This window comes from Paenibacillus luteus, assembly GCF_006542765.1.
GTDB lineage: Bacteria > Bacillota > Bacilli > Paenibacillales > Paenibacillaceae > Pristimantibacillus > Pristimantibacillus luteus.
This window is the reverse complement of sequence record NZ_SKCD01000036.1, coordinates 1-52,378: the sequence shown is the minus strand read 5'-3', so window position 1 is coordinate 52,378 and position 52,378 is coordinate 1. Positions and strand designations below refer to the sequence as shown.

Genomic DNA, 52,378 nt, shown 5'->3' with positions numbered 1-52,378 from the left:
TTTGTGGTAAACTTCACTTTATGGGTGCTCCTCTCTTTGGGTGATGTTGTCTTCGTAAACACCATTCTACCAAAGATTAGGGCACTTTTTTATGTTTTTATGAGGTCGCACTTTCGTAATTCAGGTTGAAGATTAATTTTGCTATTGGCATTGAAACATTTCCCTGATTAGTAACGTTTAGTATTTTATGGAATTATAAATATCATTTAAAGGATGGTCTCGCCATGTCTTCAAGCATCAAAATCATCTCATTAATAACAGTCCTATTTACAACCCTCTGCATTGGAATAGTTAGCGCGCGATATTCAGACCAAACGCTGGAACAACGAACAAGGATGGCAACAGGCCCGTTTCTGAGTCAACCGACAGAGTCAGCCAAACGAATCATCAACGATTATTTTACAGAAATCATGTATGTCAAAGACGAGGGGACCGCTCTCGCAGGTTTTGAAATTGTAGATGTCAATTCGTCCAATCTTCAAGACATAAAAGTAACCGTTCGTTTAAAATATGTAAATGGCCTTCATTTGCCGACAACAAACTACTCCATCGTTCCGATAAAAAATCATTATCAGGTTAAGAAGCAGTATTGTGCCTATGACTCCATACCAGAATCTCCTACATACGGTTCATTGATTGGCTGTACCTACGAAAGCTCGGATAATGGATTTGGCATACAGTCTTAATGTTTCAGACATGCTTTTAATTTATAACGCGTTTCGAATAAAAACCAATCATTTGCAAACCCTAACGACAAAGCCGTCATGCTTCCGGAAGGGTGAGATGTTTGAAACCGATTATTGCCATTGTTGCAGCTATAACTTCAGCCTCTATGCTGCTTGCTCAACCCGTAAGCCTGGCAGCAGCATCTCCGTCTGTCACAAGGCAAGCCGCAGCAGCTAACGGGCAGGCAGCAGGCGAAGAGGACTCGTTCAATGTCCGAAGAGGCCTATATGAAAAATTAAGCTTGTTTACTGAAATTCCCTGGTACTGGATCGCTGCCATCGATCAATATGAGCGCTCCATGTCCAAGGTTCGACCTAAAGCCAGGCCCATGCTTGGCAGCACCGTTGGCGTATTCATCGATCAAGAGCATTGGGCTGGCCCGCTTAATCCGAATACGGAGGACAATTCTCCCACTTCGATCCGCTTCTTCAATGGCATTGGACGTGACGGTGACGGTAATGGGCAAGCAGAACGGACGAGTGATATTGATTTGCTTTACTCGCTGGTTAGCCGCGTCGCTGCCTACGGCATTTCCGATGATGATTTTTCAATCGGATTATGGGAGTACTACCAGAATAATCGCTCTGTACAGCGGATTCAGCAGTTTGCCCGCATTTACTCAACGTTCGACAAATTAGATTTGTTCGAGCATGCCTTTCCCATACCGATCGGAACCAATTATGCCTATAATAGCACCTGGGGAACCGGGCGGAGCTGGGGCGGCAGGCGGACGCATGAGGGTACCGATATTTTCGCCCCCCACGGGCTTCCCGTTCGCAGCACTTGCTATGGAGTCGTTGAAGTGAAAGGCTGGAACCCTTATGGCGGCTGGAGAATCGGCATTAGGGACCTGAATAACTTTTATCACTACTACGCGCATTTGTCCGGCTATGATAAAACCGTCAACATCGGCGACGTCGTAAAGCCCGGTCAGGTGGTTGGCTGGGTCGGAAGCTCAGGCTACGGCAAGCCAGGCACGCAGGGTAAATTCCCTCCCCATCTCCATTACGGAGTCTATAGCGACCGTGGTTTGATAGAGTGGTCGTTCGACCCGTATCCGATGCTGCGCCGCTGGGAACAAGCGGAGCGCAAGCAGCTTAGGGCAAGGAAATAAATTTAAGCATCGAAATAAAGCTGCCATCAAAGCCTAAAGCCTTGATGGCAGCTCTTTCTCATGGTTATCGGGGCTACTCCGTAGAAGCGTTTCCTGCGCTTCCCGCGCCACTCCCGCTCGAATGTCCGCCTTCCTCCGTTATAGCTTCTGTAGACGGGCCGGCGTTCGATGAACCTGCATTCCCGCTGCCTTGCGGGGTGGACGTCACTCCGCTTCCCGATCCTTGGCCCAGCGGGACGGAAATGTTCGGTGCCTGCGCGGCAGATTCGCCGACCGGTTTGCCAGTATTGTCATAGTAGTACATCGGCACATCGCCAACGACAAGCAGGTACGAAATCGGGATATCGGTTTCTACGATTTCAGGCTCGGTATCGAAGGGGATAATAATCGTCACTTCCGCGATAATGCGGATGTATACCTCAACCAAAATCATATTGATGCCCGCATCCTTCTGGCGTGTGCTAAGATCCACCTTCACGGCTCCCACCGGCTCGAACTTGACTGGCACCCTAGGCCCGTAGGAGGAAATAATAGCGCTGCCAAGCGCATGGCCGATCGGGATATGCTCGGGGATATCCTTCATCTCGTTTAATGTGCTTTGGACGGTATTAATCGTCTGCGAGGTAATGCTCATATGCTCGGCGTAATTCAGCATAAAACCGGAAATCTTACCGTTGCTATTCATCTTCCAATCAATAAGCTTGTCAGTATCGGAGCGATTAGCCACCTGTTCCGTAATCGCTTTATTGATCGCTTGTGTCGCCATTTGCTTTACTCTTATTTTCGCTATATTCATAAGCGGCGGCCGTAAATTTTTCTCGATATACACAAACGATTGAATCGAAAAGACCGTCATAATAATCACTGTAATCAGAAAGATCGTGCGCTTGCGGATACGCGGCCTTGGTGGCCGAGCTCCCCATGCGCTGCCCGAACCGCTTCCGCTGCTTTTTGCGCGGCTGCTGAATTTCAGCACTGGCCGGCGAACGCCCCATTTCCCGCTGCCGGAGCTGGCACGCGCCCCCCATTTGATAGATGGGGCACCCGTGCCCGTTCCCCATTTTTTTGGAGCTGACCGTGGACCAGCCGAGCTGGTGCGGCTGCCCCAGCTAACCGTTTTTATTTTTGAGAACGGACGGCCTGATCCCAGCTGCATCCGGCTCCCGCCGAACCCCCGAAACCGCCAGCCTCGCCTCCCCCACTTTGCCAATCCGATCCCCTCCCGCCTCAAGCTGTCCCTCTTCCTTACCCATACTTATGCACAACTCGGCCAAAAAAGAAGACGGCCTGCCAGGGCTTAATTAAACAGCAGAATGAGTTGCTTTATGAGTTGCATAAAAAACTTCGCCTCTTGCTCAACAATTCATTAGTTCTAAGTACATTAAATATAAACGAAGTAACATAGGAATGATCAGGAGAACAAAGAGACTTTGCAACGTGATCCCTCATGGGATAGACTATAGGAAATCATTATTCGTGCTAAAGGAGTATCGGCATATGTCCATCAATCGTCGGCTGAATACCGACTCAGATTTCGAAGAAGTCATGGAGCTGCAGCAGCGCATCCGCGTTTTTCAAGACAATCAGCTGATCGACTCCAGCTCGCTGGTCGTGCGGTTTGACGATAGCATCATTGTGACCCAATCCGGAGTAAGCGATATTGCTTATCATAACCGGAAGGCATGCGAGTTTTTTTTGCTGAGGAAGAGCTGATTCGCGTTTTCCTAAGCTCTCTGTGTATACACGCACAAAATATGTCTGATCTGCACAGCTGTTACATACCAAAAAAAACGGTGCCATCTGCTCGCCTTCGCGCGCCGATGACACCGTTTTTTGCTTTTAGCCTTATGTTCCTTATCTACGGTACTTGATTTACTGCTTATTAAGCAATTGAACGTGCTGCAGCAAGCGGGTAATCAACGTTGCCGCTTCCGCCCGGTTGGCAAGCGCCAACGGCACAAATCCTCCATTGCCTTTGCCTTCCATGATGCCCGCCGCTGCCACTTGTGTCACAGCCTCAAGTGCCCAGCCATGGATAGCCTGCTCGTCTTTGAAGCTGACCGATGCTCCGGCCGCCTGATCGCCGGCAGCGCCAGCATTCTCTGCGAATTGCAGCGCATTTGCAGCCATGACCGCCATTTGCTCTCTCGTAATCGTCGCGTTCGGACGGAAGGTCCCCTCCTCAAAGCCTTGAACAAGCCCATGTTCCGCAGCAGCAGCAACGCTGTCCGCATACCATGCAGTTTCCGCAACATCTTTGAAGGTGGATAGCGCCACAGCCTCGCCATGGCCTAATCCGAGCGCGCGCACAAGCATGGCCGCGAATTCCGCGCGCGTTACGGTACGTCCCGGCGCGAAGCTTGCTTCCGAGACACCGCTGACGATTTGTTTGGAAGCCAGCAGCTCAATGGATTCTTTCGCCCAGTGGCTGCTGATGTCCGCAAAGGTTTTTTCATTAACCGCTAGCGCGTAAATGCTGTTACTTGTGCTCATGATGGTGGCGACGGTTTTTCCGGCAGCGTTGTTGAATAAGGCAGGAACGTAATGGAATTCTCCCGTGGCCGAATTAAATACGAGTGCCACTGCCGTTTTCGCCTTCAACTCACCGCCTGCCGTCATCGTCCGCTTCACATATTTGCTGCCGAAGCTGACGACGGGTACCGTCTTTGTGCCGTCAGAAACCGTTATCCCAAATTCAACCGGCACGCCTGAAAGCTCCATGCCTGCTGCTGCGGCCTTCCGTTCGAGCTCGGTCAGCGACTGCCCGCTGACCGGCCGAATTGTAAAGGTCCAGATCAGCTTGGCGTCTACGGTCTGTTTCGTTTGTTCCAAAGCGCTGCTCACAAGCGCTAATGGAAATTCATAAACGGCATCTCCCTGTTCGATGATCAGTATGGCATTCGGGCTGCTCTTGGCTGCACCCAGCAGCGCCTGAGCCGAGAAGGACAGCCCACCGCCTGCAGCGAGTGCTTCCTTCCCAAACACGATTCTCGTCTGACTGCCTGCGGCTTGCTCTTTTAGCTTGGCATCATTACTTGCCGTGTCGGCAGAAGAGCCGCCAGGCGGAACGGAACCATTGCCTCCCCCAGAGCCTCCTTCGGTTTCCTCTTCAGGATCGACGACTTGGACGGCAGCTTCTTTCACGTTAACCGTCAACACTCTGCTCTCCTGCCCAAAAGTGACCGTTAGTTTCGCCGCTCCTGCCTTAACAGCCGTAAGCAGCTTTTCTCCATTTACGGTTGCGTTATCTTCCCCGCTGCTCACCGATACAGCAGCGTCCGTAGTAACGTCTGCGCCACTCTGGTCGATGACCTTTAATTCCCGCGTATCTCCAACGGTCAAGGCAAACGGGCCTCTGTCCCCGTTTTCAAGTCGGATTAGGAACGGTTTCGGACGGTTTGCAAACCCTTCATTCTGCTCGCTGAACGTGAGCTTCCCGTTCGCATCGGCCAGCATCGATATTCTTTCGCCGCGTACAATCACGTTATCCACTTGAAGAGTGCCCGCTACATCGCTGGAGACATCAATACCGTTAGTTCCCATACCATCAAGCACGATATTCTGAAGCGTCACATTGCTGATATTGAAGCCAGCGCCATGCACGATCAGGCCGGCATAGGTGCTGTCCAGCGCTACGTTATCCCGCACGATGACATGCCCGTTCAAATCCTTCTCGCCCGCAAATATCCAAATCGCTCCCAAATTGATGTTGTAGGCCGCATCCGCGCTGCCTGTACGGAGCAGCGTATTGCGCTCCACAATCGTCGTGCCGCTGAATGCTACCGGATTGAAGCGCGTAGATATTGCAATCCCGGCGCCATTCGTAATCGTATCCGAACCGATATTATCCTGAAGCTTATTGTCCTGTCCGCCAAAAATAACGAAATTATCCGCCAGCCATGGCAGCGCTACTGTATTAAAACGCGCCGTGTTGTTGACGCTTGCGCGTCCTTCCGCTGACCACATAGCAATGCCGTCGTCGCCGGGGTAACGGATATCGGATTGTTCCATGATGCTGTTGCTTGTGCCGACAGAGAAGTTAATGCCGTCCGCCATCAAATTGCGTAGGCGAAGGCCAACCATATGCAGCCCATCCGTCATTTCATCGCTGCCTCTTACCTTCGACAGCCAAAGTCCTGTCTTGGAATGCTCCACCCAAACGTTTTGGATGACCGATCCTGCGCCAAAACCGCCATAGAATGCGTGGGTTAGCGCTTCGTCGTCACGAACATTCAAATCTCCGTCAATGAGGAGATCATAAACGCCTATGTTTGCTCCTTTGCCGATAAACCTTGCCCCGATCAGCGTTGTGTACCACATGCCAGCTCCGCGAATCGTGATTTGATCCAAGTCAATGACATCCGCTTTAAGCTCAAACTCTCCCTCTGGGAACCAGACGCCTTTCCCCTGCTCCTTCGCAGCGCTCATTGCGCCGTAGAATGCGGCTGTGTCATCGTTTCCATCGCCTGACACGGCCCCAAAGTCGGTGACGGACACAAAGCCTTCCGGCTTCGTTAACGGACCATCCACCTGTTCCAGATCAACAAGATCGATAATGTAATAATCTGCGGCATTGTCCGCATTTTTCTGCAAACGAAGGGTTGCCCCTGCCGGAATGTCGCCGATCCGCGCATGAATTTCATCGAAGAAGCGATGAGCATTGCCCTGCTTCGGATCATTCGACCATGGGTAGCTTCCGTATTCCCAGCCATGCTTCGAGCTAAGCGCCAGATTTTGCTTAAACTCGCCGTTTACGTAAAGGCTCAGCGTTTCATTTAATCCCGCGCCATCCGCGCTATCCGGAATGACATAACGCAGCACAAGCGAATTGGCAGCTTTCGCTAGCGTAAATTCCACATATTCGCCTTCGTCTGCCAGCTTCACCGCTTGCCTGCCTGAAGCTTCGGCTGCTATCTCGCGGTAGCTGCGCGACGGGCCAAGCAGCTCGCCATTCGTCTCGCCATGCTCCGCTTCATAAGTAAGGTAGGGAAGCGTTGCTCCGCGATAAGCGATGCCGACGCTATTTTTAATCAGTAAGCTGTCGAGCCACAATTGTCCTGAATCCGCAGTGTCCTTTTGGAACGTGATGATATTGATTCCTTTGCGGAGCTGCACGGCAAGACTCGTCTTGGACCAGCTTTGCGTGCTTCCCGCCGCCTTGAAAGCCACCTGCCTAATTCGTTCGCCGTTGACGTAAAGGCTCAGTTCCTTCGAATCGCCCGACACGTTCAAGTAACGCAGCTCTGTCCCGTAGCTGCCAGCAGCCTGGGCATGGACCGTAAAGCTGAGCTTATCTCCGGTCTCCGTGAAACCGCCGGCATATCCGGTACCGGAATAGCCTTTTTGAGAATCCGCTAGTTTAACATCTCCCGAGGCAAAAGCCAGCTCTGCTTCATATTGTTGATTGGAGGCTACCGGCTCAAGCTGCCATAGCGCCTCATCAGCCGCATTCGGCGTACCATAAGCAGCCTTACCTTCCGCATGCAGCAGCAAGCCATCTGATTGCGCCGCATTGGCAAACCGCTTGTAACCCACTCGGTCTTCTATGGTCCACTGAGCGGCGTCATTGCCTCTAAGCTCGCCGGATACCGCTTTAAGGCCCGCACCATCCAAGGTCAACAGATGACCTGTAGCTTTGTTCTTCACCAACCTGCGCCCGTTGAAATCCTGCAGCAGCCACTGGGAGGCATCGCTCCCCGCGCTTGGCGTGCCTGTCAGCACCACACCTGCGTTCTCATACAAATAACCGGAGCCTGCTTTCGCTTTAATGCGCACGTAACCGGTATCGTCGAAGATAGGCGTAGCCGTATCATTCGTTTTCTCCTCGCCCATATTCGGCGTCTCGAACAGCTCCGGCGCTTCCTTCATCGTCCATTGCACCGAGCCGAAGGAGGCCGGATACAGCCCGCGCTCCGCGTAGCCGGCATTATTTTGCACATGGATCAGCTCATCGTCGTATTTGCCATTCAGGCTGCGAATATAATATTCCGCGCCGCTCGGCGAACTTTCAATCGCCCACTGCGATGCGACATCATGGCTGGCCGCCTCCTTGCTTTCAATAAACGGGTAGTCTCCATTCATCGTCATGTAATGGCTGGTGACACGGTTTTTCAGCCGAACCGCGCCCCCGTCCTGCTCGACAAACCAGTGGCTATAGCCATTCGTCTCGGCTAAAGCGCCGTATAGTACAATGCCTCCGTTATTCTCATACAGGAATTGGCCGTTCGCCTTGTTCTGAATACGAATCGGCGCAACCGGGAGCGGCTCTGAAGGAAGCGCCACTGGCTCCACGGCGAATTGCGCGCGATCTTCCTCTGCCACAAGCTTGCTCACTCGCGAGAATCCATCGCCGTCCGCATAAAGGTAATGGCTCGCCCAGCCGCTCTTTAGCACAACCAAGCCTTCTGCGGCACCTTGCTCCATAAGCCATTTCGCGCTGCCCCAGCAGGTGCAAATATCGTCTTGCGCTAGGATGGGCTGCGCGGGAGCATCAAGCTCGACATCGCCGCCGATATGCTCCATCGACACGTAGTGTCCCGTTTCTAGATTTTTCAAGCGAACCGAGGTTGGCCCGTCGCCTGTTTTCTCCAAGTACCAAACCGAGCTAAGGTCGTTCTCCGGCAGCTCGCCGTACTTTACCTTTCCAAGCCCGTCGCCTGCCTCCGTTACCTCATAAAGGTAGCTTCCGGTTTGTTTGTTTTTCAGGCGTACGTTCGTCAGCGCCGCGTCCGCTACCGGAACGAAGCGCCAGCGAGGGCTTCCCCAGCTCGGATTAATGATGCCGTACTCCGCGTATTTCGTCAGGTTTTGAAGACTGATATATTTCTGCTGGCCAGAGACGTTATTCGCATCCTGCACGCTATGAATCAGCTTCGAGCCGCCAACATCCTCGATCACCCATACTGCGCTCGTCCATGCGTCCTCGACTGCGGTCACATCGATGCGTCCTCCGGACATCTTCTCAAGATTGATATAATGGCCGGTAGCTCTGTTCTGAATTCGTTTGCGTCCGTTAAAACGCTCAATCAGCCATTGTCCCTTATAGTCATCCTCCGAGACATTGCCATATTTCAGCTGTCCAGCAGCATCCTCGTATAGCACGAACGCCTGCCATTCATTTTGAATGCGGACATACTGCGGCGATCCGTCCCCGCTGAAGGCAGGGTCTTCGAACAGCCACTGCGCCGCATCCTCGTTCGGGTCAATCGAACCAGCCTGCGCAGCGCCCACATTGCCCTGAATATGAAGATACTGCTCAGCTCCCGCCTCGCTTCGCACGACTTTGTAATCGTCATAAAGCGTAGAGTTGCTGATCGACCATTGGTCTTCAGCCGTGCTTACGGCGAGCGGAAGCGCCTGAAGCGGAGCAGTCGGGTCATTGGCATCCACGCGTGTTACGTAGTGGGCAGTTGCCAAATTCCGAAGCCGCTTCTTGCCGTTCAAGTCCTCCTGAACCCACTGGTAAAATGCTTTTTCTCCTGCTGAAGCCGTAAGCGCTCCATAACGAACCACGCCCGCCTCCTCATGCAAATAAGCGGTGCCTACGGCCTCATTCGTGAAGTTCACCATTCGGTAGGGCTGTGCATCCGGTGCCAGCTCCACTCGCCAGTGTGCATTGTCCCTATCCAGAACGGACCAATTGTTGGAGCGAACATGAATATCATCAAATTGCGTATTCAGCACAAAAGGTTGCGAAGGGTCTGCTTGATAGGCCTCCACGTTCTGGAAGGTAACAAATCCCCCTCCGGCCGCAGGGGCCATCATCCATTCGCTCTTAACTGTAGCGTCCAAAGCGACAGCCTTAATCGGTTCCCACAAAACGCCTTGCGTAATGTAGTGGCCGGTGGCGCGGTTTTTGATCCGGTACGATTCCGGGGTTGCCCCAGGCACCAGCACCCAATGGGAAGCGCGGTCTACAGCCGGCACATCGCCGTAATCAACCGAGCCATCCGCGCCTTCATACAAATATTGTCCCGCTCGGAATTTATTCGCGAGTCGAATCGGAGCGGCAGGCTCCACGGGCTCAAGCGCCCATTGCGGGCTCTCAAAGGTAATGTTGATATCGTTGCTCGCTTCAGCGAACCCGAGCTGATCCTCTTGATGAATGACTAGATTCGCATTCGCTGGGACGGTTGCACTCTTGATTACGACATAACCTGCACGGTTCGAGTCATGAATCGTCCATTGATCAGCAAGCGTGCTCTCGGCAATCTCGCGGCTCGTCAGCGCGTCTCTCCGCTGTCCAACCTCCGCAATCGTCATGTAATGGCCAGTGGCACGATTTTGCAATCGCTTGTTGCCATTGTAATCTTCGATCAGCCACTGCGAGGACTCATCCTCATAGCTCGGAAAGCCATAACGGACGATTCCGCTCTCATCCTCATACAAATAATTGCTTTGCCACTTGTTCTGAATGCGAACATAGGTAGAGTCCGTAACCGATAGGGCAGCTGTCTCCGGTGGCGGATCGCCTGCCGTTTCCGGCGCTGCCTCGTTGGCATAGACCGGCACAGCCGTAAGCATAAGCAGCAGCGCCAGCATAAAAGCGAATATAGACCTTGCACGTTTCATTGCACAGACCTCCCAAAGGTTTGCAAGCACTAGCTTGATTCATGCGCCTGCATATGTAGATCAATCATTCCCTTTTATCATAATTTGGAATCGCTTACATAACGATGTGCATTTCTAAATAAAGTAGGTGATATATTACGAATACCTGATATTAAAAGCTTCTGCCTTTTCTCTCCCTCCTCGCTCGCATGCTTAAACCTAAAAAAAAAGCCCCCGTCCTAAGACAGAGGCTGCAAACGGCTTCTATTTCTCTCCTGTTAGCCATGCCGCCAATTCCTCTGTTTGGGAAAGGGTGGCAATGGGATCAAAATACCAAGAGCGATCATGCGTCCAAATATAAACCCGGTCATTTTTCACTGCATCAAGCAATTTCCAGATCGGGTCTGCTTTCAAATCCGCGAGCGTAAGCGTGTCGGTAGTCAAAACGATGTAATCCCCCGCAAAGTCAGATAATACTTCACCTGATACTTCCACGATCTGTTCTTTCATTAGCTGCTCGGCCACTTTAGCCGGCGGCTTCAGGCCAAGCGCCTGGTAAACGGCTTGTCCGCCTCTGCCAAAGTTATCGCCGAACACCCCCGTGTTCTTGCCCCAATCCTGCATGACGGAAACGGTAGCCTCGCTTGGGATCACACTCTCTACCTTCTGTTTAGCTGAGGCAATGCGTCTGTCATAATCAGCCAGCCAAGCCTCTGCCTCCGTTTCCTTGCCTAGCACTTTCCCGAAAAAAGCAAGCTCTTCATGCGCATTTTTCAATTCCCCATAAGGGACCAATATCGTAGGCGCGATTTTACTAAATTCTGCATACGCCTCTTCATTCCCCGTCACTATCAAATCCGGCTGCAAATCAATGACTTTTTCGAGCGATACACTTTCATATTCCCCGATATTTTCCACGCCGGCAAGCGCCTCCGTAAAATACGGATTTTTCAAATTAAGCTCTGGCGTTCCGACCGGCGTGACCTCCAAAGCAATGAAGCTGCCTAAATATAAATCAACGACGATCCGCTGCGGTTGATCCGGAATTTCGATATCCCCTTTAATTGTAGCAACCATTCTGGTCTGTGCCGGAGCCTCGGTTGCGCTAGCGGTTGCTTGTGCTGCCACGTTGCTTGTCCCCGTGCCCAGATTTCCCGTTGAGCAAGCGCTCATCATTAAGGCAAAACACAATAAAAGCGTGGCTGCCATAGATAATTTCAAACCTTTGTACATGGTCAAGTTTTTCTCTCCTCTTAATTGATAATGATTATCATAACCATCACCATTGTACTTCCGCAGTTTGCCCCGAACAATGGACGATCGGCTCCATCTGTATAGACGATCGGCTTCGTTTCTCTCTTCTCCTTGCTTGTGTCGCCGGAAATGGCCGGGAGATATGCCAGCATGTTTTTTGAAAATCCGGGTGAAATATAAACGGTCGAAATACCCCACGCTTTCGGCAATCTCCTGAATCGTCGCATCGGTTTGCCACAGCAACTCTCTGGCATGATTGATTCTCACTTGAATGACATAATCGATAACGCTGTATCCGGTTTCTTGTTTAAACACCTTCGATAGATTTTTCGCGCTATAATTTAAGCTTTGCGCCAGCTGCTCCAGCGTAATCTGCTCACTGTAATGATCATGAATATACCGCTGGGCTTGTTCGCCAAGCGCTATTTTCACGGGGAAATCCCCATAAAGCTGAAGCTGTCGCATCACCTCATAAACAAACCGTTGGAATAATGCATTCACATGCAGCCGCTCCAAAGATTTTGATACTCGCCATTCTTCCTCCATAACCCTAAGATTCTTAAACAATACAATCGAATTTTGCGGAGCAACTCCGTAGGATCGTGCAAACGGCTTCTGATTCTCAAGCAAAGTTAATATTGCTTGGCTGCAAGGCACTGGAATCGTTGCCTTGTAGAATATGAGATAATATTCGAATTCTTCCTCCGCTATTAAAATATCCAAGCACATGCCCTTGCCTCCATGCAGCAAACGAAACTGATCCGTCGCGTAGGGCTTCCTGTCCAGCAGCACTTGCGCCTGCCCTTTAACCGTGTACAAAAATCCGCTGGCAGGCAGCAAGTACGCGTTTACGTTCTCGCCAGGCTTCAGCCTATGGTGACGAATATCCAGCACTTTACTGGAGGCGTAGTTCCAGCATTTCACATGATCATTCCAATCCATCTTCCGCTCCAACTCCTCAATGCTTGCTTTCCGAATAGACATTATAAAACATATTAATGATAATGATTCTCAATGTCAATTCATTTTTGGTTATCTTCCTAGCACCTGGTACTACAATAAGATGGTACTTACGGGAATAGGAATATGCTGTAAACTAAAGACATCAACAACAACACGGTTCGGGAGGGCTTCACAAATGGAAAAAATGGAAACGATGCATGTTCGCAAACCAGCCAACTTTTACCGCCGCCGCAACACACCAACTTACACCTTCATGGCTTGGGCCGCCTTTCTGCTCGCAGCCGGATTTGAATTCATCGGCATTTATACGCTCAAGCAGCCTATGTCCGTACAAGGCTATTACGCTGTAACCGGCGTTCTCTTAATTATCACTTCGTTCCTACTGCAAAAGGTTGCGCGTGACAATGACGAAGATAAATTTCTTAAAGAATACAACCCAGGCTACAGAAACCGGAACACCAGCGCTTTTACATTCATGGCTTGGGCCGGCTTTATCCTCGCGGTTCTAGCGCAATACATCGGGATTTATGTGCTTGAAGAGCCGCTTTATGTGAAAGGCTATTATGCAATAGCCGGCGCTTTCCTGATTGTCGCTTGCCTTGTTTTGCAAAAAACGATTCGCGATAATGAGGAAGACAGCATTCATACAAGTGCCAATGAGGAGTTTGAAGCGTAGAAAGAGATACAAGAGAACGTATACGCAAAACAAAAATAGGACAGAGCAGCTGTTAAATCCTGCTCTGTCCTATTTTTGTTGAACAGTCTTTCAAGCAAGGTGAGTCACTTGAAAGACTGCCCTTTCCCACCAACTATTCTACTTTAATGGAATCAAAAAATTTCTCTTGTACAACCTTGGCCGATTTGTCTAACAGGCCTTGAAGGTCCGCTCCTTTTGTGGAGAATACCTCCTGCAGGACATTTGTTAATTCCCCGTAATAATCCTGTGTGTTGTATTGCGCTTCCGGTTTGCCGTCAAGCAGGGCATCGGATTCAGCATTGTATTTGTAGACGTTATCGTACTTATCGAAGATCGCTTGCGCTTTTTGTCCGTATTCCGAACTTGGGCTGTAGTAGTTCATTTGCGGCGGAATAAAGAATTTGCCTTCCGTTTGACGTTTTTGAATATCCGTTTCTAGCGATTCTAGACCTTTATCCGTGAAATAATCAAATGTGATGTAACGGAAGGCCATGTCTTGCTCATCCTTCGTTGCATTTGGGTTGATGACCAAGTAATCTCCGCCGAGAACGCCCGTATGCTTGCCGCCTTTCTCAGCTGCTGGCATCGGGAATGTCAGTACATCCTCAGGCTTCAGCCCGCCTTGGTTAAGCGCTTGCTCAAGTACGCCCTCTGCCCCAGCAATAACCATTGCCGTACGGCTTTGGCCGAATGCGCCAACCGCATCTCCCCAACCAAGTGCCCAGTCTTGCGGAATCGCATTCGCTTCCCATCTAAGCTTGTTGTAAAACTCAAGTGCCTTCAAACCTGCTGGAGAGTTAAAAGTTGCCGTTACTTTGCCATCGGCAACATTTTGGACCTCGCCGCCTGCTTCAAACAAGAAATTCGTCCAGTTCCAGCCTGCTTCCGTTCCTTTGCCCATTGGCGCGATGCCTGCGATCCCTTTTTTCGGATCGGCAACCGCTTTAGCCGTGTTGTACATATCGTCCCAAGTCCAGTCGTACGAAGGAACAGGAACGCCCTTCTCATCCAGCAGCTTCTTGTTGACGACTGTAGTCGTTACATAAGCTTTCTGGGAAACGCCGAACACTTTGCCGTCAATGATGAATTGGCTTTGCAATACCGGGTTGATTTGATCTTTGTACGGATAAGCATCCCATAGCTCTGTAATATCAGCTACCCAGCCGCGCTCTTGCAAAAACTTCGCTTCCGTTGCCCAAGTGTTGAAGAAGGTTGGCGCTTCGTTAGCTGCCATTTTGATTCCGATTTCACTTGGGTTGTAGTGCCAGTCGCTCTTCACGATTTCTACGTTCGGATAGACTTCATTGAAACGTTTGATCTTATCGTCTTCCAGCTTGCGGTTTTCCACTTGGTCAGGCAAAGGATAATAGATGCTAATTGTAATTTTTTTGTCTTTAATATCTTCTTTCGGAGGATCCGTTTCCTTGGAACCTGCGTTGTTCGTTGCGGCATTTGTCGGTTTATCGGTTTCCTTCGCATTGCCGCCGTTGTTGCCTCCACTGCAAGCAGCCAAGATGGAGCATAGCATAACCATACAAATCATGACCGCTACATTTTTCTTTAGCATTGATATTCCCCTTCTCATTTCGTATTTTCGCTACATCCTCATCATAAAGGAGGCGTTTTCATACCACGAGGTGTATTCTTATTCCGATCATGTGTATGTCTACGAACTGCTTATCCCTTCACGCCACCGAGTTGTAATCCGCGCATGATGAATTTTTGGAACGTTAGAAAGACAACGATCGGCGGCAGCATGACCATCGTCAGAATCGCAAAACGAATGTTAAGATTCAGCCTTTGCGCGCTGATGACGTATTTGTATACCGCTGTCGCCAGCGGATATTTACTATCGCTGTGCATGACCAGGGATGGCCAAAACCAATCATTCCATGCCGTGGAGAAGACGAATATCGCGAGCGTGGAAAAAATCGGAATCGACAGCGGCAGCACGATGAGGCTGAAACTTTTCCAATCAGACGCTCCATCGATGCGCGCCGCCTCGATCATTTCGTGATGGATGCCATCAAAGAAGTTTTTCAGAAGCAGCAAGTAAAAAGCGCTCGCACCCGCCGGCAGCCAGAACGCGGCATACGTATTGAGCAATCCTAAATCCTTCAGGTTCAGGAAATTCGGGATGATGTACGTGCTTGGCGGGATGAACAGCGTGATCATAAAGAAAAAATAAATGCCGCGCTGGTAAGGCACATTTAGCTTCGACAGGCTGAAAGCCGCTAATCCCAAGACGACCACGGTCATCACCATGTTGCCGCCAAAGATCATAAGCGTGTTTTTCAAAAACAGCGGCAGGTTCATAAACTCCCAGCCCTTGCTGTAATTGTCGAAATGCCATTCGGTAGGGAGCAAGCGCGGCGGAAATGAGTTCGCTTCTACATTAGTCTTTAAGCCATTGAACAAAGCGGTCAATACCGGATAAATCATAGACGCGACCATAACGATAATGACGATAATTGCGATTAGAAAACCAAGCTTATTCGTTTTTTTGCGATAATCGTAGCTGGATAATATGCCTCTCTCCAAGCTTTTCATGATTTGCCAGCCTCCTTGTTGTTCAGCTTGAATTGCACGAGTGCCAATCCGCCCAGAACAAGGAACATCAGCACGCCTAGTGCAGACGCAACACCATAATCCAGCCGCGTGAAAGCGTACTTAACAATAAGCAGCGAGTACGTAAGCGTCGCCTTGTTCGGGCCGCCATCCAGCAAGGCAAGCTGGGACTGAAAGCCTTGGGTAGTAGCGATCAGCTGCAGCAGGAACAACAGCAGCACAAGGCCGCGAATCGAAGGAAGCGTAATATGCCATATCCGGCGGAAGATGCCCGCGCCGTCAATTTCTGCCGCTTCATACCAATCCCTAGGAATACTAAGGACGGCGGCCAAATAAATCAGCATGCCTGACCCGAACTGCTGCCAGGTTTCCATGATGACAAGCGAGATCATCGACCAGCTCCGGTTGGTCAGGAACGCGATTTGGTCGGAGCCTGTCTGCGTCAGCAAGCCGTTAATCGGGCCGACCGGGTCATAGAACCATCTCCATAGCCCATACAGCACAACGGCTGGTATGACATTGGGCAAATACGCCGCTACGCGAACAAAACCTTGAAAACGGCGCAGCTCCGAGATTGCGATGGCGAACAGGATCGGTACCCAAAAACCAATGACGAGACATAAAAACATGTAATAAAGCGTATTTTTCACGCCGATCCATACATCGGGGTCATTAAATATCGTCTTGTAATTTTCTAACCCAACAAACTCGTTTCCTTTGACAAAATCAATCGTGTAAAAGCTGTAAATAATCCCCTTCGTAATCGGCACCCATAAAAATAAAATAAAAATGATGGCTGCCGGCAGCAGAAATAAATAACCTGAGATATGCTTTTTCCACCTGCCAGCCTTCCTCTGTACCTGGGTATCGAGCGGCTCGCCTACTGCAACTGGTTGGTTCATTCGGTTTCCCTCTTTTCTTTTCTATCGCTCTATACCATTTTAGAAGCAAGGGGGCCAGCTGGTAATGTGCATATCTAAGGCAATGATAGCTATTTTTACTTCATCTTATTTCTTGTCATCCTTCTTCAGCTCACTTGGGCTCATGCCATAATATTTCTTGAAAATTTTGCTAAAATGCTCCGGCGATTCATAACCGACCCGCTCTGATATTTCGTATCTCCGCAAATCCGTATGAAGAATAAGCTTCCGGCTCTCCTCCATCCGAAGCTTGATGACGTATTCCCACAGGTTATAGCCGGTATCCTTCTTAAACAAATAGCTCAAGTAATTTGGACTGACATGGTTTTTCTGGGCAACCTCATGCAGCGTCAGTCCCTTCTGGGCAAAATTCCGGTCAATATAGGCCTTGGACTTCTCGACAATCAGGCTGTTTTGCTCGCTGAGTTCCTCCGCCGTCGGGTCCTGCGTGTAGGTGCTCCAATTAAAATCGCCGTAATAAAACACATAATGGTCGCGATGCTCCTTATTCCATAGAATCGCTTTGCGTGCCTGCTCGCCCAGCATTTCCATAAATGCGATGCCGCGCACGATCTGGCTAATGCCGATGACACAGTGCAGCCCTAAATATTTGTGTATATTGTAGTAAAGGCTGCGCCCGATCATATCCAGCTGATTGATTTTGTTGACGCTCGACTCTCCGAATTCACTCTCATCCCATTGAAGGATTACGCTGATTTCCTGGTTAGGGGAATAGAAGGCCGCATGGTTCCATTCTTTGTCTAGAAGCTCATTAGCAATATTCAGAGCGGCATATTGCAGCAGCAGCGCATCCCTCGCCGGAATTTGGCGATCCTTGACCGCGAGATTCAGCCGCAGCTTAATAACCGCAAAGTAAGGGCCAGCCAAGTTAACCGCATAGCGTTCATAGAGCAGCTTCGAAAGCGCAGCCGGTGTCTCCTCCTTGCCGGAGAGCAGCTGGTTAAATAGCTCCGTGCGCCTCGGAAGCGGCTCCTCCATATGAAAATGCTCCTGCAGCTTCGACAGAAATTGATCCTCCGCTGCGGCCGGCTTATCCATTTTGAGCAGCACATTCCTCACCGAGTCGAGAAACTGGTCATTGTTCAGCGGCTTGATCATATAATCCTTCGCGCCAAGTCGGATCGCCATTTGGGCATATTGAAACGTCTCGTATGCGGAAATGATAATCGTCTGGACCCAAGGCTTCAACAGCTTCGCCTGGTGCATGAGCTCAATGCCGTTCATGGAACCCATCTGGATGTCCGTTATAAGCAAATCAATTTCTTCAATTCTTAAATAATCTAGTGCTTCATACCCGCTATGGGCAGTATATACATTAGCCAAGTTGATTCCCGATGCGGACAGCAGGCTGCTTAAGCCTTCACAAATCAATGGCTCGTCATCCACGATCAATATATTGTACATATCGATTCCTCCTCTTTCTCTCTCTTTCCGTTTACAGCGGTTCATCATGGGTCGTTGGCAAAATAATCGTTACTACCGTACCGCCAGCTTCCCCGCGCTTATAGGACATTCCATACATATTGCCAAAATGAAGCTGGATTCTCTGTTGGATGTTGCGAATGCCATACCCCATCGTATGGTCTGGCTTATCGCCGTTAAGCAGCCTCTCAAGCGTGGCATAATCGACTTCCTTATGCCCGTTATCCTCCACTTTAATGGTGACCCTCTCGCCTTCTACGATGGCGGAAATATGAATCTCGCCATCCTCTCCCATAAATTTGACCCCATGGATGATGGCATTTTCAATCAGCGGCTGAAGCGATATTTTCGGAATCAAAATCGTGCGTGCCGCATCCGAAATACTCCAGGTTACCTGAAACTCGTATTTGTAGCGCTTCTGCTGTAGGCTGACATAGGCAGACGCGTGCTCAAGCTCCTCTTCAAGCGGAATAAGCTCTCTTCCTCTGCTTAAGCCGATCTTCATTAGCTTCGATAAGTCCTTGATCATTTCCGCCGATTCCGTATTGCCCTCAAGTGAGCTCTTCCAATAAATGCTCTCCAGCGTATTGTAGAGCAGATGCGGATTAATCTGTTGGTAGAGCAGCTGCAGCTGCGATTCCTTCTGCTTGATGTCCATATGGTACTTGTAATGAATAAGCGCATTCAGCCTGCGGGCCATATCATATAAAGCAGATATAAGCACGCCTACCTCGTCATTCCTTCCTTTCCCAGGCGTCTCCGGCACCAGCTTCCCCGGTTCGTAGGATCGGACAAACTGCGCCAGCCTTTGCAGCGGTGTCATCAGCGAGCGCCAGAAATATACCATCACGACGCAGCCGAACAAAATGTACGCAACGGAAATAAGCTGAATGACGTTTTTGAGCTCACTCTGCTGCTTCAGCAGCGAGCTGACGGGAATTTGATAGATCAGCTTGTGGTCCAGAAGCCGATTGTAATTGACCACATAAATATAATCCGACGTCATGATGTCAAAACTGCCCTCGGCCTCCATCTCCTCGGCAATCTCCATTTCGGGCGGAAGCTCCAGTACCGTATCCATCAACTTGGAGTCCGTTGCGGCCAAAACGCGGTTCGACCAATCTGTAAACATAATCTTTCCGTCAGGGAGAGAGACGGATCGGAGCGACTCTGCAATTTTCACATCCATTTTGGTTGCAACCAGCACGCCAATGATACCGTTTCCATAAGTAACGTTATTGACGGCGCGTATATAGGCAAGTGTGCTGATTCTCGAGAGGCCAACATTGGAATCAATAATTTCCATATAGCCCTTGCTCTTTAATTTGACAGCGTTATCGAACCATTCCGGCTTCTCCGAATCCGAGAAGAAATAAACGCCGGTCTGCATAAGTTGACGCTTTGGAGCGAAAAAATAATAATCATTCGGATCATAGATGTACAGCGAATAATAAACCGCTTCTCCTCCGTTGAGGGGGATTGAATTGCCTGCCAGCAGCTTGTCGACTTTATCGTATTTGCGCACCCGCTCGATAACCGAATCGCTCTCCAGCGGAATGAGCTGCTGCGTAATCGGGTTTTGAATAATCGTAGTCGTGATTTTGCTAATCGTATCCATATCGCGTTTGATGACGGTGTAGTTTTGCTTGCTCAGCTCGACATAGGCGCTGGTGACATGATTTTTAAGCAAGTGCTCCGCTTTCATGTTGCCATAGGAATGCAATAAAAAAATCGGGCTTACCATAACGAGAAACAATAAAATTAATTGCTGCTTTACGTTCATTTTTGTCATCGGATTGCTGAGACCCGTTCGCATGCTTGCACCTCCGGCTAATAACTGTACTATAGCAAAAATAAGAGCGATTCTGTGTGCTTATTTCTACCCTTTTCAAGTGGCATCGAAAGGCTAATCGTAGAAATGCACATACTTTAAAGAACGGTGAGCTTTAAGGTCAAGCATGTCCCTGAAAGGCTGAAATGCCTTCTTCAAAGAAAACGAATACCGTCACCCGATGCACAAAAAATGCCGCTAATCAACATAATGTTGGTCAGCGGCACTTTATAGCATTTATGTTAAGCAATGATGGATTTGATGTGAATATCCCGCTCCAAGCTTAAATCGAGGAAATAGTCGGCCAGCTTAATGAGAGGCGTCTCGATATTATGCGGATTGATATAAACAACCTCGCCTTCCCGCCCATCCGTAAGCAGCACTTGCTTGCCTACTAGCCGCTTCATCATATTTTCGATAAATAAAGAGATGATATGCGGGTCCAGCGCCCCGAACCGTCCTTGACTCATTTGGCTAACAATTTCATGGAAGGATAGAGGCTCATGATAAGGGCGTCTCGACGACATCGCATGAAAAATATCGGCTACCGCTACAATCGAGCTGAAGACGTCTATATTTTCTTTTTTCAAGCCAAGCGGATAGCCCTTGCCATCGACACGTTCGTGATGCTGAAGCGCCACCCGGGCAATTCGCATGCTCAGCCCTGTCGTTCCTTTAAGCAGCTCGTAGCCCAAAATCGTATGTTTCTTGATTAATTGGAACTCCACCTCGCTAAGCTTGCCCGGTTTGTTGAGAACCTCAAGCGGAAGCTTGATTTTGCCCACATCGTGCAGCGTTGCTGCCAAGGACAAGATCGACAGCTCGGAGTCGTCGAGGTTCATCCATCTTCCGATGAGCGTGGAAATGACACCTACGCCAACGTTGTGCTGGTACACGTAATCGTCCTTCGCCTTCACCGCCTCAAACAACTCGAAGATATCGGGATTTTTGGAGAGCTGCAATATGGCAGGCAGCACTTCGTTACGAATCTCCATCAACGGAACCTTTCTTGATACCAAGATCGATTCGAACAGTTCCTTTGATATCGTAACCGTCTGCTGCACCAGTTCGCCCAGTTGAATGCTATTTTCCGCGACAGGCTTCTGATCCTCCGCAAGAGAGAGAGAATACAAATCTATCCGATGGTTAATTAATATGTTTAGGGACTCACGGGTGAGGACAGAGTCAGCTGGAACAATGGTAACGCCGTATGCGTTCAAAATATCATGCTTCATCCTTTTTCCGATCAACTGCTCCATCATTCCACTCCCTCGCACTAAATGTTTCCAACATTTAGTTTACCATAACTTAATCAGGAAGTAAGCGATTATATAAGAAATTACTATATTTAATAGAGAAAGCAACCATTAACTTTCAGATAATTCAAGCCAGCGCTCCAGTACCCCGTTGAGCTGCTGCTGCAGCTGTTCGTTCGCGCTCCAAAGCTCTGTTAGCCATTCATTATCACCATCTGCTGCAGCTTGCTCGATCTGCTTGCTCGAAACCGCTAACTCTGCCTCCAGAAAAGCGATTTCGCTTTCCAATTGTGCGGGTGTACGGAGCTTTTCCCGTTCCTTGAGCGTGAGTTCCTTCGATTTTGCAGGTGGTTTGGGCTTATGCTCCCGCAGCTCGAGCGGACTGGCAATGGGCGCAGCGCTCGGTACCATTATTTGCGCAGTCGTCGCTTTCGCTTTGTAGTCATCGTAACTTCCTAAATAGGAATGAACCGTTCCGTTCTTCAGTTCCCACACCCGCGCCGCAAGCCGATTAATAAAATAACGGTCATGCGAGATAGCCAGTACCGTGCCTTCGAACTGCTCCAGCGCCTCCTCTAACGCTTCGCGCGAGCTGACATCCAAATGATTTGTCGGTTCATCCAGAAGCAGCAAATTCGGTTTCCTTCGAATGAGCAGCGCTAGGCGCAAACGCGACCATTCTCCTCCCGAGAGGGAATGCAGCGGCTTGAATACCGCCGCGCCATAAAACAAATAAACCGCCAATACCTTTCTAGCCTCGCCTTCCTCGAGAGCTCCCTCTGTGCGGAAGAAATCGAGTACCGACTGCTGCGGATCCGGTATCTGCTCCTCCTGGGCCAAATATCCGATGCTTAGGCGCGCGCCGTGAACCAGTTCTCCCGCGTCCGACTGCAGCTGTCCGAGCAGCAGCTTGAACAAGGTTGTTTTCCCTGATCCATTGTCACCCAGCAGCGCAACCTTCTCTCCATAAAACACGGTGCCCTCGGCATTCTTCAAAATATCCCGGCCGCCGAAGCGCTTATTAACGCCTTGAAAGGTGAGCGCGATCCGACCGGATCGCTCTTCCTGGCTCAACTCGAATCCTGCAGTCCTTCGGTCAAGAACGGGACGCTTTAACAGCTCCAGCTTCTCCATCGCCCTGCGGATCGAGGCGGCCCGCTTAAAAAACTTCTCGTTTCCGCCAATCCGCCCCCACTCTTCCAACTGCTTGATCGTTTCTCTCATCTTCTTGAGCTGCTTCTGCTGCTCTTGAAACTGGGCGAACTGCTGAAGAAGAAGCTCCTCCTTCTCCTTCACAAATCCGCTGTAATTCGTATGGAACGTATGCGCGGCTCCATCCTCAAGCTCAATGGTCTTCGAGCTGACGCGATCAAGAAAATAACGGTCATGCGATATGATGACGCAGGTGCCTTCGTATTGGAGGAGGAATTTCTCCAGCCAGTCAAGGCCTTTTAAATCCAAATGATTCGTCGGCTCGTCAAGCAACAGCAACGCTGGCCGTTTGATGAGCTGAGATGCCAGCGCAATCCTTGTTTTCTCCCCGCCTGAGAGGCTGCTGAAGCTGCGTGCATAATAGGAACGATCGATCTGCAGGCCTGTTGCTACCTGATCAATCGCGGCATCCATTTCGTAGCCGCCGCTTTGCTCGAATTTATTTTGTAAAAGGGAGTAGGCGCCCAGCAAGCGCTCCAAAGCGATGGAGTTGGCTGACATTTCCGAACTCGACATCCGCTGCTCCATCACTTCCATTTGCTGCTTGCAGGCCATTAGCTCCTGAAAGCCATAAGCCAGAACACTATAAACCGTCAGCTCATCGAAGGCAGCCGGAATTTGCGGAAGATAGCCGATCGCCAGATCCTTCTGAACGGTCAGCAACCCTTCGTCTACTTTCTCCTCGCCGGCGATAAGGCGAAGCAAGCTTGATTTGCCGCTCCCGTTGCGGCCGATAAGACCGATCCTCTCCCCTGTGTGGATTTGCATGGTAAGACCATCAAACAAGAGATGGGCTGCGTGGTATTTCTTAATATCCTGTATATTAACAATAATCATAATAGGAGCCTCCTGATGGATGAAGACCCTAACTTTGATACGCGTACGCAAATGAGCGTTGCCGCCCACAGCGGCAAATCATTCGTATGGCTTGGTGATAGAAAAACAGGTGCAAGCGATTCATGGTCCGTGTTTTTCTATGCAAAAAAAGAGCCGCAGCAATAAAGCCTGCAGCCCTTCGGATGATCCAGCAATCCGTAGCGGTTAAAGTAGGCGTCTTCTCGCGAATGGTTTAATCGTATGAGCTTCATTGGACAGACTGATCCCGTTCGCGGAAAATGCATGAACAATGCCAGCCATAGCAATCGGCAGCTGGCTAATACGGTTATTGACCATTTCGTGATTCACCTACTTCACCTCCCTTTACATTCATTCCTATAAAAATAACATAAAAGTGCTTGTTGCTGCAATACCTTATGCGCAGCCCGCTTAGGGTTCGCCAATTCTCATCACCGAATAAAGCTGTGCCATCTTTCGTTTTCTTCATCTGTCATATGGCCGATCATGCTTGAGAAATCGACCTGTTGCTTAAAGCGTTCCTTGAGCAAATCAAACTGTGCGAAGGAGCCCGTGAATTTCTTCAACGAAGCAGAATTAGCTACGATCGCCAAATTTCCGATATCGTCACTGCCGTTAAGCTCCAATGATTTCAATTCGGGAAGCTCCGCTAGGGCAGAGATATCCTTTGCCGCTACCTGCTCCAGCTTCAGCTTTTCCAGCTTCCGATATCCAGACAGAAACCGCAGATCGGCCAAAGCCACATTTTTCAGATGCAAGGACTTCAAGCCGCTAAGCTCTCCCAAAGCCGAGATGCCGGCAAGGGCTTCCTCGTCTGCGCCATCCAGCTCCAGCTCGCGCAATTGTTTTAATTGCGACAAGGAGCGAAGCTGCTCCGCATTTAGGTCAGACAGAGACAAGGAACGAAGGCTCTTCACCTGAACCAGCGGAGCGTAATCGATCACCCGCGTATTCTCCAGACCCAGCTCCTTTAAGCTCGGCAAATCCGAGAGAGGCGAAAGCTCCATGACGTTGGTTTTAGCCAAGAAGAGCTGCTGCAAATGCGGCAATGCGGCAAGCGGTTTGATATCCGCAACAGGGTTGCCGTTCAAATATAGTTTTTTCAGCTGCACGCAGCCGCTTAAAGGAGAAATATCCACCAATTCGTTACCGCTCAACACCAGCTCTCGCAGCTCCTTGCACTGCCCAAGCGGAGCAGCATCCGATAGGCCTTCCCTAATCAAATACAGCTGCTTTGCCTTTAAGAAAGCATCCAAGGACGCGGCTTTTTGGGAAATGAGAGCTCTCCAGCCATCATCCAGCGATTGCTCCCACTGCTCCATCTGGCCCGCTTCGGGTATTACCCGCAGATGGGCATGATACAGCGGCAATGCTAAGGAGCGGACCGCATCCAGAAAGTGCCCCGCTCCCTCTTCGCCGTACATCCAATACACCCACTCCTCCTCATCGTTAACTTTGAACCTGCCTTCTTTTACCGTATCCCGAATGAAACGCAGCATGTCCGAAAGTTGATGCGCAATGACGTATTTGGTTTCTTCGTCGCGGCCAAAGTTAATGACCTGACCCGCGATCCCCTGTTCGGCCGGAGCCATATCGATTCCAAGGTGGTTACCCCCGCCATCCTCGCTAATGGGCAGCCAGCCGCGGTTGATATATCTTTCCTTGATCCAGTCAAGCGGAACGGAATAATGATTATCTTCCTCCCCATACTCCTCCTCCAAATCCGCCCATACCTGCCACTCGGCAGCTAGCTCCTCCAAGCTCAGAAAGCGCAAACCAAAAAACAGTCCCGGGCCCATTCGATCCTCGCCGTTATGGAGCAAATATAGCTCACGCAGCTCCTGCGGAAGCTGGACGCCAAGCTTAGACTCTACACGAGCAATTTTCGCTTCACTGGCAGGTCCCTGTAAAGATGACTCCAATTGCGGAAGGTTATCTTTCAGCAGAGTCAGAATCTCGTTCAAATAGATAGAAATCGTCATTGTAGACACCTTTCCTTTCTTTGGACAAATCCTTAATTACACTGAATGTACCTAAAAAAGGAGACGGAAGCAAGCTCCCGCACAACCGAAAGAAGACGTGTAAGACATAAGTCCTACAGCCTTCTTTTAAAAGTTTTTTGATACGATAGGATGTGCAGATCCCTAGCTTCCTCTTTTTCGAAACAACGATATAGGGCTTGATTCCTATTCTATTTACAGCCCTTCGCTGCTCGCTGTTTTAATTTTCGGTATCAAAAACAATCGCGCCTACGGCCTCGGTTTTCGCAGCTTCCGCGATGCTAGGATACTCGCCAAGCCACGCTCCCTGATCGATCAGCTTCCGCTGCAGCTCACGGATCGGGACCGCACGAAATCCGCTGCCTGCTAAGGATGCCATGGCTGCTGCTACCCCCGCCGCCTGCCCCATGGCAAAGCAGTTCGGCATGACGCGGAGCGAGCCTTGAACCGCGCGATCAGACGAAACCGACCGGCCTGCGACGATGAGGTTCGATTTTCCTTGCGGCAGCATGCACCGATACGGAACGCCATGCGATTTGCCGCGCGGCAAATGCTTTACCTGCATCGTGGTGCCGGCGTTGGCCAAATGAATGTCGATAAAATAGGCATTGCGCGCAATATCGTCCTCGAATGAACGCATGGCCATAAAATCATCGACAACCAGCCGGTAGTCGCCTTAAATTCTTCTTGTTTCGCGAATGCCGATCTGATCACCCGAGTGATCAAGATGAATATGCTCAAAGCCAGGTACATACTTGTGCAAAAATTGGATTTGCTCCTTAATCAATCTGCGCACTTCCATCGCAGCGCGGGTTAAATCCTCTGCTTTCGTACCGTCTATCCCAAAGACATGGCCAAAATTGAAGCCAACCGTCGTTTCCGTAATCCAGGCGAGCCCGGAAATTTTTTTCCGTCCGTCAGGCAGATCGCCAGCGTACAGCTTGTCCTGCATAAGCGGTCGTATCCGATATCCAGAATGGCTCCGCCCGATTAAACCAAAAGGGATCGCTGGCTCCTTCAGCTGTGATTACCCATACGGCATAGGCATTCGCTGGCGCTGTATTTGGCATTATCGCTTGAACCAGCTGATCCTCCGCTTTAATCACTTCAAGGTCCACAGTTGCGTTCGACGGATCCAGCGGCTGCGTGGAGCTTAGCGGCTGCGCTTTGACTTCCACATCCGGTCCACCTAAATTCCCGCCGTAAATGCCTACTGCATCTCCTGCTTCCACCTTCCACATATTTCTAGGAATTTAAGTCGCTCCTAACCCGTGCGTGTCTCTGGCTTTTTGTTTTCATTGCTGACGGTGCTGATGCAGCAGGTGTCCGCAACATTACTTCGCCTGTGGCGTATGTAATAGTATGGAAATAAATTGGAAGGCGGTGCGCAAATGGAGCTTTATTTCAAAGACAATTTTTTCAGTGCCGGGGAAACGCCTATTCTGGATGCTGAAGGGCAATCGATTGGGTCCATTGATTTGCAAAGCATGTTAACGGCAACGCTAACGATATACGGCCCGGATTCTGCCTCTCGATATACTGGAAAATTCCCGTTTTTCTCAAGAAAATGGGAGATAACTGATGCTGGCGGGCATATCGTTGGGGTGCTGCGGAGCAAGCTTACTTTTTTCTGCAAACGTTATGAGTATGATGCGGGCAGTCGCGGCATTTTCTATATTGAATCGCCCGCCTTCTCCTATTCCTATACGATTCTTAACGCAGACGAGAAGGAAATCGCTTCCTTCGAGAAAACAAGCCACTGGCTGCAAGCAGGCGCCTTCTGCTTAAGCAACCACTCCGAAGAACTGGAGAGCTACGAGCTAATTGCAGTCGTCATGGGCGTCCAGAGCATTCAGAAAACAACGAATAACGGAGCTTGAGCTGCTTATCATTATTGAAGCTTTTCCTATTGGACCCAACCCACTTTGTAATATTGGAATTTATTGCATAAAAAATGGAATTTAGCTAATCATAGGGGTAATGTCGCTTTCCAAGCGGCGAAATTTGAATACCCATGTGGGAGGATGTAATGAGAAAAATATTGATGTTCGTCTGCGTGATGTTCCTCGCACCGTTGTATGGGGTTATAAATGCGCAAGCAAGCTCTGAAGCTGGCCAATTGCTCGTTCCGATCATCAACAGTGAAGGCAAGACGATTGGGGCGGCCCAGCTCATCCAGAAAGCAGACAAGGTCCATATTCACCTTGAAGTGGAGAAACTTGCGCCTGGCAAACATGGCGTCCATTTTCATAATGTAGGAAAATGCGATACGCCTGATTTCAAAACGGCCGGCGATCACTTCAATCCGCTGTCCAAGCAGCATGGGTTCAACAACCCAAAAGGTTACCATAGCGGGGATTTGCCTAACATCGAGGTCGGTGCTGACGGAAAAGCGGTCGCCGATATCGCCAGCGCGGATGTCACTCTTCTGCAAGGCAAGGCTAACTCGCTTCTGAAGGAAGGCGGTACAGCCATCGTTATTCATGAGAAAGAAGATGACTACGCTACGGACCCCTCAGGAAACTCTGGCAATCGGATCGCATGCGGGGTTATTAAATAATTTAAGAGCCAGCAGTGTGCTTGATCGTGGCAATTTATCGAGGAAAAGCAGTAGATTAAGATCAAACCGCTCATTTGAGCGGTTTTTTTTATGAGATGATTCCTTGTCCGATCCACGTGTGAGCAGAAAATAAAGGATTCGGCTAGGTCACCGTACCTACAGGCTCCATTAAATAAGTTTTAGACTGAACCTGGAGATTAAAACAAACTGCGCGCATTCTCCACGCTGCCACTTGAGGTTATCACTCCCATGTCTCAACGGGATCTTGTTGTGGATAAATTATCATGCATGATATAATTACAAAAAATGGAAAGAAGGGATATACGATGAACGCAAAAATAAACCTTCGCCACCAACGTTTCAACACATTCCATAATCAACGAGTTGCAGAGTTTCATAAACGTCACGCTACTCAAATCGCGAATGAAATAATGGAAATAGCTTATTAGCGAGATGGGAAAGATTTGTTTATAACACAGCACTGGATATTTTGAAGATATTTAAAAAATAATTCATTTGAGGCTGTTCCTACGCGTGAACTGCACCTCATCAATTAGACAATACAAATAATAAAAACCGTTAAGCGGCCTTAGTCCTGAATTCCATTGGACTGAGGCCGCTTCGTTTTGTAAATCGCAAAGAAGTATATTGAAAGCCTCGGTCACTATGCAGCATGGGTCTACTCCTTGGCGCTGCCTTCACAGCCTTTTTGACGGCGAGGCTGTTGTTATTCTAATGCCCGAACACATTCTTTCGCTTTCTGCTGCGGATCACCGACTGAATGCCTGCTAACTGCATGAGACGTTGGGGATTTGCTTGTGGTTAATTTGCTGCTCCGTTTCTTTGCTTTTCTTACTGAGCTTTAGTTTTATATCTCCTACAAGAATAATATCGACAGAAAAGTCGGAATCACCACGATATCCTAACCGTTAGCTCAACGCGGCTACCGTTTTATTTTGGCAGCCGCGTCCTGTTGTTTGTTACGCTATGGTTCCAAGTTAGCTTAATGAATCATCTTCCTCGAACTTCCCTTCAATTTCTCTTAAATAATTCTTAATCGTTATATATCTTTGCGATCCTAATAATAGTTCACTATATAAATACATGTATTGCAGGTGATTTCTCATATCAAATTTACTCTTGTGAAATTTCAATAAAAGATCTACATAGTCCGTATAGAAGAATAAAACATCCTTTGACCGTTTATTGAACTTAAAGGTATTGAAATAATTTGATAATTCATTTAGTTTCTTTTTAGTATAGACTAAAATACTTTGAATATCTTCTTCCGATAACGATTCATAAGCTTCTGTCCTTGCTTGCCAATGATCTTCGAAGATTTCTTTATTTTCATGCATAATGACATGTATTGGTTTCAGTAATTCTAATTCATGTTTAAGTCGTCGAGTCTTGAATAGGTTTCTGATTTTTTGGAATATGAGACATTCCTCCTAGATAACGTCATAAGATCGCTGTACTCAGCATACTCCCTTCTAATTACGAAGACGAATTTTATTTTGTTCCGCATAACTTGCCCTTTAGTTTAATAACGGATCGTTAAAACACTCCGCTGCTAATACAAGCTAAAAGAATCTGCGGTAAAGTTCTCTCCGACGTTCGCCGCGGAGCTGAGCATAGATTTGCGTGGTTGAAGCTTTTTCATGACCTAACATACTTGGATAAAATCCAGAGGTGCACCGTTATCTAGTAGCTGGCAAGCATAAGTGTGTCTAAATCGGTGCGGTAATAATTTCTCCTCGATCTGCAAGCCGTTTTAAAGCCCATCTAAACGTAGGAATGGCCATACGCTTAATGGGTTGGGTTTCCGTCACGAATAATGCTTTACAGGTATCTTCACGACTGGCAAGATACTTCTTTAGCTATATCTTGCACTCAGTCGTCAAATACACTTCTCTCTGTTTTGAACCCTTGCCATTAACTATCGCAGAGCAATGTTCCCAATTCAGATCCTCAATGTTGATCTTCTCTACCTTCCCAACACGACGCCCAGTACAGTAAAGAAACTCGAGCAGAGCTCTTTCCCTCAATGACTGACAAGAGATCTTCAAGTTGATGACATCTTCTTCAATTAAAAATTTAGGAATGCGCTTATCCAATTTAGGTTCTCTTAATTTTAGTGAAGGATTTGAATTCAGGTAAGCTTCTTCATACGCGTAACGGAAAAGAGAACGAACAAACCGAATACGATGTCCCAGGCTGCTTGGCTTTAAACGATCTGCCTGTTTTGCCAAGTACTCTTTTAACATTGTTAACGTTATCTCAGCTATATCATGGTCACCAAGTTCCGACATCAGCATTCTATGCTGCAGGATATAAGCATTTAATGTTTTCGGACAAAATCCTTGAATACGTTTGTCAGCTTCATAAGACCGCCACAACTCACTTAGATTCATAACAAAACCTCCCATTTAGAAGCTATTAGTTCTAGTTTACTTCTTATGGGAGGTTTTAATCTGATCTTTTTAATGGCGTTATCCGTTAGTTGAACAGACGTAGAGGTTAGTTATCGTTTTTTTTCTTAAAACCTTATAAATAATTACACCAGCCATAATAAGCAAAACAACAATAATTATGGGGAACCACGGGTTCCCTATAACAAAATAACTATCGTGATATTGAAAGTCTTCACTTAAACGATACATAGTCATTCTCCTTGTAGTTTCACTAATCTGCATGTTATTTCAATGAGGCTGCAGTTCAATGCCAGCAACTACGTCCTCGTGTTTGTTAAACTATAGTTCCCCGTTAGTTCAGCTAACTCTAGCTACTCTAAAAGGACAAATGTATTTTCAAGTCCCACCATATCTTTAAGGGTTTTACCCAGTGCATAATGATTCGGTATATCTTTCTTAATAACACAAATAATATTACCCGCCTTACCTTGCGAAAGGTTGGTCAGTTGAAAATACTCCACGTTATCATAGATCAAAGACACCAAATAATCGTAATAGTCATCAGTCTTATAAATAACATTCAAACCAACATTATAAAGCCTAACTTTTGTTCCAATCCATATCTTTTCATCATCACTTATGTTCCGTAGTGGGGTCCAGTTAGCTCTCTCCATAATACAGCTCCTCAAATTCGAGCTATATTCTCCAGTTAAGTTCAAAGATTTTAACTTAGCTGTCCTCTATCCTTGTATAATTACTTTATGAAGCATCAGCGGCTGCGCCTTTGAGAAACAGCTTAAAAGTTTATCCCCATAAATAGTAATGTTATTCTCCCATGGATGACCTAATATCCCCCATGAAAAGTCACTGGCTAGAAAAAAATGATAATCTCCATCCGGATATATTGAAATTATCCATTCTCCATTGTCTACTCTCCAAGGTACATGTCTAGGAAACTCTTTTTGTGCATCTACTATATAGCAATCATGTTGCCAATCTAGAGCGTAAATACGCTCTCCAGGAATTGTGCATTTTTGAAATGCTAAAACAGCTTTTTCTTCGAAATCTTGAATGAATTCTTCCGTATAACAATTAGATATATCATACTGGATAAACGGAGTTGGAATATATGAAGGGAAAATTGATTTACTTGGTCTAGGATGAAATACCTTATTAAATTTTGACCAAACTTCTTTTTCTTCTTCATCAGTTAACAATATCCAACCGTAATCCATTATTATCTCCCTCTCTACAGTTCAACTTATATATAATATTCGGTAAAATAATAACATCACCTTTTGTTGCGTTAAACTGCCCGTTAACGTAATGAAGCAGCCGATCATTGTGGTCGGCTGCTTCCGTGTTTTTATTGAAATCTCGTTTCCCATTTAGCTTAATGAAATAAGAATATTTAGAAGCTTATTGGCGCGTAATAAGCTAGTAATCGTGTTGTCTTTTCTTTATCAGTAAACTTTACTACGAGTTCTGTATCCATTCCTTCGCCAAGTATTTCAATAATTTTACCTGTACCATACTTAGGATGTAGAATTTTTTTATTGATTCCAAGAGATTCAACAAATTGTTTCTTCTCATCAAGAATGTCAACTTCAGGTTCATTTAAATCTTGCTTTAGGTATTCAGGAGGTTGCGGATATTTATTTTCGTCATTGTTGTAATATTCTCCATCATCTCCTTGAACCCGAACATCTATTCTATTTGCAATATCAATCATAAGTCCAATTACCCTTTCGTCAGCACTACTTATCATAAGCCTGCCATCTTTATATTGAAAAGGTACTCCCTTGAATGTGTCTAAGAGATCAGAAACCTTCTCTATGTCTTCAACTGCTATAGGATTTTTTTCACTATATATCCAGTGCTCTGCCTTAGTAATATGGACATCATAACTCATATAACCACTTCCTCAGAATTTAGTTTTTTGTAACATTCTAGTTGTAACTCAATACTTCCTTCAAGGTACACGATTTTTACAAGCCTTATTAAACTAAACTAGCCGTTTGTTGAACGAATAGGCAGCCAATGTCTAGCTGGCTGCCGTAATGCCTTGTGTGCTATAGTCTCCCGTTAGCTTAATCTTTTACCCTCATCTGATACGCATACTTCTCTGGATTTTCTACATACCAACTAAGAGGAATACAGTCCTTCACATCAATCGAAAGTATAAACTCATTCTCAGCGTAAATCCGCAGATTGCCGCTTCCAAAAGGCCAGTCTGATATAAAATCGATGTAATACTCCTTCTTACTAGATGAAATGGTATTTCCCCATCTCCGCGTAACTCGTACAATACCCTCTGGTCCGTATAAAAAACCTTCGCCACTTTCTTTAAAGAGTGCAACTTCAATGACTCCTGTCTCTACATTGGGAAATATTACCGAAACCATTCCAGAAACATAAATATCCCCTTCGACTTCCAGATGCTTCTTTAGTTCTTTATATAGAGACGAGTAACTGTTATAGTTCCCCACTTCTTGACCTACATGTTTTTTTAGTTCCTTATTTAGAGGAGTTTCACATAACACTGCAATCCCCCAAGCTTGAAATGTACACATTCGCTCAATTGGTGAAGAGAAAAATACTTGCGCTTCCGTAAAATCAATATGTTTATCAAAATCGTCATGATTTACTCGAAAATCTATCCGCATAAGGAGACCTCGTCTCATTTTTTATTCAATTGTGGCTATCTAAATAATATCACAACTATAAACGTTTTCATGTTTACTTTTAGCGAAAAAGAGCTACCGACCATTCCATTAACTTGCCCGATAGTTTAAAGCCAGCGCTCCGTTGCACCCCCTGCCTCCTCATTTATGGCGTGGCCTTACAGTGATCTAACGAAGTTTAAGTAGCGGATCTCAGCTACAGCGTCCCACTCGTTTTCCTTACAATCGATATGACCGTAGGAATGGGATAAGGTTTTTGTCATCCGACAGTAATTCCGTACCCATCGGCGGAACCTCCTTTCCGCACGGCGATAAATCGGGGGAAAGTTACTGGACACTGTAAGTGTCGCAACCGAAATATTCCCAGGACTTGCAGGAAAAATGAGTAAACAAATATTCAGAATAAATAGAGATTCACGCACAAAAAAAGACCATTCGAGCTTCAGCAGCTCTAATGGTCTTTTCGCTAACTCACGATTATTACGCAAACTCTTCAAGGCTCCGCTCCACGCGACAACCTGGTTCAACATGGCATTCACATTTTTTAACTGCGCGTCGGTCGGTTTAAACGTTTTGTACTGCTCGAAATCCATAAAGAGCGAAAAGGTTGGATTTGCGCTGACGTCAGCTTCCCCGCAAATGCTCGGCGGCGCGGGCGCCGCCCGCGGAACCGTAAGCTAACAGTTCCGGCCGCCTTATTGTTCTACTCTTTGTAAGCAAGTTAAAAAGTCATTTCAGAAAATTGAATCCCTGCATTGCAGTTATACTTCTAGTTCGGCGTCTGTAAGTCCCGTCGGGAACGGGATTGGTTTCTGGCAAGTGCTTTGCATCGTATAATGAACGCTTTGGGAAGAAGCGTCGAGAATGCCGAACATTGCTTCTAGTACGTGATAGGCCAAGTCGCCGCTCGCGCGGTGGCCGCGACCGGACATAATCGCCTGTGCCATATCTGCGGCGCCGACGCCTCGGGCATTCTCGGTCTTACCATGCGTCAGTGGAATATCCGACCATTCTTCATCGCCCATCCGTCTCAGCTTCACGGGACCGGTAAACGTGTTGGGGTCCGGCACCAGCAGCGTCCCCTCGCTCCCGTACAGCTCGATCCGCGGCAGAATAGAACCGCCGTTGATATCGAAGCTTGTCAGCAGCATCGCCATCGGTCCAGATACAAAATCGAGCACGCCACCGATGTGGGTCGGCGTCTCGACTTTGATCTTCTTCCCGTTAAGCTTCTCGCTTTTGGCGACCCGTTCCGGGAACGAGATCTTCGCTGAACCCGTCACGCGGGAGATAGGACCGAGCAGCGCAACCAGCGCGGTCAAATAATAGGGCCCCATATCGAACAGCGGCCCGCCGCCAGGCTGATAAAAAAAGTCCGGGTTGGGGTGCCAGCTTTCCGGTCCACTACCCATCATGAAAGCGGTTGCGCCGATAGGCGTACCGATCGCGTTCTCTTCGATCAGCTTGATACACGTCTGGATGCCGCCGCCCAGGAAGGTATCCGGCGCGCCGCCGACACGCAGACCTTTGCTTCTCGCCGTCTCAAGTACGCGAATGCCTTCCTCGCGCGTAGCGGCCAGCGGCTTCTCCGTGTAGACGTGCTTTCCCGCTTCCAGCACTTGCATAGCAACCGGCCCATGGGCCTGGGGAATGGTCAGGTTGATGACCATCTGAATGTCCGGATCGGCGAGCAACTCGTCTACCGAACAGCCGCGAACGCCGTATTCTTCTCCCTTGGCTTTGGCGCGCTCCTCGTCCAAATCCGCGCACGCCACGATCTCCATCGATTCGAAGCGCTTCCCGTTATCCATGTAAATCCCGCTTATATTGCCAGTACCGATGATACCGACCTTCAATTTAGCCATGCCGCGCCTCCTCCTCCTTCTTGATCTTCTTCATTAGCCTAACCAAATTGGAGTAACTCGTCTTGACGCATTCTAACGGATCCGTCCTACAGCTATCCTGCTCCACGACGTACCATTCGACGCCCGACTCCTCTCCCCAGCGAATAATCGCATCGAAATCGATCGTCCCTGTGCCGATCTCTGCATAGGCTTGTTCCTCGTCGTCCGTCATATCCTTCATGTGCAGAATCGGGACTCGTCCGGCATAAGGCGCGAGGAATTCGACGGGGTCGTGTCCGCCCTTTTTCAGCCAGTAGACGTCTGGTTCTGCAAGAATGACATTGTCCTCCTCAGGCGCGATCAGGTACGACAGCCCGTCCTTCCCGTCCACCGCCGTTTCGAATTCGAAGGCGTGATTATGATAGCTGATTCGTAACCCCTCGCTTTGCAGACGATCTGCCAACTCGTTGAACCGAAGTTTGAGCATCCGATATCCCGCTTCGTCCCGGTACTCTTCGCCGATTCCGGCACACACGATGTCAGGCGTTCCGAAAAACTTCGCTTCGGCAATCGCACGCTCCGTATCGTTAAGCAGTTCATCCCCGCCGTAATGCAAGCCGGATACGTGAAGCCCCGTTTCCTTCAGCACGGATTTCAGTATGGCTCGATCGTACCCGTAGAATCCGGCAAACTGGACGGCACCGTAACCGATTCGAGCCAGTTCGCGAAGCACTCCGGGAAAGTCAGCGGCACACTGCTCGCGGAGCGTGTATAACTGAACGGATATTTTGTTCTTCACACCTATTTCCTCCCCATTCTCTCTATTCGTCATCAGCTTACACCCTTTAGGAGGTCTGTAGATTAGCCGTTCTGATAACTATTGATTTATTTGGCAAAATATGATTTTGATAAGTATTTTAAAAGCCGTTGTATTTGAGCCAACTGCCGCAAGCGACCGTCCAACTGCGAACATGGACGTCGTCTTCCTCGAGACCAATGCCGTGCCGGCCATGCACGTAGTCATGTAGATCGAACAGGACGCTATGCCTTCGAGGATCCGCAGCAAACTGCATGCTATTCTAGACCGCACCGCTCCGTAGTCGGACGCATGCCAGAGAAAGGTCCGAGGCGTATCCGCCGTTAAGCGTTCGTCGCTGCCGTGCAACGCTAGTTGCTCGGGGGAATGTCCGATCCTAACAGATTCGTTCGGGAGACTTCATGCGTATGCGGATCGCGCATCGTGATGACGGTACAGCACTTCATGAGAAGATCGGGCCGGCCAGACTGGCGTTCCGCCTCGTCCGCGGCACCGGGCCGGCCCTCGTCGTATTGCGTGCCCGCCGCAGAAGCTAGATGGCCGCCTGCGGAGAAAGAGCTTGAAAGCTTCGGCGTCATCGCGCTGGCGCGTTCGAGTAAACGCATAGAGATAAACCCCCTGAATGCCGAGGCAACGGCAATTGACCTCGAATAGGACCGATTACAACATCGCCTGGATTTTTACGTCATCGAAATATGCTTTCTCCAGATGAGAGAATACGCCCGCTTTGCCGATACCGAAGGCGGAATCCGTCGCGCTGGCAAGTAATTGCCCGTCCAAGTACGCTTTAAGCGAGTTCCCTCTCACTTCCAACCGATAGGTATGGTAGACACCGGTCGTCGGATCTGAGAGAATGGGCGATGTGGCCAATGTCGTCTCTACGCCGTTCTGCAGCTTAACGAGGAACATTCTCTTGTAATAGCTTGCGTAATACATGTAGTAAAAATTGTTGTAGTCAACGAATCTCGCAACCAAGCCTACGCGGCCTTGCCAGGTGTCCACTTTCGTCTTGGCCTCGATGCTATAATCCGTCCATGTGCTAAGTCCCGTCACTGACTTGGTTCCGCCTTTATCCGCGTTGTCGGACAAATAGACTTTCGAATTCCCGTCGGTTACGACCGAGAAGTTCCCCCAATTGGAGACGACCGTCCAATCGCTCACAACTCCATCCTCGAAGTTGTCCTCAAATAGCAAGTTCGATGTAGTCGCAATTGCTTCGATGCTGGGATCCGATAGCCGGCATCCCGGATCGTAAGCTTTAACCGCGTAATGATACGTCGTCACGGCATTCAGTCCCGCATCCTTGTAGTTATACACCGAGCCGTTAACGGTGGCGATATCCGTTCCGTTCCGGTAGACCTTATAGCCCGCGACGTCCGTTTCGTCTGTGGATTCCTGCCAGGTTAAGTTAATCTCTGAAGAAGAGAGCACTGTAGTGGTTAAGTTTGCGGGAGGCGTAGGAGCCGAACGATCGTAATGTTGGACCAGAACGTTGTCGAATGCAACGGGCTTCTTCGAGTTTGACACAAGTCCCGCTTTTCCTTCGGCGATCGAAGAGTCGACGGCGGTAATAATTGTCTGGCCGTTCACCGATCCGATTAGCGACGTTCCTTCCGTTTCGAACCGCAGCTTATAGGGTGTGCCCGCTGCGATTGTCGTCAGCCCGGACACCGATTGAATAACGGAGGTCATCCCGCTCTCTCGTTTCTTGATTACAGCCTTACCCTTTTGCGCATTGTACTTGAATACATAATAATGGTCGTTGTCTGCGTATCTTGCCAGTAAGCCGACTTCTCCCTTAGCGGTCGTCGACTTGATGTCGGCTTCCACCGAGTAGTCGCTGCCGTATGTCGCATCGATCACTGTCTTGCCCTTTGCGGCGGAGCGATAAACGGTAGTCTCCCCGTCTTGGACCACGCTCCATTGTCCTTTTACCGTAGTCCAACCGCTCGCGTTCCCGTTCTCGAACGTATCCGCGAATAACGGGTCATAGATAAGCTCGAAGGCGAAACCTTTATCTGTAACGAGCTGAACGACAAGGTCGCTTCCTGAGACCGTCACAGGAATCTCTTCCAGCCTCACGCCGTTAAGTGACAGTTTATAGGCTTTGTATCCCCCCGCAGGGCGGTCGACCGATAACCGGAATTGCGCGGTTTGTTCCTTGGCTAGCGTAGGTAGCTTGCCTTTAAAGTATTTGACTTCGCCCGTGGACAACTGTACCGTCTCTTCGTCCGTAGCTGCGACGTCCGTCGTATAAATAAGCAGCAGCCTGTCGCTGTCTTCCAACGATTTTTCGTCTAGGGAGGAAGCGAAGAACGTGCCCTTGTACACATCGCCGGTCACGGTTGCCGGACCGAGTTCAAGATCGTAATTGTCCATCGTGCCGGCCGCCGCGACGACCGTTGGCGTCCGAACCATATAGGTGTTCAGATTCAGGTCGAACAGAAGCTCTCCCGTGTCGGACAGCAGCTTGTTCTCATTCAGTGCGTCAAGCATTGCCGTCTTCGTCTGGGAAGCGTCGAGCGAGTTGATCATCGCTTCGGCCACTTGCCGATCCGTCATGCCGCTCGTGATCGCGATTCGGTTCACAGCGGGGAATTGACCCGCCTCGATCTGCTGCGTGGTCAGCTCCGGCGTGATCCGGTAAACCGCGAAGGGGACGCTCGGGTTATCCGCATACACGGTTGCCGTGTTGAACAGATGCGGGATATACATCATGTTGGCGATATACGCCTCGATCTCGGAAGCGGCGCCTTTGTCGCGAGCCCACATCTTATCCCATACGATGGCGAACTTCGGCACGCTGGCCTGTATGGTACCGGTCCGGAACAGTAGCGAACCCTCCGCCTCAGATAGAATCGCTAGCGGGTCATTCGCGATAGAGAACGACTCCGGCGTTCCGAGTCTTCCGTTCGAGTAGGCGTCGCCGACGTTCATGCCGAATGAATATCGATTTAACATATCCCAGCCTTGGAACGCTCCTGTCGCGCCGACGAAGATACCAGCTTCCTCGCGCCCCTTGGCTGGGAACGTGTCTTGGAATTCTGTCAGCAAGAAAGGAGTTTCGTACCCTTGCCTTAAAGACAAAGCCGGATAATAGTTTCCGAACAGCCGATCGCTCGCCCAATCCTTCGGATAGTTCGCGTTCGTTGAGCTATCGAACGACATGCTGAGACGCGGGAATTTGAGAGGTCTGAATTGGAAGCCATATTTACCATTCTCGTAAATCCGGTTATCGACGAACTGGTGATACAAGTGCGTCTCGTAGACGTCCGACGCTTGGTTCCGCCAGTAATTCACGTTCGGACTAATAATGTGGTTCAATCCTCCGACCGGCACTTCTACCCCGAGCTCCTGCTTCAAATAATTTCGCATCTCGTTCGATGCCGAAATGGTCTTCTTCGAGTAATAGGCGCTTAGGCGATCCTTGATCGTACCGCTCGCATTCCAGTATTGATTGTCGATCGACGAGATTGGAGCTTCGCCGTACGTATCCGCCAGGAAGTCGTTGAAATCATCTAATAGAAATGCGCGGAACTTTACTTTCATCGAGTTGAGATTCATGTTGAGCAGAAGCGACTCGTTCCATGGACTGACGCCCACGAGCACAGGATCGTCCTTCAGGGCAATCCCGGTATACGGATTGACATGGGAGAGCCACACACTCGCGATCGCCTTCCACATTTCCATCGCTTCTGGCAGCGTAGGGAGAAGATAGGCCGAATTATATCCCTCCGCATACTCGCCTAAAACCGGTACGTTCTTGAAGTCATACAACTGGAACAGATCGATCGCGACATAGATGCCGTGAGCCTTGAGCCTGGAGATGAGATATTCGACTTGATCCAGCCTATCGGCATTCAACTGCGGGGTCGGAGAGTTCGGCTGGAAGATGCCGGGCGCCCAATCTGCCATGGAATCTAAAGAATGCAGCCGTACGACGTTATAGCCTAGTCGCGCCAAACGTTCCGCCGTACGATCGGCATCCTCATGAGAGCCATAGTACATATTCCAGGATAAATTGGCCCCATAAAGCTTTACTTTCCGCTGCGGTTGCTGCTCGAAGACGTAATCCCCGTCGGAATCAATTTGGATAAAACCGTGCTTCCCCGCTGGCGCATCGTTCATCGCTGACAGATCCAAAGCGCTACCTTGGGCAATCATCGGCTCAGTGTCGATCCGCTGCCAGCCCGCGGGCACATCCGCCTTCGCCTCGGTTGCGCCCACGTTAAACAGCGGAATCGTGAGTATCAACACTAACCATCCGGCCAGACACTTGCGGCTTATCCGTTTGGACTTCGCAATCATCGTAATCGTACCCCTTTGCTCCGATTCAGCCGTTCCTCTCGCTCCAATTGGATACGCGGACGCCAAGAATAGCATCCGCGTATTTTGTCTCTTCTCCAAAGCTTATTTCTTCTGATTCGCCGGCCAAGCGAAGGTCATACCAAGCGCCTTCTTCGCTTCTTGGAACTGTTTATTCTGGTAGTCGTACAGCTTCTGATAACCGAGCTTCTCTTCCCTCTGGATCTCTTCATTAAAAAACTTCTCGATATCAGCTTCCGACTTGGCGAGGATCATCTTGGCCCGCTGCTTCTTGCGTTGCTCCTCGATCTTCGCGTTGATGCCGCCTTCCTCGGTGCCACCCAGCGGAGTTATCGATTCGAACGGAAGCATATCATATGTGAAATCGGCGAAGTAAATGGTCGACTCTTCCTTTATCCTCGCGTCCTCCGTGCTCGTTGCCGGCGTGGTTCTCTGGATCGGCAACCAATTGATCAACCATTGCAGCGTCCCGTTGCCGTATTTAAGCTTGGCTTTGTTCGCATCTTCGGCATTCAGCGTATTGAACTCGTCGGTCAACTTTACCTTGCCGTTCTCGTCGTAATTCCATGCCGCGCCTTTCGGACCGTAATTTACGTTTAAGCTCATTTCCTCCGTGGACAAGTAATTGAACAGCTTGATGATACGATCCGGGTATTTTGTCTTGCTGTTGATCATCGAAAGCGTCCAGCCTGACGAACTGACGGGATCGACATACTGTTTGCTGCCCGAGTCGCCTGCCACTGGCCCCACGTGAACGAAGACGGCTTTCGGGTCCGCCTGATAGAGCGCGCTCCAGTCGATCGTCCTATTCGTAAAGGCGAAGACAGCGCCGTTCGTGACCTTCTCTTGGATCTGATTCTTGTCGAGCGTTTGGCTGTCTTCCGGCATCAAGCCTTCTCGGTATAGTCGATTCAGGAACTTGTAAGCTTCAAGCATCTCCGGCGTGCGTTCGCGATCGATCAGATTGCCTTGCGAGTCCTCTCGAGGAGCGCCGAAGAAGTTGCCGATAATCCAGCTCTCGAAATACGCGGGAGTTACCGTAAAGCCATTGTATTTCGTCCCTGACTCCTTGACCTTATGCAGTGCGGACACCAGGCCTTCCTTCGTATTGAAGTCCTCCGCCTTAATGCCGAGTTGATCCATGATATCCTGCCTTGCGTATAATCCCTGGTTGCTGCGAATGCGGTCGCCCGGCTGGAACGATTCCTTCGCCCAGAAGAAGCTTGCAAAGCCATAGAAGTGTCCGTCCGGGTTGCGAAACCAGTCCTGCATCGACTTCGGAACCAAGAAGTCCGGGTCGTGCTGCTTAATCAGCTCGTCAAGCGGCGAGACGAGACCCGACTTCTCGAGCACACCGCGCTGCGGTGATCCTTTATCGAGCGTAATAACGTCGGGGATATCACCGGAAGCGATGATGGCACTAAGCTTGTCGGAGTTGCCAGAGGTGAAGTCGATTGAGATGCCGGTGTCGTCGGTAATCATTTTGTCAAGCAGGTTGTTTTCCGGATCCCAATTCTTCTTGTAGTAATCCTGGTCCACGAACCAAGTGATCTTGATCGGAGACTTGTTCTCCTGCTTCTCACCCGGTGACGCTGTTCCAGACGGAACGGCCGATTCCGAGGACTTCGCGTTGCTCGCGTTTTCGTTGCCGGATGAACAACCCGCGAGAAGTCCACCCATCAGAACGGCTGCCAGCGTGGCGCCGATCCATTTTTTGCTGAATTGCATGTACTTTTGCCTCCCCTTTGTCTTGTAAGTGCTATATGTTGTTCATTCGCGTCAAGCAGACCCGTACGTGCCTGCTTGACGCGAAAATCAACCTTTGACAGAACCAATGAGAACGCCTTTGACGAAATACTTCTGTAGGAACGGATAGATAACCAGGATCGGCGCCGTCGTCGCCATCATCATGGCAAGCTTGAGCGTCTCGGGGCTGATCTGCTTCGCTTCTTCCGGCATGACGCTTGCAGCCTGCTCCCCGAACTTCGACGCTTCCGACGAATCCGTGACGATGCGCATGAGGAACAGTTGAACCGGCTCTAGCGCTTCCTTGGTCGTGAACAGCATCGCGTCGGTATACGCGTTCCAGTGATACACCCCGTTGAACAAAGCTATAGCCGCCAAGACGGGCTTGGTGAGCGGCAGGATGAGCTGCAGAAAAATGCGGTATTCGCCGGCTCCGTCGATCTTCGCGGACTCGATGATCTGCTCGGGTATCGAACGGAAGAACGACATGACGATAATCATGTCCCAGACGCTGAACATCGTAGGAATGATGTAGACCAGAAAGTTGTTAAGCAAACCGAGATCCTTGTACAGCAAATAAGTCGGGACAAGGCCGCCGTAGAAAAACATCGTGAACATCATAACGATCATATAAACGTTACGGCCGGCCAGCGCTCTACGCGACATGCCGTAAGCCACGAGCGCGGTGAACGCCACGTGCAGCGCCGTGCCGACGATCGTTCGAGATATCGTAACGAAATAGGCATGAAAAATCGTTTGATCGGAAAAAACCGAAAAATAATTGGATAGCGTAAACGTGCGAGGCCAGAAATAGACCCCTCCCCGCATATAGTCAAGTCCCTGGTTAAACGAGCCGACCAGCGCGAACCAAAACGGGGCGATCGTAAGCACCACGATGGACGTCATGATGATGACATTAAATGCGTCGAACCACTTATCTCCTTTAGAGCGGATATTCATTCTTAATTCCTCCTTCATCTTACCTTAGAACAGACTGTTATTGGTAAGCTTACGTGATACGTAATTCGCCCCGAACAGCAGGACGAGCGCGACAAGCGATTTGGCCAAACCGACAGCTGTCGAGTAGGAATAGCGCATCTGCTGAAGTCCGACCTTGTACACGTAAGTATCGATCGTCTCGCTAACGTCGAGATTCAGCGGATTCTGCATCACCATGATTTGCTCGAAGCCAGTATTGAGAATTGAGCTGACAGCGAAAATGAGCATGATGACAATCGTCCCCATAATGCTGGGCACCGTAACATAGCGCATGCGCTGGAGCCTGCCGGCTCCGTCGATTGTAGCCGCCTCGTGAAGCTCTGGATCCACGCCTGCAATCGCCGCGATATAGATGATTGCCCCCCAACCGATACCCTTCAGCATCTCCGCCCCGACCATGATGATCCAGAACAGCTCCGGATTACCCATGAAGTTGATCGGCTCATCCGATATATGCAGCTTGACGATTAGCAGATTGAGGATCCCATTCGAAGGCGACAGCACGGTCAGGATCAACCCGCCGAAGATAACCCAGGAGACGAAGTGCGGCAAATACGAAACCGTTTGCACGAATCGCTTGAAGCGTACTCCCGTCAGCTCGTTTAAGAGGAGAGCGAACAGGATCGGCGCGGGAAACCCAAGAAAGAGCGCGAGCAAATTCATCGCCAGTGTATTGCGCAGCACGTTCATAAAGTTAGGGTCCGTGAGGAACTCCCTAAAGTGGCTAAATCCTGCCCATGGCGAGTCCATGACGCCTAAGAACAAATCGAAATTTTTAAAGGCAATCAGAATACCATACATAGGCACATACGAAAATACGATAAGGAACAGCAGCCCAGGCCATACCATGCTCTGTAGCGCGAATTGGCTCTTCCATCTTGAGCGTCGGCCAGTCCCCTCCGTTCCTGAAGCAGGAGCGCGGTGTCCCGCCTCTAAGGTTCTTTCCACTTCTAGTCCACCCCCGTTCGTTACCGGACCGCCTCTCGAATGGCGATAGCGAGTAACGTTCTCTTTGTTTGATTTTGCTTCAGCGCCGGAAGCTTAATCCAACTATAAGACTTGAAAGCGCTTATAAAAATAGCTCGGTTTTTGTTTTGATACCTTCATTTTGGATTATCCAGGCGACGGGAAGGGTTAACTAGTAAATTGTCGAATACGTGAAGTAGGACCCATAACCATCGAGAGAAGGTACGACGATGCGCCGCCAATTAAACGCCATAAGCATCAAAAGCAAGGTAATGCTCGCGTTCGTGCTGTTGATACTGCTTCCTTTTAGCGTACTCGGGCTCTATACCTACGATCAATCCCAGCAGTTCGTCCGCGCTCAATTGGTCTCGAATTCCGCTACGGCGCTGAAGCAGATGAAACACACGATCGAGAACAAGATCGATCTGATCGAGAGCGTCAGCGATTCCATCACTTTCAATTATCGTTTGCAGGAATTTCTGGAGGGCCCCTTCTCAGAGGATAACAATTCGCTGGATACCTACTTTAGTTACGCGGCGCCGCTCATCAACTATGCGATGCTGTTCCAGAAGGTCAATACCGAGAAGATATCCGTCTTCATGAACAACGAGACGATCCCCGAGGGCTTCGGCGCCTTCTACCATTCGTCCAAAGCCAAACGGGAGCCTTGGTACGATTCGTTCGTCCGTTCCGGCTCGAAATCGGCCTGGATCGTCCGCGATAACACGGTGAGCGGCCAAACCTTCGGCTTCGTGCAGAAGATGATCTCATTGGAAGGCAATGATCTCGGCTTCACGCTCGTCGAAGTTCGACCAAGCGATTTGCTTGCGACCGCCCAAGGACCGTCGGAGAGCGGTCAAGACATCGTCATCGCGGACGAACAAGGCCATATTCTATACCCGGAAGAAAGCGAGAACCCTCTCTCTTCCCTACTCCTGCAAACGCTGTCTTCTGGCGACTATTCCATACGCGATGGTAAGTTGTATATCGGAGAGAAGCTGAAGGGCGTCGGCTTGTCCATGCTGATGACCGTCTCTCAGCCGCGCACAGCGAATTCCTTGCAAGCAGCAAGCAACCTCGTCTTCATCGCGACGATGGTCGTTCTGCTGTTCTCATTCTATTCCGTGCTTAAGATGGTGCTGCGCAAAATGAGAACGAGCATCCGCCAGATGGATCAGGCGATTGAAGCCGGCTTCAAGCCTATTCCGATCGACCGGCGGGACGAATTCGGGGTTATTACCGAGAAGTTCAATCTTCTGTTGAACAAGGTAACGATGCTGATGAAGGACATGATTCGCAAAGAGACGATGCAGAAGGACGCTCAGCTCGCCGCACTGCAAGCTCAGATCAATCCCCATTTCATTTACAATACTCTCGATATGTTCAGCGCGAGGATGGAACTGGCCGGTCAGTTCCAAGAGTCCGATGCGATGGCCGATTTCGGCAAAATGATGCGTTACAATATGGACGGACAATCGAAGTTCGCGACGCTAGAGTCCGAGATTCGCTATCTGGAGCAATACATGAACCTGCAGAAAATCAAATACGGCAGCGAAATTGAACTAAGCGTTCAGGTGCCGGACCGGCTCCTTCCGTTACGCGTGATTCGCTTCCTTCTGCAGCCGGTCGTAGAGAACAGCATCCGGCACGGATTCCCGGCGAAGGGATTGCTGCGCATCGGCCTCGTCGCTTCATTTCAGTCCGACGACACCGTCCTGCTTTCGATCCGGGACAACGGTCCGGGAGTCGAACCGGCACGCCTTGCTTACCTTAACCAGCGGTTCAGGAAAACCGAATATACGCCAGCTAACGATCAAACAAGGGAAAGCATCGGGCTCAGCAACATCAACGAACGACTGAAGCTGTTCTACGGCGAGGAATACTCGATTCGGCTTATCAGCGTAGAAGGCGATTACGCGGAGACGATCATCACCATCCCCTACGATGCAGGAGAGGAAGACAGCCATGTACAACGTGCTCATTATCGATGACGAGCAACTGATCGGCGACGGCGTCAAAGCGAAGCTCGAGCGCGCGGGTCTTGCCGAGATCTCTCAGATTCATGTCGCCTGCGGCGGAGAGGAGGGGCTGCAAGCTGCCGCCGATTTGAAGCCGCATATCGTCATTACAGACATGCGCATGCCCGATATCGACGGCATTGAAGTGATCCGTCGGCTCTCGGCCGAGCTGCCGTCGTCCAAATTCATCCTGCTCAGCGGCTACGGCGATTACGCTTACGTCCGGGAGGCCTTTAAATACGGCGCTCTCGACTATCTGCTAAAGCCGGCGGGGTCGGCCGAATTAGCTAAGCAGATCCGGATTGCGATCGCAGCTATCGCGGAGGACGGCAAGAAGGCCGCACAAGCGGAACGAAGCCGCAAGGCCGAACGGATGATGCTCACCTCGCGATTGAACGCGGTTCTGAACGGGGCCAGTCATCCTCGAGGCAACGGCGATGCGATCAGCTCTCCCGATTTTGAGCTAACAGACTCTTATTTGATCCACAGTTCGGCTGCCGTTGCTTTGTTCCATATTAGCGGCAATCCTTATCACTCCGGAGATTTGGACTTAGCACAATCGCTCTTGGAGCGGAATGCCCGCGAAGTCGGGCATCCGGAGGAATTTCGGCTGTTGGCGTTCCACGACGGGGACGGGAGCGTCTGTGCGGTTATCAACTTCACGGATGACGTCTCGTTTGACGCTGCATCTTCCATGATTAGGGAGACGGTAAAGGGATTAAAGGAGGCCGGCGCAGAGCATGCGGTCGCGTCCGTCAGCGGGCCGTGTCGGCCGGCCGACCTGCCGAAGCAGTATAAGCAAGCTAAGCTTGCCATGTCGTACCGCATTCTTCGAGAGCCTTGCGAAGTGCTGTCATCGAATTCGGACATTCGGCCCGGCGGAACGGATGGGCAGTTGCCTTCCCGCAAGGATATCGAGGAGCTTCGCCACGCCGTCGAAACGTTGCAATTGGAGAGGATCTCTCAATGGATCGACCGTTGGCTGCCCGACAGCCTGATCGGGAGCGAGTCCCTCGACCGGCTCAAGGCGGTTTACGAGCTGCTGCTGACGGAAATCCGGCGACGTTTCGACGGACGTCTGCCGTTTGAAGAGCGCGAGCAAATCCGCGCGCTTGCCTCCTTTCATACGCTAGGCGACCTTCGCCAGTATTTAGTGGCGTACACGGACAGTGCGAAGCGTTCCGCGAGCGAGAATGCCGAACCGGCGGACACCGTCATCTCGTTCGCGGAAGCATTCGTCAGGGAGAACTTCAACCGCGAAGTGCAGCTCGCGGAGGTGGCGAATCGGGTATCCATGAACTACTCTTACTTCAGCAAGCTGTTCAAAGAGCGGACCGGGCTGACCTTTACCGCCTATTTAATCAAGGTACGGATGGAAGTAGCCAGCAAGCTGCTGCAGGATCCTACCTTGCGCATTAACGAAGTGTCCGAGAAGGTCGGCTACGGCAACCTGTATCACTTCTCTCGCGCATTCAAAAATTACTTCGGCATCTCCCCGAAGGAGTATCGCCGATCCAGATAAACGTCAAACAAGCCCCGATCAGCAATAGCCGAATCGGAGCTTGCACGGTTATACTCGTCAATCGTCATTCGTCTTGCGGCGGATAGCAGCGAATCTCGTAAATGGCGGCGGAAGGGTCGCCGTTGGTTGCCTCGACCACGACGCGCAACTTGGCTGTCTCGATCGGCCGCTCCAGCTTATGCCGGCAATGCCGTTGGTAGTTGCCCCGAACGGCTGCAACTTCCGTCCATTCCCCGTCCGCCCATGCTTCGATCCGATAATCCTTCGGACATTGCGGGTCTCGGTAGAACGGCGCGTACCCGCGGTACTCCCACAGCAGATGACCGGGGAACGACAGCTCCACGCAGCCGATCGACTGCGTCTGCTCCCACGTTAACTCAAGCCATTGCGACAGCAACTCCGCCGGATCCGAACGCCACAGATTCGTGTAGTGATGAGGGCGCGCCACGCCGCTTACCGCTTGCTCTGGACCGAAGCAATGCTGCGGCGGCTCGATGCGGAAGCTCCTCGTCGGTCCGTTCCAATCCCTGCGCATCTTCCCTCCGCCCATTTCGTACGCGCAAGTATGCGCAGGCACGACGCCCGACGCAACATGCCAATTAACGTTCGGATTCGAGAGCAGATCGAGTCGAACGTAGCTGCCCGGCTTGAGGCCCGATGCCGAAGTCAGACGAACGTCCCAATCGATCCATTCGAAGGCGGCGCCGGGCTTGACCTTGAGCTTGACTGCGGCGAGCGGTTGAAGCTCCGTCCGATAATCCCAGATGTGATCGACGGGTACGATACAAGCATCCACCGTTTGCTCTTCGTCCGACAGATTGGACAAGCAGACCGATACGCGATCCAGCGCCTCTTCGGCGATCGCGAGCCATTGGCCCTTGCGTTGGCGCAAACACTCGCTCGCCGGATCCCGCCGTGCGGTATCCGTCTCCGGGTTTATTCCAACGACAGCAGCCTCGCTGCTCGCGGAGAGCCGGGCCGTGCGGGCCAAGTCACGCTCATCCTCGTTCACCGAGTTCGGCAGGAAGCAGCCGTCGCGGAGCAATATCTGCTGCACGTCCCGAACCGCTTCGGTCGGAAGGTCCTGGACCGCGATGCCACGCTTAAGTGCGATGGCTGCCGAGGTACCGACGGCCTGTCCGATGAGCGCGGTCGTCCCCATGACCCGCACCGTTCCGAGTGCGGCATGCGTAACGCTGATATTGCGGCCGGCCATCATCAGATTGTCGACGTCCCTGGCGATGGTCGAACGGAGCGGGATACCGTAAGGACCGCAATAGCTCTTGACCATATACGAGCTCGTCTCGTCATAGCCTTCCGAGCTCGCATGCTCGCTCGTCGGCGCCAGCAGTCCCCCCGGAGTGTGCAAGTCCAGGAACCAACCGCCGTAGGCGATCTCGTCTTCGAATACGGTTCTGTTCTGCGGATCATGCTCCGTCATTAGATAAAGGCCTTGTATTCTCCGACTCTCCCGCTTGCCGGGCACCTGCCCGATCCAATCGATAGCGTGGTGCGCAGCAAGCTCCTTCGTCTGCGGATCCTTGTTCTTGATCCAATCCCAGACGCCCAGCACGTATCGCGTCAATTGATGCCGAATGTCCTCGTTCTCGCGTATCGTATGCCAAGGCACGCCGATCTCGATCCACCAGTAGCCGCCCCGCATATCGTTAGGCCTGCGGCCTTGCTTGTAGAAGAAGTCCGGGTTATCCAGTTTCGCCGCCCATTCCGGCGCCTCGAACGGAGCCGGAGCGCCCGTATCCATCGTCTTGAACAGCAGCGACGAGCCCATCACGTCGCCGCTCGCCTGAAGCGGCGCATGCGGTTCGTCATACTCCTCGCGTCCTTCCGAACCCATATGCCATTCGCAGCCGGCATGATCCGCAACGAGCCCGTCGCCTGTGCAATCGATAAAGATATCACCGGAGAGTTCCAACGTCGTCTCCGCGTTCGCCACAAGCCCGATGACCGCTTCGATGCGGCGCTCCGCACTTTTGCGAACGTCGACGATGGACGTATTCAAATGGAAGGTCAGATTAGGCGTGCGCATGGCCAGATCGTACATCGTCATGTCCCATACGCTGTTCGTCCATCCGTTCTCGAAGATAACCTCGTGATTATGGGCGCGTTCTTCGATCAGAAGCTCCGAGATAATGCCTGTCTCCCGCGCGTACACGTGGAACGCGGCCGCCCCGTGCGGCGTCACTCTGACCTCGGATGAACTGTTGCCACCGAAGACGGGTCGATCTTGAACAAGACACGTTCTTGCCCCTTGTCTTGCAGAAGCCACCGCCGCGCAAAACCCGGCCAAGCCGCCTCCGCAAACAACGACGTCGTATCTCTCCTGGCGAATAGTGCCGGGAGGCCGACCTTCATGTGCTTTCCGTATGACGCGTTCCGTCTGCTTCCGTCTTTCCGCATTCGCTCCCTCTACCAATTCCTCTGCCCCCTTGTGCCGTCATTATCCTGATAACAAATCCTTTTGACAGCGTTTTCTTCTGATACCACCTCACTATAACGCGGAAGCGCCTTCGACAAAATAGCACTATTTTTGATTTGATACCTTGATTTTGGATGGCCAAATCAAATAGGACTGCTCCCAACACCGGCGGCAATAATGCAGGTCGAAGCGAGTGAAAAACTCTAACGCCGGCGGCAGTTGCCACCTCCTGCAGATTGCTTCCGGATTAAGGCCGAATATATTGGTGCTCGGCTTATAACTCATCTCTTTAAAGCTCAAGCTTTGGAACCCAAAAACAACCAAGTCTATGTCTTGGAAAAGACAAAAAGCCCCTAAATGGGGCTTTTTGAGATACGCATCACTGCTTCAATCATCGAACTATTGTTACCCGTTAGCGGAATGAACTACCCCATACGTCTTCTTCTCCATACAATTATCATTGTTAAAAGGACCAAGAAACAAATAAATGATAGTGTAACTATCCATGTTTGTTTATTGGACTGGTCTGTTGTAACTTGAATCGATCCAAATTTAGATGCCTTGAAGAACTTATCGTTTACCTTAACTGCTATTACATTTTGAGTGGCTGCCCCTTTAATTTCAAACAACACGCTTCCTACTGGTATACTATCATTTGACTCGCCGTTCTTCTTTGGCATCGGAGTTCTTTGGCTTTCAATCTTTCCAATCTTATTGCCAATGTCTTTGTTATCGACTTCCTCGGTGGAAAGACCATATAGGAGATTATTCCAAGCAACGGAACTGGGGTAGGTACTGGCTAACGCTTCTTCTATATTTGATGAGAACACGGAAACAATGACAAAGAACAAAAGGAAGAATTTCAGATGCTTCATATGCAACACCTCCTATTTTGTTGAACAAATCTGGCTGTTAGCTTAGTGCCCTATATTTTTACTCCTTTTCGTATTCCCAGTAAAAATACGGTCGTAGTAACACCGAAAGTTCTTCCCAAGTTTCTGCTGAATGCTTTGAAAGAATCTCTTTTACTTTATATTCAATCTGACCAATGCTAAATTGCTCAATAATGAAGTAACCTCTTCCAACAACAAGACCAGTATTAATAACTTTCCTAGCTAACGCTTTTGGGGAGACGACGGTAAAATCAAATAAATCACAAGCATCAGTTCCATCAGTTCCGACACACGCTGTTCCTGAGAGTAGAAAATCATCTCCAACATTCACTTCGTTATTAATCTCAAGTTGTCCATAAATATTGGGATCACCTACGATAACTAAGTTCTTCAATGCAGGCTGAATCATAATCTCACTCCATAAATTTCACTATACTAACCTGCTATTAACTTCAATGAAAAAGCAGCTATCGTTGTGAACAATCGCTGAATGGTTTAATTCAGCTAAAGTTCCTCGATAGTTTAACTTTAGTTTGTAGCAATTACATATATTGATTCGATTGGTGCACTCATCTCATACCACACATCATCTAAATCGTTTACGTCTTTTAATTCGAAACAAATTCCGGGAATGCAGGTGATGAGATAGACATAGTCTTCGTTAATACTTTTACCATAATGGCTTTCAACATCCTCGAGTGTCTCTCCAATGCCTATTTTCCCGTCAAACTTTCCATAAAAACCGTTAAATGCGCGTATTTGAAATACTATTTCTTCCTCATCAATCCAAAACCATAGTGTTTCCATTTTAATTACAATGCAGTTAGATCGAATTTCAGTCTTGTATCCTTGCCCAATCAAAGAGACAAGTGTTTCTCGTTTACATCCAATCTCAAATTGACCTATACTCTTTCCTGGTATAATATTTCCGTCTCTCAGCATCTCCATATTAATCACGTCCACAATGAATTTTTTACCATTGTACCATTAAGCTAAACTGCCCCTTTAACGTAATGAAGCAGCCGATTATTGTGGTCGACTGCTTCCGTGTTTTTATTGAACTCTCGTTCCCAGTTAGCGTAACGCTTATTTTTATTTTCAGGCTCTGTTAATGTTGATTGTTTATTATCCTCCAAACCAAACCTCCATCGAAATAAGTCTCTTTTTCAACGTTCAATTTAACACTTTTGTTTGAACTGGAGTACCCTGGTTCCTCATTTACTATAGATATAGTATTTTCATTTTTCCATTCTATAGAAAAGTTTCTATTAGCATCACTATGATAAACAGTCTTCATTTTGTTATCATCATGATAATTAATTTCTACCCATAAGTTAACTCCACCAGCGGCACCGCCATAAGTTTTATAGTAAGCATTAGCAGTATATTTACCGGTTGGGGATTCCACAGGTCCTTTATAAAATTCACCTTCAAGGTTATCGAATGTAAAAAAGTATGTATTGTATATCACTTGAGCTGAAACGATACCAATTCATAGGAGAGTTGCAATTATCAGTTTTTTAGGAAATGGCTTCTTCTTGATAAAGAAAACAAATAGCTTAAAACAAAATACAATAAATAACAGAACTGTAATAAGAGAAAAGATGAAGAAACCTAATAAGTACAAACAATTAATCCTGAATTACGAAAGTGCGACCTCATAAAAACATAAAAAAGTGCCCTAATCTTTGGTAGAATGGTGTTTACGAAGACAACATCACCCAAAGAGAGGAGCACCCATAAAGTGAAGTTTACCACAAAAA

42 protein-coding genes and 4 pseudogenes are annotated in these 52,378 nt (G+C 49.4%); 12 read left to right on the top strand and 34 right to left on the bottom strand.

Features of this window, described 5'->3' with window-relative positions:
* Positions 1-335 precede the first annotated feature (335 nt).
* Together E0496_RS25070 and E0496_RS25065 are read left to right on the top strand one after the other, a co-directional pair.
* The gene (locus E0496_RS25070) at positions 336-686 is read left to right on the top strand and encodes a hypothetical protein (RefSeq protein WP_206669854.1); all 351 of its coding nucleotides are present in this window, start codon (positions 336-338) and stop codon (positions 684-686) included.
* A 146-nt stretch (positions 687-832) separates the two neighbouring features.
* Positions 833-1,840, top strand: a complete 1,008-nt coding sequence (locus E0496_RS25065; RefSeq protein WP_141504493.1) for a M23 family metallopeptidase — start codon at positions 833-835, stop codon at positions 1,838-1,840.
* 73 nt (positions 1,841-1,913) lie between these two features.
* On the opposite strand, the gene yunB is transcribed toward E0496_RS25065, so the two are convergent.
* Entirely contained in the window at positions 1,914-3,050 is a 1,137-nt protein-coding gene (gene yunB / locus E0496_RS25060; RefSeq protein ID WP_338325875.1) for a sporulation protein YunB, read from the bottom strand.
* 287 nt (positions 3,051-3,337) lie between these two features.
* On the opposite strand from yunB, the gene E0496_RS25055 reads away from it, so the two are divergent.
* A complete protein-coding gene (locus E0496_RS25055) occupies positions 3,338-3,553 on the top strand; it encodes a hypothetical protein (protein WP_141504485.1) in 216 nt (71 codons plus the stop codon).
* A 159-nt stretch (positions 3,554-3,712) separates the two neighbouring features.
* Here the strand turns inward: E0496_RS25055 and E0496_RS25050 are convergent, their stop codons facing one another.
* Both E0496_RS25050 and E0496_RS25045 read right to left on the bottom strand, forming a co-directional pair.
* Entirely contained in the window at positions 3,713-10,411 is a 6,699-nt protein-coding gene (locus tag E0496_RS25050) for an S-layer homology domain-containing protein (protein ID WP_141504484.1), read from the bottom strand.
* A gap of 243 nt (positions 10,412-10,654) precedes the next feature.
* On the bottom strand, positions 10,655-12,628 hold the full coding sequence (locus tag E0496_RS25045; protein ID WP_241674981.1) for an ABC transporter substrate-binding protein: 1,974 nt from the start codon (positions 12,626-12,628) through the stop codon (positions 10,655-10,657).
* Between E0496_RS25045 and E0496_RS37265 the strand changes: the two are divergent.
* Together E0496_RS37265 and E0496_RS36975 are read left to right on the top strand one after the other, a co-directional pair.
* Positions 12,606-12,998, top strand: a pseudogene (locus E0496_RS37265) (YiaA/YiaB family inner membrane protein); the annotation flags it as partial. The gene E0496_RS25045 and the pseudogene E0496_RS37265 sit on opposite strands and share 23 nt — an antisense overlap.
* A gap of 84 nt (positions 12,999-13,082) precedes the next feature.
* A complete protein-coding gene (locus E0496_RS36975; protein ID WP_274382333.1) occupies positions 13,083-13,283 on the top strand; it encodes a YiaA/YiaB family inner membrane protein in 201 nt (66 codons plus the stop codon).
* A gap of 133 nt (positions 13,284-13,416) precedes the next feature.
* Here E0496_RS36975 and E0496_RS25035 read toward each other — a convergent pair whose 3' ends face one another.
* From E0496_RS25035 to abc-f, 7 genes are all read right to left on the bottom strand, one after another.
* Positions 13,417-14,871: an ABC transporter substrate-binding protein gene (locus E0496_RS25035; protein ID WP_141504482.1), complete on the bottom strand. Its 1,455-nt coding sequence runs from the start codon at positions 14,869-14,871 to the stop codon at positions 13,417-13,419.
* Between the two features lie 110 nt (positions 14,872-14,981).
* Entirely contained in the window at positions 14,982-15,854 is an 873-nt protein-coding gene (locus E0496_RS25030) for a carbohydrate ABC transporter permease (protein WP_141504481.1), read from the bottom strand.
* Positions 15,851-16,774, bottom strand: coding sequence for a carbohydrate ABC transporter permease (locus E0496_RS25025; RefSeq protein ID WP_141504480.1), 924 nt, complete (start codon positions 16,772-16,774; stop codon positions 15,851-15,853). The genes E0496_RS25030 and E0496_RS25025 overlap by 4 nt, the downstream gene beginning before the upstream one ends.
* Positions 16,775-16,879: 105 nt before the next feature.
* The gene (locus E0496_RS25020) at positions 16,880-18,217 is read right to left on the bottom strand and encodes a response regulator (protein ID WP_141504479.1); all 1,338 of its coding nucleotides are present in this window, start codon (positions 18,215-18,217) and stop codon (positions 16,880-16,882) included.
* 31 nt (positions 18,218-18,248) lie between these two features.
* Positions 18,249-20,051, bottom strand: coding sequence for a sensor histidine kinase (locus tag E0496_RS25015; protein ID WP_141504478.1), 1,803 nt, complete (start codon positions 20,049-20,051; stop codon positions 18,249-18,251).
* 257 nt (positions 20,052-20,308) lie between these two features.
* Entirely contained in the window at positions 20,309-21,325 is a 1,017-nt protein-coding gene (locus E0496_RS25010; protein ID WP_141504490.1) for an HD-GYP domain-containing protein, read from the bottom strand.
* 108 nt (positions 21,326-21,433) lie between these two features.
* A complete protein-coding gene (gene abc-f / locus E0496_RS25005; RefSeq protein WP_141504477.1) occupies positions 21,434-23,371 on the bottom strand; it encodes a ribosomal protection-like ABC-F family protein in 1,938 nt (645 codons plus the stop codon).
* A 15-nt stretch (positions 23,372-23,386) separates the two neighbouring features.
* Between abc-f and E0496_RS35675 the strand changes: the two genes are divergently transcribed.
* A complete protein-coding gene (locus E0496_RS35675; protein ID WP_161601560.1) occupies positions 23,387-23,536 on the top strand; it encodes a hypothetical protein in 150 nt (49 codons plus the stop codon).
* A gap of 39 nt (positions 23,537-23,575) precedes the next feature.
* Here E0496_RS35675 and E0496_RS35920 read toward each other — a convergent pair whose 3' ends face one another.
* The 4 genes and pseudogenes from E0496_RS35920 to E0496_RS24990 form a co-directional block, all read right to left on the bottom strand.
* On the bottom strand, positions 23,576-23,719 hold the full coding sequence (locus E0496_RS35920) for a hypothetical protein (protein ID WP_175598117.1): 144 nt from the start codon (positions 23,717-23,719) through the stop codon (positions 23,576-23,578).
* Positions 23,720-23,820: 101 nt separating this feature from the next.
* Positions 23,821-25,371, bottom strand: a complete 1,551-nt coding sequence (locus E0496_RS25000) for an SMI1/KNR4 family protein (RefSeq protein WP_241674979.1) — start codon at positions 25,369-25,371, stop codon at positions 23,821-23,823.
* 238 nt (positions 25,372-25,609) lie between these two features.
* Positions 25,610-26,341, bottom strand: a pseudogene (locus tag E0496_RS24995) (FAD-dependent oxidoreductase).
* Complete coding sequence (locus E0496_RS24990; RefSeq protein WP_206669853.1) at positions 26,307-26,630, bottom strand: hypothetical protein; 324 nt, start codon at positions 26,628-26,630, stop codon at positions 26,307-26,309. Before E0496_RS24990 ends, E0496_RS24995 begins: the two are co-directional and overlap by 35 nt.
* 150 nt (positions 26,631-26,780) lie before the next feature.
* On the opposite strand from E0496_RS24990, the gene E0496_RS24985 reads away from it, so the two are divergent.
* Both E0496_RS24985 and E0496_RS24980 read left to right on the top strand, forming a co-directional pair.
* Positions 26,781-27,269, top strand: a complete 489-nt coding sequence (locus tag E0496_RS24985) for an LURP-one-related/scramblase family protein (protein ID WP_141504475.1) — start codon at positions 26,781-26,783, stop codon at positions 27,267-27,269.
* 149 nt (positions 27,270-27,418) lie between these two features.
* Positions 27,419-27,949, top strand: coding sequence for a superoxide dismutase family protein (locus E0496_RS24980; RefSeq protein WP_141504474.1), 531 nt, complete (start codon positions 27,419-27,421; stop codon positions 27,947-27,949).
* 998 nt (positions 27,950-28,947) lie between these two features.
* On the opposite strand, the gene E0496_RS36265 is transcribed toward E0496_RS24980, so the two are convergent.
* The 10 genes and pseudogenes from E0496_RS36265 to E0496_RS24935 form a co-directional block, all read right to left on the bottom strand.
* Positions 28,948-29,307, bottom strand: coding sequence for a hypothetical protein (locus tag E0496_RS36265; protein ID WP_206669852.1), 360 nt, complete (start codon positions 29,305-29,307; stop codon positions 28,948-28,950).
* A 308-nt stretch (positions 29,308-29,615) separates the two neighbouring features.
* A complete protein-coding gene (locus E0496_RS36970; RefSeq protein WP_277755886.1) occupies positions 29,616-29,717 on the bottom strand; it encodes a tyrosine-type recombinase/integrase in 102 nt (33 codons plus the stop codon).
* Between the two features lie 112 nt (positions 29,718-29,829).
* Positions 29,830-30,363: a tyrosine-type recombinase/integrase gene (locus E0496_RS36965; protein WP_277755885.1), complete on the bottom strand. Its 534-nt coding sequence runs from the start codon at positions 30,361-30,363 to the stop codon at positions 29,830-29,832.
* 371 nt (positions 30,364-30,734) lie between these two features.
* On the bottom strand, positions 30,735-31,037 hold the full coding sequence (locus E0496_RS24965; protein WP_141504473.1) for a hypothetical protein: 303 nt from the start codon (positions 31,035-31,037) through the stop codon (positions 30,735-30,737).
* Positions 31,038-31,103: 66 nt separating this feature from the next.
* Positions 31,104-31,598, bottom strand: a complete 495-nt coding sequence (locus tag E0496_RS24960) for a DUF2716 domain-containing protein (RefSeq protein WP_141504472.1) — start codon at positions 31,596-31,598, stop codon at positions 31,104-31,106.
* A gap of 176 nt (positions 31,599-31,774) precedes the next feature.
* Entirely contained in the window at positions 31,775-32,275 is a 501-nt protein-coding gene (locus E0496_RS24955) for a hypothetical protein (protein WP_141504471.1), read from the bottom strand.
* A 178-nt stretch (positions 32,276-32,453) separates the two neighbouring features.
* Positions 32,454-33,029: a hypothetical protein gene (locus tag E0496_RS24950; protein ID WP_141504470.1), complete on the bottom strand. Its 576-nt coding sequence runs from the start codon at positions 33,027-33,029 to the stop codon at positions 32,454-32,456.
* A 500-nt stretch (positions 33,030-33,529) separates the two neighbouring features.
* Positions 33,530-33,750: pseudogene (locus tag E0496_RS36680) on the bottom strand (NADPH-dependent oxidoreductase); the annotation flags it as partial.
* 58 nt (positions 33,751-33,808) lie between these two features.
* Complete coding sequence (locus E0496_RS24940; protein WP_141504469.1) at positions 33,809-34,912, bottom strand: Gfo/Idh/MocA family protein; 1,104 nt, start codon at positions 34,910-34,912, stop codon at positions 33,809-33,811.
* Entirely contained in the window at positions 34,905-35,690 is a 786-nt protein-coding gene (locus E0496_RS24935; RefSeq protein ID WP_141504468.1) for a sugar phosphate isomerase/epimerase family protein, read from the bottom strand. Before E0496_RS24935 ends, E0496_RS24940 begins: the two co-directional genes overlap by 8 nt.
* A gap of 106 nt (positions 35,691-35,796) precedes the next feature.
* Here E0496_RS24935 and E0496_RS36960 point away from each other — a divergent pair, with 106 nt between their 5' ends.
* Entirely contained in the window at positions 35,797-35,919 is a 123-nt protein-coding gene (locus E0496_RS36960; RefSeq protein WP_277755884.1) for a hypothetical protein, read from the top strand.
* 139 nt (positions 35,920-36,058) lie between these two features.
* Here the strand turns inward: E0496_RS36960 and E0496_RS24930 are convergent, their stop codons facing one another.
* From E0496_RS24930 to E0496_RS24910, 5 genes are all read right to left on the bottom strand, one after another.
* Positions 36,059-36,313 carry a hypothetical protein gene (locus E0496_RS24930; RefSeq protein ID WP_141504467.1) on the bottom strand — a complete coding sequence of 85 codons (255 nt, stop codon included), beginning with the start codon at positions 36,311-36,313 and terminating at the stop codon, positions 36,059-36,061.
* Between the two features lie 55 nt (positions 36,314-36,368).
* Entirely contained in the window at positions 36,369-40,115 is a 3,747-nt protein-coding gene (locus tag E0496_RS24925) for a fibronectin type III domain-containing protein (RefSeq protein WP_141504466.1), read from the bottom strand.
* Between the two features lie 3 nt (positions 40,116-40,118).
* Positions 40,119-41,762: a type 2 periplasmic-binding domain-containing protein gene (locus E0496_RS24920; protein WP_141504465.1), complete on the bottom strand. Its 1,644-nt coding sequence runs from the start codon at positions 41,760-41,762 to the stop codon at positions 40,119-40,121.
* An 87-nt stretch (positions 41,763-41,849) separates the two neighbouring features.
* A complete protein-coding gene (locus tag E0496_RS24915) occupies positions 41,850-42,740 on the bottom strand; it encodes a carbohydrate ABC transporter permease (RefSeq protein ID WP_141504464.1) in 891 nt (296 codons plus the stop codon).
* 24 nt (positions 42,741-42,764) lie between these two features.
* Entirely contained in the window at positions 42,765-43,727 is a 963-nt protein-coding gene (locus tag E0496_RS24910; protein ID WP_241674978.1) for an ABC transporter permease, read from the bottom strand.
* A 248-nt stretch (positions 43,728-43,975) separates the two neighbouring features.
* On the opposite strand from E0496_RS24910, the gene E0496_RS24905 reads away from it, so the two are divergent.
* The 3 genes and pseudogenes from E0496_RS24905 to E0496_RS24900 all read left to right on the top strand — a co-directional run bounded on the left by E0496_RS24905 (position 43,976) and on the right by E0496_RS24900 (position 47,285).
* Positions 43,976-45,736: a cache domain-containing sensor histidine kinase gene (locus E0496_RS24905; protein ID WP_141504463.1), complete on the top strand. Its 1,761-nt coding sequence runs from the start codon at positions 43,976-43,978 to the stop codon at positions 45,734-45,736.
* Positions 45,690-46,001 (top strand): annotated as a pseudogene (locus E0496_RS37260) (response regulator); the annotation flags it as partial. The gene E0496_RS24905 and the pseudogene E0496_RS37260, both read left to right, overlap by 47 nt.
* Before the next feature lie 135 nt (positions 46,002-46,136).
* Complete coding sequence (locus E0496_RS24900; protein ID WP_241674976.1) at positions 46,137-47,285, top strand: helix-turn-helix transcriptional regulator; 1,149 nt, start codon at positions 46,137-46,139, stop codon at positions 47,283-47,285.
* 64 nt (positions 47,286-47,349) lie between these two features.
* Here E0496_RS24900 and E0496_RS24895 read toward each other — a convergent pair whose 3' ends face one another.
* From E0496_RS24895 to E0496_RS24875, 5 genes are all read right to left on the bottom strand, one after another.
* The gene (locus tag E0496_RS24895) at positions 47,350-49,635 is read right to left on the bottom strand and encodes an FAD-dependent oxidoreductase (RefSeq protein ID WP_141504487.1); all 2,286 of its coding nucleotides are present in this window, start codon (positions 49,633-49,635) and stop codon (positions 47,350-47,352) included.
* 512 nt (positions 49,636-50,147) lie between these two features.
* The gene (locus E0496_RS24890) at positions 50,148-50,597 is read right to left on the bottom strand and encodes a hypothetical protein (protein WP_141504461.1); all 450 of its coding nucleotides are present in this window, start codon (positions 50,595-50,597) and stop codon (positions 50,148-50,150) included.
* 58 nt (positions 50,598-50,655) lie between these two features.
* Complete coding sequence (locus E0496_RS24885; RefSeq protein WP_141504460.1) at positions 50,656-51,024, bottom strand: Imm8 family immunity protein; 369 nt, start codon at positions 51,022-51,024, stop codon at positions 50,656-50,658.
* A gap of 119 nt (positions 51,025-51,143) precedes the next feature.
* A complete protein-coding gene (locus E0496_RS24880) occupies positions 51,144-51,563 on the bottom strand; it encodes a hypothetical protein (protein ID WP_141504459.1) in 420 nt (139 codons plus the stop codon).
* Between the two features lie 160 nt (positions 51,564-51,723).
* On the bottom strand, positions 51,724-52,086 hold the full coding sequence (locus E0496_RS24875) for a DUF5412 family protein (protein ID WP_161601558.1): 363 nt from the start codon (positions 52,084-52,086) through the stop codon (positions 51,724-51,726).
* Positions 52,087-52,378: the final 292 nt, after the last annotated feature.

Coding starts and splice junctions, on each gene's coding strand:
- E0496_RS25070 (WP_206669854.1), top strand. CDS start 336: ATGGCAACAGGCCCGTTTCTGAGTCAACCGACAGAGTCAGCCAAACGA.
- E0496_RS25065 (WP_141504493.1), top strand. CDS start 833: ATGCTGCTTGCTCAACCCGTAAGCCTGGCAGCAGCATCTCCGTCTGTC.
- E0496_RS25055 (WP_141504485.1), top strand. CDS start 3,338: ATGTCCATCAATCGTCGGCTGAATACCGACTCAGATTTCGAAGAAGTC.
- E0496_RS25050 (WP_141504484.1), bottom strand. CDS start 10,411: ATGAAACGTGCAAGGTCTATATTCGCTTTTATGCTGGCGCTGCTGCTT.
- E0496_RS25045 (WP_241674981.1), bottom strand. CDS start 12,628: ATGTCTATTCGGAAAGCAAGCATTGAGGAGTTGGAGCGGAAGATGGAT.
- E0496_RS36975 (WP_274382333.1), top strand. CDS start 13,083: ATGGCTTGGGCCGGCTTTATCCTCGCGGTTCTAGCGCAATACATCGGG.
- E0496_RS25035 (WP_141504482.1), bottom strand. CDS start 14,871: ATGCTAAAGAAAAATGTAGCGGTCATGATTTGTATGGTTATGCTATGC.
- E0496_RS25030 (WP_141504481.1), bottom strand. CDS start 15,854: ATGAAAAGCTTGGAGAGAGGCATATTATCCAGCTACGATTATCGCAAA.
- E0496_RS25025 (WP_141504480.1), bottom strand. CDS start 16,774: ATGAACCAACCAGTTGCAGTAGGCGAGCCGCTCGATACCCAGGTACAG.
- E0496_RS25020 (WP_141504479.1), bottom strand. CDS start 18,217: ATGTACAATATATTGATCGTGGATGACGAGCCATTGATTTGTGAAGGC.
- E0496_RS25015 (WP_141504478.1), bottom strand. CDS start 20,051: ATGCGAACGGGTCTCAGCAATCCGATGACAAAAATGAACGTAAAGCAG.
- E0496_RS25010 (WP_141504490.1), bottom strand. CDS start 21,325: ATGGAGCAGTTGATCGGAAAAAGGATGAAGCATGATATTTTGAACGCA.
- abc-f (WP_141504477.1), bottom strand. CDS start 23,371: ATGATTATTGTTAATATACAGGATATTAAGAAATACCACGCAGCCCAT.
- E0496_RS35675 (WP_161601560.1), top strand. CDS start 23,387: ATGGATGAAGACCCTAACTTTGATACGCGTACGCAAATGAGCGTTGCC.
- E0496_RS25000 (WP_241674979.1), bottom strand. CDS start 25,371: ATGACGATTTCTATCTATTTGAACGAGATTCTGACTCTGCTGAAAGAT.
- E0496_RS24990 (WP_206669853.1), bottom strand. CDS start 26,630: ATGTGGAAGGTGGAAGCAGGAGATGCAGTAGGCATTTACGGCGGGAAT.
- E0496_RS24985 (WP_141504475.1), top strand. CDS start 26,781: ATGGAGCTTTATTTCAAAGACAATTTTTTCAGTGCCGGGGAAACGCCT.
- E0496_RS24980 (WP_141504474.1), top strand. CDS start 27,419: ATGAGAAAAATATTGATGTTCGTCTGCGTGATGTTCCTCGCACCGTTG.
- E0496_RS36265 (WP_206669852.1), bottom strand. CDS start 29,307: ATGCATGAAAATAAAGAAATCTTCGAAGATCATTGGCAAGCAAGGACA.
- E0496_RS36965 (WP_277755885.1), bottom strand. CDS start 30,363: ATGAATCTAAGTGAGTTGTGGCGGTCTTATGAAGCTGACAAACGTATT.
- E0496_RS24965 (WP_141504473.1), bottom strand. CDS start 31,037: ATGGAGAGAGCTAACTGGACCCCACTACGGAACATAAGTGATGATGAA.
- E0496_RS24960 (WP_141504472.1), bottom strand. CDS start 31,598: ATGGATTACGGTTGGATATTGTTAACTGATGAAGAAGAAAAAGAAGTT.
- E0496_RS24955 (WP_141504471.1), bottom strand. CDS start 32,275: ATGAGTTATGATGTCCATATTACTAAGGCAGAGCACTGGATATATAGT.
- E0496_RS24950 (WP_141504470.1), bottom strand. CDS start 33,029: ATGCGGATAGATTTTCGAGTAAATCATGACGATTTTGATAAACATATT.
- E0496_RS24940 (WP_141504469.1), bottom strand. CDS start 34,912: ATGGCTAAATTGAAGGTCGGTATCATCGGTACTGGCAATATAAGCGGG.
- E0496_RS24930 (WP_141504467.1), bottom strand. CDS start 36,313: ATGCGTTTACTCGAACGCGCCAGCGCGATGACGCCGAAGCTTTCAAGC.
- E0496_RS24920 (WP_141504465.1), bottom strand. CDS start 41,762: ATGCAATTCAGCAAAAAATGGATCGGCGCCACGCTGGCAGCCGTTCTG.
- E0496_RS24915 (WP_141504464.1), bottom strand. CDS start 42,740: ATGAATATCCGCTCTAAAGGAGATAAGTGGTTCGACGCATTTAATGTC.
- E0496_RS24905 (WP_141504463.1), top strand. CDS start 43,976: ATGCGCCGCCAATTAAACGCCATAAGCATCAAAAGCAAGGTAATGCTC.
- E0496_RS24900 (WP_241674976.1), top strand. CDS start 46,137: ATGATGCTCACCTCGCGATTGAACGCGGTTCTGAACGGGGCCAGTCAT.
- E0496_RS24890 (WP_141504461.1), bottom strand. CDS start 50,597: ATGAAGCATCTGAAATTCTTCCTTTTGTTCTTTGTCATTGTTTCCGTG.
- E0496_RS24885 (WP_141504460.1), bottom strand. CDS start 51,024: ATGATTCAGCCTGCATTGAAGAACTTAGTTATCGTAGGTGATCCCAAT.
- E0496_RS24880 (WP_141504459.1), bottom strand. CDS start 51,563: ATGGAGATGCTGAGAGACGGAAATATTATACCAGGAAAGAGTATAGGT.